Here is a 57,671-nt window from a genome sequence, read left to right as displayed (position 1 = left end):
AGAAAATCAGGTACTGAACCCTTGATTCGTGTGATGGTTGAAGGGCCTGAACATCATGAAGTTACTGACTTAGCACATGAGATTGCCAACGCTGTAAAACAAGCTTTTTAGTCAATAATGTCAGTTGATTTTAATGGTCGAGTGAATAATGAGCAATTAAACATGATATTGCTTGAATTGCTTGTATCTTGCCGGCAGGTTAGTTAATATCTCGCCGCTTTGATTTAGGAATGAAAAATGAATAGACGTGCAATAGTTGCGGCAAACTGGAAAATGAATGGCAGTTTGGCATTAGTCAACTCAATGGCTTTAGAATTAAGTAATGTGACGTTAAATGAGAATGTTGAAGTTGTTGTTTGTCCTAGCTTTCCATACTTAGCGGCATTTAGTTTGGCAAGCTTGAATGCAAACTTAGCAACTACGTTTAGTTTAGGCGCACAAAACTTAAATGAACATGCTAAAGGTGCATTTACCGGCGAAATATCAACGTCAATGTTACAAGAAGTTGGTGTTAATTATGTTATTGTTGGGCATTCTGAACGTCGTAGTATTTATAAAGAATCAAGTTCATTAGTTGCAGAGAAAGTTCAAGCAGCATTAGCTGCTGGCCTTAAACCTATTTTATGTATAGGTGAAAGTGAAGAAGAACGTGTAGCTGAGCAAACTGAAATCGTTTTAGCGAGGCAATTACAGCCGGTTATTGATGAGATTGGTATTGAAAAATTTATAGATGTTGTTATTGCGTACGAGCCAGTTTGGGCAATAGGTACTGGAAAAACAGCATCGCCAGAGATGGCACAAACAACCCATCAATTTATACGCGAATTTATCGCAAAAATCGATGAAAACGTCGCAGTTAAAGTGCCATTGTTGTATGGTGGCAGTGTCAATGCGACAAACTGTGAAGAATTATTTGCACAAGCTGATATCGATGGTGGATTAATCGGCGGTGCTAGTTTAAAAGCCGAAGAATTTAAAATAATTTGTTTGGCAGCAAAGGGAAAATAAAATGTTGTATCAAGTGTTAATTGTAGTGTATTTGATCGTTGCGTTATGTTTAATTGGCTTAGTGCTAATGCAACAAGGTAAAGGCGCAGATATGGGCGCATCATTTGGCGCTGGTTCTTCAGCCACTATTTTTGGTTCAAGCGGTTCTGGTAACTTCTTAACTAAAGCGACAACTTACTTAGCGATAGCATTTTTTGCTATCAGCTTAGTACTAGGTAACTTAACAGCTAACCGCGTTAATGCAACTGACGAGTGGGATAACATTAACGCTCCTGCTGGACAAACTGCTCCAGCAACAGATGCTATACCTACAGAAAGTGTTGAGCCTAAAGTTGAAAATGCTGATGTACCTGAAAGTGATGTTGCTGTAAAAAAGACTAGCGACGTACCAAAATAGTTTTAAAATATTTGCAGATATGGCGGAATTGGTAGACGCGCTACCTTGAGGGGGTAGTGCCTTAGGGCATGAGAGTTCGAGTCTCTCTATCTGCACCACACATATAAAAAAGGCTTACAGCAATGTAGGCCTTTTTTATTTTTGTTATATCAACTTAATGACTATCTTTGTCTATTTAAAGCAGTAACCGGATTATTCAGTATGATATTAAAAAGACAGTTGTTCAGTGTTTCGTGGCTAATACCAAGTTGATTAATTACCTGCTTATTTTTAATGGTTAAAATAAAAAACTATGGCGTTATAAAATTAATAAGGAGAATAATTACTGACCAAATTTTATGTCTTGTATTTCTTCATTTTTCCTCATGAAAAAGTAGAGCGCTTAATTAATCAAATTAGTACGACTTAATTGTTAGCTGAAAGGCTGATGGTACGGCTTATTTTTTTTGGTGAGTACTTAGGGGTTTTATAGATTTTTTGCCTTTAAATAGCTATAAGCTATCTTTATTTTTATTTTTCAACCTATTTGATGGTGTTAAGGAATTAATAAGTACGTACCTTATGAAAAGTAAGGTGATTCTTTCATAGACTTGTCGTAATTATTAACTTACCCATGTAGTTCTAAAAAGGTAGGTGAAAATAAAATAGACTGGGTTTAGCGCCATGCTAAAATTTTTTTGGTGTTTTATCTGTGTCCAGTTCATGTCTATAGGGGTTATCGGGCCATGTAGTAAAAAATGGCTGAGCAGTTTTTATAAAAAATCAGAGTGATCCAATGGCATATGGCAGTGCTACTCGTACTGTAGGAGGGACTCACTTTAGAAAAAAGCTAATGAAAGTGCTAGTTATGTTTTAGACTACTATGTTTCAGATTACTATGTTTTAGACTACGATGGCTTACAAACACATATCGCAAATAAGCTGTATGGTTTAATAAAGTAAGTTAAACAGGGATAAGTAAAACCTCGATGCTCTGCCTTTAAATATTAGCGAAATAGAAGTAGGTGTTTTATTTTTATCAGGCACTAAAATAGTTAATATTAAGTAAGACATCTAATACCAATCCCATGAAGTTATTGCTCACTTGTACTAGTTAAAATAGCTCAAGGCTGTGTTGCTCTCAATCCCAATAGCCAGCTATTGCTCAATCGAGCGCCTTACCTTGAGTTATTTTTCCTGCGCACAACAAGATCACAAACTTAATAGAACTGGTATAAGCTCATTATCGAGCTCATTTAGGTTGATTAAAAGGTATTTTTAATAAGGTAAACAAGTTTGCATTTTTTTTATTGGCGGGGAAAGTTTTAAGGCCTATAGCTAAATTTTCATCACTTTTTTGCGCATGCGACTTATAACTAGCAAATATTCTATCCCACCAACTAACACTAAAACCGTAATTGCTATTGGTTTCTTCTACTACTTGGCTATGATGAATACGATGTAATTCTTGCGTAATAAGTATGGTTCGTAATGGCATCTCTAACCAACGTGGCAATCGAATATTAGCATGGTTGAATAGCGAAAAACCATTGAGTGCTATTTCAAAAATAATCACCGCAAGGGCAGGTACACCAAGTAAAATAACTGCCAAGCCTTTAAGTAATATACTTAACACTATTTCAATGGGATGAAAGCGCAAACCCGTACTGGCATCGATATGACTGTCGGCATGATGAACTTTATGAACACGCCATAGTATCGGCACCAAATGAAAAAGTCGATGTTGCCAATAAATCATTAAATCTAATAATAATAAACTCAAAGCAATACTCAGCCAATTTGGCAAGTTAATGATATTGAATAGGCCAATACCTTGTGCTGAGCTATACAAAGCAATACCGGTAACGCCAATAGGCACTAATAGCCGAGCAACGACTGACGATAAAATTAATAGAGAAAAGTTACCGAACCAACGAACACGTTTAGTGAGTCTGCTTTTACGCGCAGGAAAGTAGCTTTCTAGCACTAACATAGTGAGTAAAATGGCAAAGAAAATACTTAATCGTAAACTGGTATCTGACATTTATTCCCCCTCGGTTAACGTATATTTATCATTATGGTTCACCGTCTTAGTTTGCTTTGTTAAGGCGTGTTCTTTCAAGGTATGATAGCCACCATAAATCCGTGTAACAATTGTTATTGCCGCTAATAAAGCAAAGCCATAGGCAAGTTCAGCAAAATATTGTGGCCATAAACAAAAGGCGACAAAGATAAGAATGGTCTCGGTGCCTTCGGTTAAACCATTTAAATAATAAAAACTTTTGTAAGCAAATTGTGGTTTATCCAAGTTGAGTTTTTCTGCCGGAATAGCGAAGGCTAAAAAACTCGCTCCAGTACCAATAAACACCGCTAACAATACCGCGGCGGCTAAAGCATTTTGTTCAGGGGTAGCTAATGCGAAGCCTAATGGTATTGCGGCATAGAATAAAAAGTCGAGGCAAATATCTAAAAAACCTCCAGCGCTGGTACTGTTATTTTGTTGTCTTGCCAGTGCGCCATCTAAACCATCAAACAGCCGGTTTAGTACAATGGCTGCTAAAGCTAAATTCCATAAGTTTAAGGCCAAAAAGGGCACGGCTAACAAACCCACTATAAAACCGGCTACGGTTAGTTGATCTGCGGTTACTTGGCGTTTATCTAATAAACTGACCACAGGCTGTAACAAGGGTTCTATTAAAGGCGTAATATATTTATCTAGCATAAGTCTGTTTCTTAAATGTCTTGTTGTGGTGTTTTCAGGTGAAACACTTTGCCATTAGCCGCTATGGCGTCTGACTCATCATGTGTCACCATAATAACAGGTAATTGGTGTTGTCTAATTTGTTCAAATACTAACTGTCGTGTCTCTTGGCGTAACTGACTATCTAATTTACTAAATGGCTCATCCAATAATATGGCTTTAGGTTGACTCAATAATACCCGTAACAACGCCACACGTGCTTGCTGTCCGCCAGATAAACTTTCAGGTTGACGATTTTCTAAGCCGGCTAAACCAACGTCAGCTAATGCCTGACTAATTTTTATCGCGCGTGCTTTGTTATCGCTTTTAGGCATTGCAAAAGCAATATTACCAGCAACAGATAAATGCGAAAATAACAACGCGTCTTGAAACAATAATCCGATATTACGCTGATAACTGGCGACTTTGGTAATATTAGCGCCATTGAGGTAAAGCTGACCATCGGCTTTAAATCCTTTGGGTAACATACCGGTTAGCCAACTTAATAAGGTTGATTTACCACTGCCTGAAGGCCCCATTATGGTCAGCACTTCACCACCTTTTATCGTTTCGTTAAGTGATAGTAACGGTGTTTGTTGGCGCATTATGGTTAAGTTTTCTATCTGTAAACTATTTATCTCAAAAGAATGGCTCATCGGTTAACCTTAGTGATATAACTTGCTGTTTTGTTATTGCGTTTTGCTTGAGCCTTTTGTCTTTTTTTTCGCATTGACATCAGCCAAATTAGTGAAAAAGCGATGGCGGGTAATAGCATTTGTATTAGCGCATAAACCGCACTTGTGCGGCGACTAGCACCGTTGGCTAAGCTTACCGCCTCGGTGGTCACGGTATTAAGCCGACCACCACTGACTAATAATGTTGGTAAATACTGGCTAAAACTAATGGCAAGTCCTAATGCGCTCGCCATCATTATAGGCATTAATAACTGCGGTAAACTCACCTGTAAAAATATTTTAATCGGCGATGCACCTAAGCCTGCTGCCACTTGTGCATAACGCGGGTCAAGCAGGCGATAACTGGTGGCTAAAGATAAAAATACATAAGGTAAAACAAACAGTAAATGCGTTAAGGCAACATTTATAAAGGTTGCTTTGCTATGAACCGCTTCTTGGAGCCAGACTAAGCCAAATAAAAAAGCAATGCTGGGGATCATCAACGGCAAGTAAATAATCACACTACTAAAGCGTGAGAGCTGCGCCCCGTTCTGTTTTTCAAACTCTAAGGTCAGCAAGGTTAAAATGAGTGCAATGCTAGTCGCGACCAAACCAATAGAAAGTGAGTTTATTATCGGTGTTTGTATTTGTAGTAAAGCCGATTGCCAATGCGTTATTACCCATTGTCCAGGCAGTGCTAACGGAAACTGCCAGTAGCCGGCAAATGACCAAAACACCATACCAAGCAAGGCCAAGGTAATAAAACAGCTTAACAACAGGGTAAAGATATTGATGATTTTAGTCCAGAAAGTATCACCGTATGTGCGCTGACCGTTGCTTAAGCTTTTACTGATTATCGCTTGGGTTGTTTTTTCTAATAGCCACCACGTTAATAGCACCGAAAGTGTAATGAACAACTGTAATATCGCTCCAGCGGATGCTTTTATTCGCAAGCTTAAATCGACATCATGAAACCAGTTCATAATGGCCACAGCTAATGTTGGTGGTGTATTTGGCCCCAATATTAATGGCATCTCTACACTGGCACTGGCGTAGGCGAGTATGGCTAACATGGGTAAACGCATGAACGGATAAATGTTAGGTAGCACGGCCTTGAAGAACGCAGTTATCGGATAATAGCCTAAGCTAAGCGCAACACGATATTGCGCCCGTAACTTGAGATTAAGATCGGGTTGGGCAATAGCGCTCAAAGTCATTAATAATAAAAAAGGCAGCTCTTTTAGCGTTAAACCCATAATAATGCTAATACCGTAAGGGTCATGGGGCAGTAACCAATCTGTTGGGCTCTGCCAACCGGTTAACCACGGAGACAGTAGGCGCGCAATCATACCTGAAGGTGTGATCAAAAAGGCAATAGCTATCGCAGCCGCGGCATGGGGTATCACTAAAATAGGCCCTAAAAAACCTTGAATACGGGCTAACCACGGGCTATCAAAATAATTGGCTAACAGTAAAATTGTCATAATAAAAGCCAATAGACCACTGATAATACTGCTGAAAAAACTCAAACCGATCATCTGAGCTATGCCGGGTGTTTGTATTAGTTGTTGAAAGCCTTGTAAGCCAAATTGAGTTCTGTCTAAAGCTGGTAACCAACCAAATGCGGGTAAAAACACACCTAATAAACCGCCCAGCACAGGTAAAATTAATATCGCTACTAATAACTTAGGACTGAATTTTACCACGGCACTAAAAAGTGTGTCGAGCCGTTTGGTGCCATTCTTTAAAGGGGGGGTATTTAAGAAATTACTGGTCAGGTTATGGCTCATTGGTTATTGCGCTCCATAACGTCTTAACCATTCATCGGTTAATAACCTTGACCAACTGGGATGGGGCTCACTTAATGCGGTGATTTTACTGCTAACAGGTAATGCGCTTGGGTGCTGCTGTTCAGTACTAAACAATAATTGCTCTTGCTGACTTAATTGCGTCACATCGAGAACAGTACTATCGCCCCAGATTTTAGCTTGTTGTTTTTTAGCTTGTGCCTCAACACTGAGCATAAAATTGGCTACCACTTTTGCGGCATCACTATTGGCTGCATTATAGGGAATAGCGATAAAATGAATATTACTTAAGCTACCATCTTGCATGACGAAGCTGCGGGTATTTTTGGGTAAGTTATAGCGCTCAACCGCTGCCGGTACTTGCGCAGCTGAGAAGGTAAAGCCTAAGTTTATCTCGCCGTCACCAACAAGTCTTTGTAATGCAGTGCCACTGGCAACAAAATATCGCCCTTGATGCCATAAATGTGGATGTAGTTTATCTAAGAAGGCCCATAAAACTGGTAGTAATGTTACTTGGCTTTGCGGCGTTACCGCTTGATATAAGCTTGACTTTACCTGTGCTGGCTGATGTTGATTAAGTGTGATTAAGGCATATTTTAAAAAACTTAAGGATAAAAAATCAGGCGGCTTTGGGTAAGTAAAACGTCCGGGATTTTGCTTAGCCCAAATTAATAATTGGTTAATATTTTTTGGCGCATGGCGAATACTATTTTGGTATGCGTTTTTTGGATCTTTTGGGATTTTTGACTTATTAACAACAATTGAAGGCGTGTAATAAAAGGTCAGCGAAGCTTGTCCCCAAGGCGCTTCCATACCTTGCGTTGGCAAGCCAAAATCACGGGTCATTGCCTCATTTTCACTAGGGTTAGTTAGCCAAAAATTAGGTAATTGTGAGACCCAACCTTGCGCTAAGAGCTGATACTTTGCCATTGATGCAAAATTTTCTCCGTTGATCCAGACTAAATCAACTTGCCCTTGCTGATGATTATCTGCTGACTTTTCCGCTAAAACACGACTAACGGCTTCACTAGTGTCGGTCAGTTTTACATGCTGTAAGTGAATGTTATATTTTTGTTTAACTCGTTTAGCAAGCCATTGAATATAGCTATTAATTTGTGGGTCGCCACCCCAAGCATGAAAATAAACTGCGGGCTTTTTTCCTAAGGTTTCTCCCGTACTCCATTTTGTTTTTATCGGTAAATCGTTTGATATTAATGCGCTGTCCACTTTAGCTATTTTTGAGCTTGTTTTAGTATTTGTTCGAGATGATTCTTCAGGGGCTGCTGCAAAGGCCGTGTTTGCATAACTTAATGAGCTTGTAGTAAATAGTATGGCAAACCAAGCTAAAAACCTTAACCTAGGTAGAAGAATAGCGGGCACAATTGCCTTAACTTTTGAGGTTTTTGGTACTTGTGTCATAAAACCATTGAGTTGTTGATATGATAATAATATGACGGTTTGATGTGAAAAATGAGTGGCCAAAAGAGTCGGAAAACGAGCCCTTTTACCATTGAAAAAACTCTTCGATTTACCTAACGGCATTGAGTGCCCAATCATAGTTTAAGAAACTTGTCGCCATATCTTCCGACTGTAAACCTGCTTGTTGGGCTGGCGTTAAATTTAAGACTTTGTGATATAACAATATGAAAGTGGGTAAAGAATTGCTACCACGAAAACCTAAGGTAAAGTCGTCGCCATACCATTTAAAAATAGCGGAAAGTTCCATGCTTTGCTCAGCAAAACGATTACGACTTTTATCGGTTAAAAAACGCACGGTTTGTTCAGCCAGTTGTTGCTCTAACTTATCAGCACTGTAAGCTTCTTCACGCAAAGCAGGGCAGCCAATACTGGCACAATTTACCGCAAAGTGAATACGCGGGTCGCGATATTTATTATCGCCACGAATTAACTCATGCTCAATATTGTCTAAGCTGCGTGTCTCACCTAACAAAGGAATAAATTGTTTACTCCACGGTGAACTAAAGAAGCTACCCAGGTCTTTAATCGACTCCAGATCAGGATAAACTGTTAAAATAAGTGCTACCGTCCAAGCATTGTAGGCATTGATTAAAAATGCTAATTGTTTATGGGCAGGCCATTGCGCAAATGCTTGCTTATCAATAGTACCCAAGGTGGTTAAATAGGCACTTAATTTTAGCTGATCTTTTTTCATACCGGCATAATCTACTTGGCTTGAATGGCCATTATTGATCGGCGTAACATGTTGGCTTAATAACGCTTGCCACGGTTGATGTAATGCCTCTTGCGCCACACTAGTAGCGCTATAAGCGGCAGTTAAAAAAAGCCATACCGCTAGTTGCCAGTATTGAGGACTTACTTTTGAGACGACTTTTTTTAATCTAGGCATGGGTATTAACCTCTTCTCCAAGTGTGAAATTTTTCTAACCAGTTTAAAACCGCTGTTGGTGCATGATTACGTTTCCATTCGCCTGCTGCATATTTATTGCCTTCAGCCCATGTTGGATAACTATGAATAGTGCCTAAAATTTTGTTTAGTCCTAAGCCATGCTTCATCGCCAAGACAAATTCGGCAATTAAATCACCGGCATGCTCAGCAACAATGGTGACACCGAGTATTTTATCTTTGCCTTTTGGCGTAATAACTTTAATAAAACCGTTCGCTGCACCGTCAGTGATTGCGCGGTCTAACTCGGCAAAATCATATCGAGTAATTTCATAGTCGATTTCTTGTTCAATGGCTTCTTGTTCATTAATACCGACACGTGCCACTTCTGGATCAATAAATGTTGTCCATGGAATAACGCGGTAATCGACTTTAAACTTTTTAAAGGTACCAAACAATGCATTAACCGCAGCATACCAACCTTGATGTGCCGCAACATGGGTAAATTGATAAGGACCAACAATATCGCCGGCAGCAAAAATATTAGGGTATAAAGTTTCTAAATACTCATTAGTTTGAATAGTACGGTTAGTTTCTATGCCCAATGTTTCAAGGCCGTAACCTTCCAAGCGAGCAGCGCGGCCAACCGCACATAATAACTGATCGTATTCAATGGCAATTTCTTCGTGCTCTGTACCTTGATCATGCTTAAGGTGCTTAACAATGATGAATTTTCTACCATCACGTTGTTCACAACGCAAAGCTTGGTGTGAAGTTAAAATATTAACGCCACTTTTTTGTAATGACTGGCGAGCAAATTCAGCAACATCGAGATCTTCTCTGATCATAATGCGCTCAGCCATTTCAATTTGTATGACTTGCGAGCCTAAGCGAGCGAAACTCTGTGCAAGCTCACAGCCAATAGGACCACCGCCCAGCACTATTAATTTTTTTGGTGCGCTATCGAGCTTGGCAAACTCTGCCCATAAGGTGTCGCTGGTAACATAACCACTGGTTTCAATACCTGGTAGCGGCGGTACAAATGGACGAGCGCCAGTGGCAATAACAATGCTACGTGCCGTTAGTGTTTGCGTGCTGCCATCGTTGAGCTTAACTTCTACGGTCCACGGATTAGTTAATTTCCCGTAACCTTTAATTACTTCAACACCTAGATTTGTGTAACGTTCAACACTATCGTGTGGGGCAATATCAGCAATGACTTGATGAACACGTGCCATCACTTTCTTAAAAGAAAATTGCGCTGTTGAGTTATCTAAGCCGTAGTGTTCACCGTGTTCTATTTGCGCTACTATTTTTGCACTTTTAATCATAGCTTTGCTTGGTACACAACCATAGTTTAAACAGTCGCCGCCCATTTCACCGGCTTCAATTAAGCTCACTTTTGCTTTTACAGCTGCCGCAATATAGCTGGTAACTAAACCACCAGCGCCGGCACCGATAACAATTAAGTTACGGTCAAAGCTTTTAGGTTTTTGCCATTTTTTATAGACTTGACGTTGTTTGATTTTGTTAATGATAGCGTTAGCCATAAGGGGTAAAAGCCCTAGTAAGACAAAAGATAAAATAAGCTTAGGTGATAATATACCTGACAAGCTGTCTATTTCAGCTAATTGCGTACCTGCGTTAACATAAACCATGGTGCCCAAAAACATGCCTATTTGGCTGACCCAATAAAACGTCCAGGCTTTAATACTGGTAACCGCCATTAATAAATTAACTAAAAAGAAAGGAAAAACAGGCACTAAACGTAAGGTAAATAAATAAAATGCCCCTTCTTTTTTCACGCCGGCATCAATGGCTTTTAAGCGTTCAGGAAATTTAGCTTTAATGGTATCACGCAGTAGGTAGCGTGATACCAAGAAGGCTAAGAGTGCACCAAGGCTAGAAGCAAATGAGGCAATAATAAAGCCTTCAGTTAAGCCAAATAAAGCGCCTGAGGCCAAGGTTAAAATGGCAGCGCCAGGTAATGATAGCGCAGTAACTAAAACGTAAAGGGTAAAAAAGCCACCAATAATCAATAATGGTGATTGTTCGCGCCACTGGCCAAATTGCACCATTGAGCTTTTTAATCCCTCTAAAGTGAGTAATCTATTGAGATCAAAATGAAAAAATAATGCCACCAGTGTAACGGCGATTACTAATAATAGTACCTTTTTAAACATAAAAATTGTCCTTAAAAACTGTGCTGTATGGTGAATTTGGCATTAATAGGTAATTCAGGAAAAACCAAGGTTGAACCAAAATATCCACCTTCAAATACCGGACGCCAATTCTTTTGATTGGTGACATTATTGATATCAAAACGTAATTTGGTATGCTCGCCAATTCGGTAACTGGTGTTAAGGCCTAAGGTGTATTGATCGCGTATGTTTACGGTTGCTAAAAAATCTAGTGGGTAACTTGAGGTATATAAGGCGGCAAAGCCTGCTTGCCAAGATTCTGTAATATAAAGACCACCATTAATACTTAACGATTGCTCTGGTATACCTTGTACACGCCTAGTAGAACGAGGAAAGGCGGTGAAGCTTGGTGCACCTACGCTAGTACCTTGAATAATATCGGCTCGAGAATTATCAAAGGCATCAGCAATTTGTGACGAACTTTGACTACTAGCAGAGTTGTCATAACGGGCGTCAAGATAACTGTAACCTATGTTAAACCAATAGGGTGCAGCATCATAAAACACTTGTAGTTCGACCCCTTTGGTTTTTATACCTGTGTTACTGCCATCGCGATTACGTAAGCTACGGCGTTGATTAAATAATGCTCCGTCGATATACCAAGCGCTGTTGTCGGGTATATACTTAATGCCCACTTCATTTAAGGTATTTTCAGTGGCAAAGTTCTGTGCATTAATTAAGTTATCAGCGCCTAATGAATTACCACCGGCCATACTATTTGAGGTTGCTTCGTTATAACTCGTTGCAGCATAAACAGTTAAATCAGTATTAAGCTTGTAATTAACGCTAGCTTGGCCTGAATGTAAGGTTTTATTAATGCTATCTTCTGCCGCGTCTTGACCTGCAGGTGCAATGGGATCTCCCGCTTGTACATCATAAAAATCAATACGGTAGCCAAAGTTTGTTCTCAAACGCTCGCTCCATTGACTATCTTGCTGAATGGCAAAACCGGTTTGCCAGCTGGTAGAGTCGGTAGTATCTGATAACAAATAGTCGCCAACCTTGTCATTATTGACATCATACTGGCCACCGGGTGAGACAAACACACCGGGGCGTAGCTCTACAAGTCTAGCTTGTTGTTCGGCCGTTAGGGGGATGCGGCGGCTTTGTACTGGGCCGGTTAAATCAATAGGGTCGTCAGCTTCAGTGGTAAATTGGCTATAACCGCGCACTTTATTATAACGGACATCAAAGGCAACAATCGTTTGTTGTTGGTTGTTCCAATCATAACTTAGCTCAAGTCGGTTTTGCGCGGTATCGGCAGCATCTATGATTTCCACAAAGCTATTTTGAGCAATTTCATCACGGGTTAAATGTTGATAATATGTGCTGTTTTTTAACTGTGTTTGGCTGTTTAGCTCACGGGTGTAGATGCTGTGTAATAAAAAAGTCTTAGCTTCGTTTTCATTGTCAGGGTCGGTTAATACCCTACTGCGGCTAATTTGTACTTGTCCGGTTGGGGAAATTAATGCCCCAGCGCCAGGTATAAGGCTACCGTTAGGTTGTACACCTTGGCCGGTAATATATAAACCGCTGTCGATTAATGCCTGCGTTGGCCTATTAATACCAGCATTGTCGGTAAACTCAACTTGATATAATTCAACGTTAATATCCCAGGTGCTTTGGCTATCAGGTAATAAACGAAAGGCGGCGTAAAAGCTGTCACTTTTAAAGCTTGAGTAATCATAAAAACTGCCATTATCAATATGCTCAGCGCTGATTCTAAAACCACTCTCACCCTCAACAATTGGCGCACTAATATCAAGTTGCGCACTGTATTGATCCCATCGACCTGCGCTAAGTTTCACTGTTGCAGCACTTTTTTCAGTCGATGCGCGTTTAGATTGTAAATTAACAAAACCACCGTTACGTTGGCTACTACCAAATAACACCGGTGGCGGACCTTTTATTACGTCAAGCTGATCGACAGAATTAAAAGAAAGTGGCACACCAAAGCCGTTATTACCGGCTTGGCGGCGCAGGCCATCTTGAAAAAGCTCGCCTAATTGACCACGTAAAGTAGGTAAGCTTGGTGCACCAAAACCACTGGCTGAGTAACTATTAGGCGTTACCGCCAGAATGTCTTGTAAGTCAGTTATATTTAATTGCTCCATCATGGCACTAGTAATAGGCGTTATAGAGCGTGCAATGTCAGCTAAGCCTACATCATCGCCAAATGGCCCATTGATTTTGGTGTTTTTGGGTGAAAAGCCATGATTGATAATACGCTGACCTGCTACTTCAATAACTTCAACATCAGTTCCCTTAGCTACTTCAGCACTGGCTATTTGAGCGTGAAAAATAAAGTGCATACTAAGGGCGATTAAACTGTATTTCATTTGCGTGTACCTAATTGTTTGTTGTTAATATTTTTGTTATTAATCATGGTTGATTACGAACTTATTAAAATGCTATGTCAGTTTAGACCGAGATTAAAAGTAATAAATTTCAGGCTGTTAATTTACCTTGGTTTTTAATCCTAGTCATTAGTCAAAACAGTGTTGTAAAATTTTTATGGCTTTATTAAAAATACATGCGCCATGAAGCAAAGTTGATGAATTAATGAAGGGAGTAGCGCTTTTGAAAATATTATACCAATTTGATTAAATAAGTGATCTACTTTTTTATTTTAACCGTTAAAAATGAGCAGGTAATTAATCAACTTGGTATAAGTGGGTTTTGACTCAGTAAAGACTTAAAAAATGGATTAATCATGAGGTTTGTTAGCTGGCTTGAGCTTGCTTGTTGTTACAGCAGGGAACGATATGCTTTTTTCTTGTTGTCTACGTATGGGGTAAGTGATGATTTAGCAATATTTTGAATATTTTGAATATTTTTGTTAATAAAGTCTACGGTAGACTTATTCATTTTCTTCAACATATTCTTTTGAGCTTAATAAATATATAGCCAAACCATCATAAGTAGCAAAATTATGTTTATTGAAGGGGCTTGGCTATAGTCCTAGATGTTGTAGTTAATTTGAGAACAAAGTGATTAAAATAACTTTGTTCTCAGTCATCAGCGAATAACTAGCCTTTAGTGACCACTTTTTTTACGCTTGTGGCGATTTTTGCAACAACACGACGATTTAACTTATGGGCAGCAATGGTATTGTCTGCTGATAATAATTGAGTTTGACCGTAGCCTTTAGCTGTTAGTCGACTAGCGTCAATATTAAATTTATTAACAAGGATGCTCTCTACTGACACTGCACGTTTTTTCGACAGCATTAAGTTATAGTCAGCAGTACCTGTAATTGAACTATGTCCTTCAATCTCAACTGATGTATTGGTATATTCTTTCATGAAATCAGCTAGTCGTTGAATATCATCGACTAATGCAGGCTTAACAATCGAGCTGTTATTAGCAAAGGCAATATTAAGCTTAATTTCAACGGCATGTTCTGAATATAAAGTACAACCCATAGAGTCTACTTTCACGGTCACAGGTGTGTCAGCACAGCGATCCATATTATCGCTAACACCATCGTTGTCACTATCTAAAACTTTTGCTGCAACAGGTTGTACTGCTACTACTGTAGGTTTGATGCTTACTGGTGCTTGCTTAACATCGCCAAAGGTATATTTAAGGCCTAACTTTACACCTTGATCGATAAAGCCATAATCAACATCTTTATAAATAGCGGCTTCAGTATAAAAAGATAAACGGTCGTTAACCTCAAAGTTATAACCAGCACCAATATTTACTGCATTGTAGCTTTTCACGTTACTAAAGCGTTTTACGCCAGCAAACATATATAAATCGCTATCTTCTAGTTTGTAAATAGCGTCAACGCCTCCACGAATGCCGTAATCTTTATCACCGCCGTTGTTTACGTCATAGCGAGTTCTTGCAATTTCAACACGCACATTCCAGTAGTCATTAATAATTTTTTGCAAATCGACACCGATAGATTTACCGGCCTCAATTTGGTCCCAATCCATTCTTGTACCTTTGTGAGTGCTCGACTTTATGTAGTCGCCAAAGACGCCAAGCTCCCATGTTTTATCAATAGTTTCAGCAGCTAGTGGTGAGCTGATAAGTGCTGCGAGTAGAGAAATTTTAAATGCTTTCATTGGTAATTCCTTGTTTAGGTCTAAATAATCTTAATAAATTCTGTTCTGCATAACGAAGATGATTAAAGAAAGTCATAAATTAATTTCTCAGCTAAGTTTCTAATGCGTATTTTGACAATTATTTTCATAAAACGCTACATATTACCTCGTTTTTTTTGATTAAGATCAATGGAGAATCTTAATATATTTCAGTTGTAAGTAATTAATTCTACTGAGAACTAGCTCAGAACTAGCGAGAGTTAATTGGTTACTGATAATTAACAATAAAAATAGGCTGACTTTTGATGTTATACCAGTTCCATTAAGTTTGTGATCTTGTTGTGCGCAGGAAAAATAACTCAAGGTAAGGCGCTCAATTGAGCAATAGCTGGCTATTGGGATTGAGAGCAACACAGCCTTGAGCTATTTTAACTAGTACAAGTGAGCAATAACTTAATGGGATTGGTATTACAGGCGGCTGTTAGCTAGATTAGGCTACAGTTGACAGCAGTGAACTGAGTTGAACTGAAGTTAAAGAGCGGCTTGTTTTGCCCCTTTTTAACTTGCCATTATTTCTGAGTTTGTAACCAATTTTGTTGCAAAATTATTTTTTTACCCACTGCCCAGCTGTATTTTGAATTAAATGGCCGGTCTGAGTTTTACTTAAGGCTTTTTCAGCGGCTAGCGCGGTGACTTGCGCCATGGTGATGTTATTTTTACGCGCTAGGTTAAGGTAAATACTTTTACGCTTTTCGTTAACACTCGCCACTAAACTTCGCGCTTCGGCGTTGTCTACCACAAGGCCTAAGTAACCGTTTTGCATTTCGCCAATCAAGCCTTGTTGCTTGGCGTTGTCTAGTGAAATAGCCCATGCGGAAAATGTCATGGTTATGGCTAGCAGCGCACAAGTTAATTTTTTAACTATGTTGGTCATGTTATTTAATTTTTTACTGGCTAATTTATTAGACTTTTCATTAGATTTTTTATTAGATAAGTTATTCATAATTACTCCTTAAAATACATCGCTATCGTCACTAAATATGTCATCAAGTTGTTTGTCGACTTTTACCCTGATTTCATGATCAATTTTTAAATTTAAATTAATCGTGATCGGCTCTTTGGCGCTAACTTCTATTTTATGTGTACAGCCACTGATTATAAAAATAGCTAACACTGTGGTTAGTATTTTATTCATACTTACTCCTTATTTTTTTGTAAACCTTTGATAATACGTTCTTCAAATTGTTTGGTAACTGACATTGATTCAAGCAAGCCTAATAAGTCATAGCTTAAGTTCAAGTTCAGGTTCACATCGTTGTCGATGTCCGGATTTCGGCCTTTGATCACCGTTTTTAATAACATATAGCCGTTATCTGCCATTGAAATATCAGAAGACAACTGATGATAGTGCAAGTTCTGCAGTGCATCAAACGCTAACTTTAACTGGCTGTTATTCGCTTTTAGCTCAGCTACTGCAGGATTATTCATCACCTGAATAAGGCCATTAGTTACATTATGCAGTTCGCCGTTTCCTAGAATATATTTTTCGCCATCATAACTAATAGGCAACTGGCCTGATATGTTGCCGGTCACTACAATACCCTGCTTTTTGTCTAACGCCAACAATTGCTCTAAGTCTATATGGGTAAGCTGAATGTCAACTGAATGACCTGACTCTAGTGGCCACTGAACTTTTGGAATGGCAAAGCTACCACCCAAAATATCACCTTTGAGTTTTGTTGCCGAAATTGTAAAGTCTTTTTGATAACTAATATTGGTGTTAAGGGATAATTTTGATATCGGTGTTGGGGTATCTATTAATGCAATCGTTAGGTTTTCTTTTCCGTGTTCAGATACATTTTGTAGCGTGGTTAGCTTACCGGCTAAAAATTGAAAATTTTGTTGCCAATTAAGCTCTTGTAACCAAATTTTTTCTACTTCACCGCTGACTGATGTCATTGCTATTGATATGGCTAGTGGTGTTTTTTCAAAATCTGTTAAATCAGTTACCTGAGCTTTTACGCTGTAGCTCAGTGTGCCTTCCACTAAGGCTACTTTTGTTGGTAATTGTAGGTTTAGAGAGAGCAGGTCAGTTAACGGTAACGCTTCAGCCGTTAATGCAAGGTTAGGTTTAGCTAACGTCCCTGATATTGCTAAGTTTCCTAGCGGTACATTATCGGCAGTGGCGACAGCATTTATTGCAATGTTATTTAAATTACTGGTAATAGTCGTGCTTAGTGCTAATTTTTTGACTGCAACCATTTTACCCACACGCAATTTCTCAGCCTGACTTTGCACTTTTACATGTAAGTTAATGGTGCGCTTACCTTGTACTTGCGCCTTATTTTTAAGTTGTACAGGGTTTTGATCTTGCATAGCGGTTTGTTGTTGAATCGGGTGGTGTATTTCTACACTGCCTTGTACTTTTGTGGCTAACTGTTTAATCGAGAATAGCTTATTATCTGCTGTTTTTTGCTTTGCCGACATGGCGATGTTGTTGCTAGTAAACGATGAGTTTTCAGCAAAGTTTATTATGGTTTGTACATGGCTTTGGCTAATAGAACCTTGCAGTTTTACTATAACCGGTGCATGAGTAAAATTATTAATGCTTGAAAGTAACAGTGGGCTATCAAGTTTAAAATTTAGTTGTGCCAGTAATGGACTTTCTTTTGCTGGGGCTTTTGTTATTGGATTATTGTTGTGACTTGGATCAAGGTTGAGATAATGCTTTAAATTAAAGGTCAGCTCATTTAAGTTCAGTTGATGCACTTGCTGAGCATTTTCTGCTTTTACTGCTATGCCTGATAAGGACAGCTGTTGACTGTTTAGGTTAAAAGCTAATTTGCCCTTTGGCTGGAAGGTTAATTGCTCAACTGGGTTATCTTTTAGTAGCGTGATAAGCAAAGGTGATAGCGTGTGGTTTTTCAAGTAATCAATCAGGTGTTGGTGACTATATTGCAGCTGTAAGCTATTATTTTGTTGAAATTCAATCTCCAGTTCAGCATGGCTATTAAGCGCTTTAGGTTTTTTGTTTAAGCTTTCCTTACTTAAATTAACCGTGTTTAAGTTAACTGTGCTGTGCAAGTTAAGCGTGCCGGACAGTGCAAAGGGGCCACTCGTTTTAACACCTTGTGCAGCAAGTGAAAAATATTTTAATTGGCTATCTAAGGTCAATTGACCTGCTTGATAGTTTAATAAGCTATAAAATTCGCCGTTAGTTTTAAGCGTGTCTAAAATGTCTATTACTGTTGGCGTTAACGGTAGTTTATGTGCGAATAAAAACTTTTTTAACGGTGTTAAATGAGCAGATACTTTTAAGGTCAAGGGTGCTTTTTTATGCTGGTTAGTCGATAAATTAACTGATAATAAAACTGTGTGTTGAAGGTCTTTTAATGAAAACTCTACGGTATTTTCTATAACTGAAAGCTGGCCTACATAACGTGCTTTTTTTGCGCCATTATTGCTATTTATTGTGCCGCTATCTTCCTGTGGAAAAGGCGAATAACTTAACGCTGCCACCTTAATATTAAAAGGTAAGTTAAGTTGTTCAAGTTGCGTTAAATAAGTGTTTAGTTGTGCTGTTAGCGGTGCAGGGGTATTTTTTTTCGCGCTACTTTTGAAGAGGGTAAGTAAGTCTGCTGTGCCTTGGACTGTTACTGATGCCATATCGATGCGCTTAATTTTTTGCTCAGCAGCTGATGCAAAGGTTATGGCCATATCTTTAATATTGATATCTAGTTGTGGTGTTTGCAGGCATAAGCGACTTATTGCCAGTGCTAAATCTGTTGTGAAGTGAAAGTCTAAGCAGGTAATTTTTGCGTCATATAACGCCAACTTATCGTTACTAAAATTTTTTACAATAGCAACGCGGGCAATATAGACCAAAAAGAGGGTAGTTATAATGGTGCTTATTACGATGGCAAGCGCAATTAAGCTTTTTTTTGGGCGTATCATTTGTGCGTATTTATTCCTTCGTCCATGGATTTTTTGGCTTTGTTTAATCCGTTTTGTACAGCCACTTTATGGCCGTTGAGCTATAGGATCAATCAAAATCATGGATTTATATACTTAGCTAAATAATAGCTACAAAAAAATTATGATTTTCTCACTCATGAGTATATTTTAATTAAGTTATAGAAGCGTTATGATATTGGCATTTTTACGTAACGATTATAAAGAGAGAAGCATGTCTGCTGTCCCATTAGAACGTATTACCATAGAACCCAACTTACCCGCCACAGCCTGTGTTATCTGGTTACATGGTTTAGGAGACTCTGGCGCAGGATTTTCGCCTATTGTTCCTGAACTAGGTTTGCCAAAAAACCACGCGGTACGGTTTGTTTTTCCACATGCGCCAGAGCAAGCTGTAACCATTAATCAGGGCTATGTTATGCGCTCATGGTATGACATAAAAAGTATGGATTTACATAACCGTGCCGATATGACTGGTGTGCTTGAGTCTGAAGTCAAAGTTCGAGCATTAATTGCTGAGCAAGTTGCCGGTGGCATTTCTGCAAGCAATATTATTTTAGCAGGCTTTAGTCAAGGTGGCGTGATGAGCATGTTTACCGGTTTGCGTTACCCTGAAAAACTTGCAGGCATTATGGCGTTATCATGTTATTTACCTAATGCTGATGGATTACCTGAGCAATTAAGTGCGGCAAATAGCGATACAGAAATTTTGCAACAACACGGCGACAATGACGATGTTGTGCCTTTAAGTGCCGGTAAAATGGCTAACACCTTACTTAATGCGAAAAACTATCCGGTAAAGTGGCAAACTTATCCAATGGCGCACAGTGTTCATCCAACACAAATCCGTGACATTGCCACCTGGTTAGTGGCACGTTTAAACCTAGCGTAAAGCTAAGTCATTGCAGGGGAGATAAAATGCCAGAAGTTAAGGTTAAACTTGTTTTTGAGAAAGAAAACAAAAATAGTATCCGTTTTAAAGAAGTCGCTGAGCCAGGCAAGGCTGAAGCTATGGGTAGTATCTATCTACAAAAGTGGCTTGTGGGTGATGCTAAGTCAATTGAGATCTCAGTCAAAGTTCCAGACTAGTGGGTTTGAGCTAATTTATTTTCAATTAGCTCTTATACCAGTTCCATTAAGTTTGTGATCTTGTTGTGCGCAGGAAAAATAACTCAAGGTAAGGCGATCGATTGAGCAATAGCTGGCTATTGGGATTGAGAGCAACACAGCCTTGAGCTATTTTAACCAGTACAAGTGAGCAATAACTTAATGTAATTGGTATTACTTGGTTAACGCTATTTTCATTTGAAATAGACACTGCTTAATGATGAAATATAATACCAATTTCATTAATTAGGTGGTCTACTTTATACGCAGGAAAAACGACCCAATATAAGATGTTTATTTTAATAACTCGTTGTGCTAATGATTAAATAAATAACGCCGTAGCGGGTTGTTTTAACCAGGTGAAATGATCAGATAATTAGTGAGATTGGTATAACACCGCGCTAGTTGTTAATTAGCGCCGTGTGTTTTTTTAACTGCAATGCTTTAACAGTAAGGCTTTAACAGTAATGTTTTAACAGTACCGTTCTTAGCACATAAATGAATTAACCCAGCTTTTTAAAGACTAATAAGCGGTTGTTGGCTGGCATAGCATGATCATTTTCTAGCGATAAATCGACATTTTCTGCTAAGGCTATTATTGCCTCAACATCGCGAATAGCACTTTGGTTATCACGCTCTTTTAACCAGATATCAAAACCCGCATTACTTTCACTGCTGTATTGGCCTTGATAATTAAATGGCCCATAAATACACAATTTACCTTGTGGATTTAAATGTTGTGATACACCACTAAAAAATGCTGCTACTAATGGCCAGCTAACAATGTGTAAGGTATTTGCTGTATAAATTGCGTCAATTTTTTCAATTGGCCAAGGATGGTTTAGATCAAGTTCGATAGGGTGAAGTAAGTTACCGACAGGGTATTCTTTTAACCATTGGCTAATGCCTTGATGATTGGCCAATATATCGCTGGTCTGCCAACTTAACCACGGCATGTTGGGCGCAAAATATACCGCATGTTGGCCAGAGCCTGAACCAACCTCTAACACGGTTTTACTTGTTTTAAAGCTATCGACTAACGCAGCTAAAATCGCTAATTTATTATTTTCACAGGCTTGGGAGAAGGGTTTGTTCATGGTTGTTTACTCAATTTTTCACTCAGTTCTTTACTCATATGATTACTTGTGTGGCTAACGGTTTTCATCGGTTAACTTATAAGGTAATAGTGCTTGGCACTGCGCTTGATAATTGCGCATTTGTTGCTGTTCTTGCAAACAAAAGGCTTTAATAGCAGGCTTGAATCCTGCATGTTTTATCCAATGATATGAAGTGGTTAGCTTAGGTTCAAAGCCTCGCGCTATTTTATGTTCGCCTTGGGTGCCCGGGTGAAATAAGCTCAGTTTATTGTCAATACAAAACTCGATGCCTTGGTAGTAACACAATTCAAAATGTAAATTGTTATAGCGCTTCGTACAACCCCAATAGCGACCATATAAATGCTTGTCGTCAAAAAAGAACCAAGCACAGGCGATGTCTTCACCGTTGCAGTTAGCGATGATCAGCAAGATATGCTCAGGTAACTTTTCTATTATTGACTTAAAAAATTCAAACGACAAATGCGGTGTATGTCCGCGTTTTAAATAAGTTAGCTGATAAGTTAAATAGAAAAATGCTAATTCCTTTTCACTAATATCTTTGCCAATAATGCGCCTAACGTCGATGTTTTGTTGGGTAATTGAAAGACGCTCTTTGCGGGTGTTTTTTCTTTTTCTGGCGCTAAAACGTGAGAGAAAATCATCAAAGTCACGATAGTTATAGTTAAGCCAATGAAACTGTACGGTGTTGCGTTGATAAACATCATTAAGTGTTTGCTGCGCTGGCGAGCAATATAATAAGTGCCAGCTATTTAAGTTTTTATGGTGGCAATGGTGCGTTAATACCTCAAACACATCAGCAAAGCCAACATTGTTGGATAACAGCTTATTACTAGTGACTGGCGTAAAAGGCGTGGTAGCAACTAGTTTAGGATAGTAGGGCACATTATTTTTCTCATAGGCTTCGGCCCATGCCCAATCAAAAACATATTCTCCCCACGAATGAGATTTAATGTACATGGGCAGAATAGCGTTAATTTCATTGTTATCGTTATCACGCAGTTGTAAATGATGAGGCTGCCAGCCTTGATCACCCGTGACCGAGCCGCTGGTTTCTAAACACTGGAGAAATTGATAATTTGAAAACACCGATGGCTCACGATTTAGCCGCTGCCAGTCTTGTTCAGCTATAGCTGAAATATTATTTACGATTTCAATTTTCAATGATTATTCTGTTACTTAAGTTACTAATATTCGTAGCTTAACAGATGGTTAATTTAATAGGTATATAAGTAATTGTTATCAGTAACTACCAAGAAATAATTACCCGTAACAACAAATTCATATCTTTAGATTTAATTCATTGGGTATAATGTCGAAAACGTAATTAAGGTAATGAAAACGATGAGCATTGAAAAAACACTGAAGTCATTTTTAAATCAAGTTAAAGAAACACAAATAATTTGGGCGTTACAAGATAAAAGCAGTGAAGATTGGGTGGTACTTGATTCCATTAACTTTGAAGAGACTGACGTTATGCCACTTTGGTCAACACAAGCATTGGCTAAAAGTCACTGTGTTGAAGAGTGGGCTAACTACATACCTGCAGCTATTACGTTGGCTGATTGGATGGAGTTTTGGATCGAAGACTTGCTAGAAGATGGGGTTATTATTGGTATTAACTGGCAAGAAGACGATGATTGTGTTGAATTAGAACTGCCTGAATTTACTCAAGCATTAGCGGCAGTTGAAACGTTATAATATTTCAAAGCAAATATTTACGATTTTAGCGTTATAGCCATATTATCGCAATAGTGAGTGCAACACCCTAAAAGAACAATATTGTTATATTTTTAAGGTGTTGTACTCATAGCTCCACTTTATAAATACTCACTTACTATTTTCGCTAGTCATTTATTTTTTACTTCACTATTCTCCTAAAACTAACTTTTTCGACGCAATAAAAAAATTATATTTTTATTTAAGGAATTGATTAATTACACGCCTTAAGTGTCATTTATTGTGCATGAGTAAAATCAGTTTAAAATAAAAATACAATTTTTTTACATTTAATATCATATTGTTACATCAATTATCTAAGAGTTTAGACGGCTATTTAAAATAGTTATTAAAGCCTTTGCGGTATGTTGAACCGCTAAACTTCATTTATATTGCAAAAAAATTATTAACTATATTTTAACTGTACCACCACTAAAAATAATGAAATAGCTTTACAAGTTATCGGGTCAAATTATGCAGTTACCTTTGATGTCGAACTAAAGTTGTAGAACCCAATTAATTATTTTGGCAATAAATGGGTAAAATAAAATAAAGTTAAACGTTACGCTTAAAAAAATAGGAATAAAGCATGGTTAAAGCAATATTGGAAAAAAGTTATGGCATATTAAATTCAACAAAAAAATTGGATTTTCTCGCGCCATTATTATTGCGTTTGTATTTGGTGCCTATTTTTTGGATGGCGGGTACCACTAAAATAGACGGTTTTGATAATATTGTGCAATGGTTTGGTAATGACGATTGGGGCTTAGGTTTACCTTTTCCTTATATTATGGCCATTTTAGCCGTAGGTGCTGAAGTTATTGGTGCCATTGCCTTGTTACTTGGCTTAGGCGTACGTTTAATGGCTGTGCCTTTGATGTTTACTATGTTCATAGCGATGACGTCTGTGCACGGACAATATGGCTGGCAAGCTATTGCAGATGCCAATGCGCCATTTGCGAATGAGCGAGTAGAGGCAAGTGTTGAGAAAAAAGAAATGATTGTTTCTATTTTACAAAAACATGGTAACTACGAGTGGCTGACTAGTAGTGGCAATATTACTATTTTAAATAACGGTATGGAGTTCGCAGCGACTTATTTTATTATGCTATTGGCGTTATTTTTTATCGGTGGGGGACGCTATGTCAGCCTTGATTACTGGTTTAAGCACAAGTTTTTACCGACAACTTAGATCACTATAAAGCAGGTTAGCGCACTAATATGGGAACATATTTAATCGATAGCCAGTGTTGATGCATTACTATACCCGTTCCACTTCAAGATGCCGTTTCAGCGTTAAGCTAGGAAATCAGATCAAGGCGCGATACGAAGATAATGGTTATTCTCGGTAACTGCTCCTGCGTTACCCTAATGTCCTACATCGACGTGCATGGAAGTACTAATGCCGTGGAGCCATGGATGGCTAAGAACGGCCATGTAGGAACCTTATCAAGTAGTGCACAGGTTTTTTGTTCCAGACAAAACCTAAGTACATACATCCATGTATGCAACGCTGGACTGGTTTTCTAGCTTAGCTCCCTATAGGCAAGCCGATAAAGGGTCATCTGTGGCGTTATGGATTTCGACAATATTCCCACATGGATGTGGGTTATTAGAGCAACGCAGGAGCAGTTGCCAAGAATAACTATTCTCTTCAATCCATGCCTGGTACCTAACCCTTTCTCGACTTGCACAAACCTGCACCTTGAAGTGGAGCGGGTATAATACCAATCCCATTAAGTTATTGCTCACTTGTACTAGTTAAAATAGCTCAATGCTGTGTTGCTCTCACTCCCAATAGCCAGCTATTGCTCAATCGAGCGCCTTACCTTGAGTTATTTTTCCTGCGCACAACAAGATCATAAACTTAATGGAACTGGTATAACAGTTGCCCGATATAGGTTCAATGTAGGTTGACTCCATTGCCTCAGGTTTTAAGAGGCAGCTGTCGGTAAAATAACTTTAGCTATTAGTTAAAAAAAACAGCTTCGTTTGCTTGCCTGTTGGGCTTTTGTGCATTAAGTTAGGAGTGCGTTTTAAGGCTAACGGATTGAAATCAAACCTACAAAATACCTGCAAAAAAATTAGCTAACATATTTATTTTAAAGCTAATTTTTTAAGTAGGAAGCTTTATATTCTAACAACAGTGTTGTGCAACAGAACATTTAATTAATAATGGAGTTCATGGTATTGTCAGCTCTTCAGATATGCCTTCTTATTTTTATTACAATTTAACTACAAAGTAAGTATTGCCACCGATCTCAAATAAGACTACGTTCATCTGTAACTAAAGTTGTTAACAACCTTCATAAACTTATTCCTATATAGAGTTAGCATATATAGTTAGATAAGTAACCGCGGTGATAAAATGTTATGGAAATAAATTAATTCACATGTTCAAGTTCCTCACTAAGCGCATCGTCGTCACTTTTATTATCACCACTTTATCTGGTTGCGCATCATTTCAATTTGCTGATATTTTTCAAGGCTATCAGAGCCAAATGAAACCCGTAAAAGCAGTGCAACGCCAAGGTGAATTTGTTAAAGCGCAAAACTTACTGGGTGAACGTGCTCAAAGCCATAATAGTTATGTCTTAAATTTACTTGAAAGAGGGCGCTTACAATTTTTAGCCAGCGATTGGCAAGCGAGTCAAAAAAGCTTTGCTCAAGCTTATATTGAGATTGAAGAACAGCGTAATAAGGCAAAAATTCAGCTCAGTAAAGGTCTTGAAAATTTAACGGCAGTGGTCAGTAACGACAACGCAACGTCTTACCAAGTACCTTATTATGAACAAGGTATGCTGCATAGTTATCAGGCGCTAAACTATTTATTTCAAGATGATTTAGCCGGTGCGTTAGTTGAAGTTCGTCGCGCGAATTTAGTGCAAGAGAATGCGCTTAAAGCTTATAAAAACGAAATTTATCAAGCACACAATAAGCTTCAAAACTCAGGTATGAGCACCAATAGCCTCCATAGTAGTTATCCGAGTATGCTCAGTGCGATTGGCAAGGTGAAAAACGGCTTTCAAAATGCTTTTACTTTTTATCTTTCTGGCATCTTGTATGAAGCCAGTGGCGAGCTAAATGACGCTTACATAGATTATAAGCGTGCGATAGAGATATACCCAGAGAACCCTTATTTGCAGCAAGATATTTTACGCTTGGCCACTAAGTTGGGTATGCAAGACGATTTAGTTAGCTTTCAACAACGTTTTGGAAAATATCAAGCACGAGAGTCAAAAGGGCAAGGGCAAGTGGTTGTGCTAGTGGAGCTTGATATTGTTAACAGTAAGCAAGATATTAGCTTAAACCTGCCGGTAGGTCGTAGTAATAGTGGCTTAAAGTTTTTCAGTTTTTCCTTACCGGTTTATGATGGGGCTTTAGCGCAGCACAGAAAAATTAGTTTTAAAAACGCGGGTCACAGTTATTGGTCGCATGAAATTGTTCGTATTCAGTCGTTAGCCGCGAAAGACTTACAAGATCAACTGCCTGAATTACTGACCCGACAAGTACTTCGTGTTGTTGCAAAAGAGCAAATGCGACAAAAATTGAGTCGAGAAGTGGGCGATGTCGGTAATATTTTAGCGAGTATTTATAATATTGCCTCAGAAAAAGCGGATACTCGAAGTTGGTCCACCTTGCCTGATCAAATTGATATTGTTCGGATGGATTTACCCGCAGGTAAGCAAGTATTAAAAGTGCAGCTAAATGGTCAACAAAAAATTATTGAAGTTGACGTGCAGCCAAATAGAATCACCTTAATCAATTTTTCCGCTATCGGTAGCTATACGGGTTATCAAGCGATTAATTTATAAATAACTGATGTATCTAGGAGGGAATATGTTAAATAGCAAGAATATAGCCAGCAGCGGTCAAAAAACCACTGGCTGTTTAGCGGTGATATTATTCAGCGCATTAGTGACTACAGGCTGTGCGAATAATAAGCCGCCTGTGACCTCGGGTATAGGCACCAGTACCATGACTCAAGGTGATGACTTTAGTAAACACCTTAAAGTACAAAACGCTGATTTAGCAAAAAAACTAGTGATTAGCGAGGTTAAATCGCGTAAAAGTAATGGCTTATTACAAGTGAATTTAACATTGAGCAGCCGTGATGAAAAATCACAAAAATTACAATATCATTTCAACTGGTTTGACGAAGCAGGTTTTGTTATTGAAGCCGGAAAAACACCCTGGATACCATTGGAATTACAGGGTAAGCAATCCACTACTTTACTCGGATTAGCGCCAAATATTAATGTTAGTACCTTTAATGTTTATGTTCGTGCAATTCCTGAAAAAGCATATAAATATTAATCATTAAGGAATAGCAATATGAATAAATTAACATTGGTAACCACACTTGGCTTAACCCTATTATTCGCCGCAGGTTGTGCTAATAAATCAGTGGTTCGCTATGGTGATGCCACCGCGGTAGAAACTACCGATATTAACTTTGGTTCAACCGATTTACAAAAGGTTGCCGCTCAAATGACTGACTCGTTATTATTGTCACCGGTCGTGGGCACATTAACGCAAAATACCCGCCCAGTTATGTTTGTTGAACGCTTAAAAAATAAAACCAGTGAGCATATTGATACCGAGTCAATCACCGATTCTATTTCTACCAAGCTTTTACGCTCAGGCAAGTTCCGTTTTGTTGATATGGGTCGAGTAGACGCGGCGCGTGAGCAATTAAACTTTCAACATGATGGCGGCATGGTTGACCCAAACACGGCTTCACAGTTTGGCCGCCAAATTGGCGCGCAATATATGCTATACGGTAACTTATCGAGTATCGTTAAAAGTAACCAAGATAAGACTGACGTTTACTATAAATTTACCTTACGTTTAATGGACCTTGAAAGTGGCTTAGTTGAATGGGCTGATGAAAGCGAAATTCGTAAAACGAAAGTGAAAGAATCAGTGGGTTGGTAAGAGCTAAAGTTAGACAGTTCAGCGATAGAGAGATAGCGGCTCAAAAATAAATAGTGTGGTAAAAAAATAGCACCGCCATAGACGCTATCTTTATCATGCTGTTTGCTAGTAAAAGGAGAGTAAAATGAAAACAATCACACTAGTGTTAATTTTCTGGTGGGCACTGATCCCCTGCGCTAATGCTGATTATGAGCGCAATAAAGCCGTGCCAGTTGAAAAAGTTTTATTTGGTCAAGTATTATCGGTACGTAATATTACCGAACAGGAGCTGATCCAAGACAAAAATCAAGGCTGGAAAACCTTTGGTGGTGCACTAGTTGGAGGTGCGATAGGCAATCAATTTGGTAGCGGCAGTGGCCGCGGTATAGCAACAATATTAGGCGCTATTATTGGTGGCTCAATCAGCCATGATAGAAACCCTAAATATCAAGAAAAAACCTTACTTTTAGTTGAGCTAATGATCAAAGTTAATAACGCTGAGGTATACATGGTGATACAAGACCTAGACCACCGCATGCTATTTCAAGTAAAAGATGCGGTTCGCATGATTTATCTCGCCAATGGCACAGTACGTATTGATAAACAAATGTAAGCTTGCTAGTTGAAAAATTAAAGCTGGAAAGTTAAAAGCAATAAATAATTTATAGTGAACTGCACTTCAAATCCAAAGATCATTTTGAGCCGTAAGCTCACTACCAGCATCACCAGTATTAACGATACCCTTAGGTTCGACAATCATAATTTTACACTCGCTGCTAGCGGAGGGTTTATGCTCGATACCTTTTGGAATGACAAACATTTCCCCGGTTTCTAGCGAAACTATACCATCACGAAATTCAATTTTAAGGCAGCCTTCAATAACAATAAATACTTCGTCAGTTTGAGGATGACTATGCCAAACAAATTCACTTGCCACTTTCACCAATTTAAACTGATAGTCATTCATTTCAGCAATAACTCGAGGCGACCAATGCTCAGTAAATTTAGTGAATTTATTTTTGAAATTAATAGGTTCAAATTTCATGCTGACTCCGTTGTTATTTGTGCAGCTAACCGTTTGTTTATTTTTATTGTTTTGATATGCATAAAATAAACATCTGAATATATTATTGTGGAGGGACGAGATTATGTAGGCTAAAGGAAAGATAAATACTAACTTTAAAGATTAACTTTAAATCGTATTGTCACTGCATAAGTATTGTCTATTTTAGCGTTAAAAAACTTTAATGACAGTAACGGCTATAAGCCAATCATTATACTTTAACCTCAACTTTACTATAAGCGACAAAAGAAGCCCCATCACTAATTGATTTTTCTTGTTTAACTGTTTTTGATAAAATTCAACGTTGATATTAAGTGCGACAAACATTATTAGCAGGTCGCACTTAAGTTTTTCAGTTAATCTTGTTGAGTTTCCTTATCATCCTGCTTTTTTTTAGCCGGATCGTACTTAGCAAACCATCCCATTATATTATCGGTTTTAGCTATTAAACGGCTAGGGCGTGAAGCAATATAATGTGGTGAACTTGGCACACGGATAAGCGCCGTATCTACATTTAGCATTTTCAGCGCAGTATAGAATTGTTCTGCTTCCCATGGTGGCGTGCGATAATCTTCTTCTCCTACCATCATTAAGGTTGGCGTTTTGACCTTATTAACATAACTAATAGGCGAAAACTTTAAGTAAGCCTCTGGGTTAGACCAAGGGTCTTCACGTATCCAGTGACGTCTTACATAGGGCGCTATGTCACCTGTTAATGCCATTGTCATCCAGTTTATTACCGGTTTTATAGAGGCAGCAGCAGCAAAGCGTTCAGTTTTGGTGACAATCCAAGCAGTTAATATTCCACCACCAGAGCCACCGGTAACAAATAAACGTTTTTCGTCAACATATTTGCGAGCAACCATTTCATCCACCACACTCATTAAATCATGATAATCATTACCTGGATAAGCTCGGTCGATTTCTAGCGCAAAGTCTTCACCATAGCCTGTTGAACCTCGTGGGTTAGCCCAAACGGTTACATAACCTTCAGCAGCGTAACGTTGCATCTCACTTGCAAAATAAGGACCGTACATTGTGTATGGACCACCATGTATCTCAAGGATCATAGGGAAACTGCCATCAGCTTTAAAATTAGGTGGGAAAGCCACCCATGCTTCAATTTCTTTGCCATCATGACTGGATTTAACTTTAACCTCTTCAACTCTTGCCATGTCGAGATAAGGTAGCAAGTCATCGTTCAACTTGGTCAATATTTGTTGTTTTTTAGCTTGGTAATCGGTCACTCCAACTTCGGCAGGTCGGTCAGAAAACCCTGCCATATAGGCGATTTTGGCTTTTGAATGATGACTAATAGAGAAGCTGCCACTTGCATAGGGTCTACCGATTGAACCCCCACCTATTCCCGTCATTATTTTTTTCACTTTACCTTTTAGATCAACACGGTATAAGCTGATAAGCCCATGATCTTCAGACGAAAAAAGAAGTGATTCACTGTTAGATTCCCATTTGATTTGGCCTATACTGCCTTTAAAGTCAGCCGCTATTTCTTGTTGATTAGTGCCGTCACCATTCATTATGTATAAATCACTCTGTTGATAGGACAACACCTTGTCATCATAACCAATATAGGCAATTATTTTTCCATTGGGTGAAACAGTAGCGCCACTATCTGGACCATCGCGACTGGTTAATGCTGTCATAGACAAACTACTTAATTCAATGGCATATATTTCGCTTTCAATGAAATCCATATCGCGATCTTCTGCGCTATTGCCAGTAACTAAAACGGTATCATTATCTAACCAAGTCGATGTATTCATATCTGCATCGCCATGGGTTAACTGACGTGGTGTTCCGCCTTCGACGGGTAGCGTAAACACCTGACTAGTCCCTTCAGGTAAATAGCCTGCACCATCAAATCGAAAGGTGAGATCGTCATATACTTTTACTGCATCATTCCACTCTGCGCCTTCGGGCTTGTCAACAGGTATTACAAAGCTAGGTTTCTTACCTTTTACAAACATATTAAAGGCAATATGTTTGCCATCAGGAGACCAAGAGGCACGAGAAGGTGCGCTGACAAATTGGGCCAATCCAATACTTCGATCTGATTTGAAATAAAACAGTCTTAATTCAGGCTTGTCTTGAGTAGCCGTAACAAAAAGCAGACTTTTTCCATCAGGAGACCAGCGAGGTGAGTGAGAAGAAGCCTCGCCATCAATAAGCGGTAAATGTATACCATCATCAATATTGATCAGCCATATTTGACTTTTATCTTTGTCGTTCATTCGGTCCATAGAATGACGCACATAAGCAATCTTTTTACCATTAGGCGAAATCTGAGGATCGGTTGCATATTCCATATCAAAGACTCGCATTGCCGTAAAACGTTTAGACGGAATATCGTTTTCAGTAGCGAAAATGTCAGTTATCACAAACAGTGAGAATAAAAAAATTAATACTATATGGCGGTATTGCATTTTGAATGTCCTAGTTATTATCATGTTAATACGTATTTTTACCTTACCTAAAATCTAGCAAAATAGATAGGATCTAGGTAACCGCTAAGCACTAGCGATGAAATAAAATAATGTTAGCCTTAAAGACAGGATAGGCAGTTTCATTAGAAATAAATTCAATGACTAATTTGTAAAAGTGACCAAAAAATTCTCGATTAAGATTAAAATCCGATCTAACTATCACCCTTTAACTTTGGGTATCAGAGCATGATAATAACTTTGTAGGCATCTACTTGTTTGTCTGTTAATTTTTATTGGTGTCAATATTATTGAGGTTGTAGGTAAAGCGTATAGTTTTAGCTTAGAAAACATCTACCTCAAAGCCGATGTGGAATAGGGCTCATTACAGCTTATTCAGGATAAGTAGCTATTTTTTTCAATATATCTTTAACACGCTTGCAATGATGTTTAGTTTTATTCAGCTGGCGTTGGTACATCATTTTGGCTGACTTTTTGTGCTTCAGTAATCTCTTTTGACCATTGGTGTTCAGCCGCTTCGGCTGTTATACCTTGCTGCTTGCCGCCACTTGGCGCAGTAAATGACAGTCTAGTGAGTAGAGGGAAATGATCTGAATCAATCGAAGGTAAGCGTTGAATATCGCGTAAGGTAAAATGCGAACTGTGAAATAAATGATCTAATGGCCAACGAGCAAAGGGGTAATCTACATAAAAGGTGTTAAGCGCGCCACGACCGACTCGTGGATCTAATAAGCCACTAATTTTACGAAGCAATCGAGTGGTAGTAGACCAAGCAACGTCATTAAGATCTCCGGTTACTATTACCGGTTGATCACTTTGTGCAACGCTTCGAGCCACTATCACTAATTCAGCATCTCGTTGAGCTGATTCAGGGTTTTCTGTTGGACTTGGCGGTGCTGGATGAAGAAAATGTACACGAACTTTATCACCAGTACGTAGGGTTAATGACACATGTATAGACGGAACATCTTGCTCAACCAAATAGCATATTTCTTGCTCGCCTAATGGCAGTTTAGAATAAACGTGCATACCATAAAGGTTGTTGAGCGGGCATTTAACGCTGTAAGGCAACTCTGTTTCTATCACTTTTAGTTGCTCTTCCCACCATTGATCTGATTCTAGCGTTACTAGCACATCAGGCCTATGCTGTTTTACTAGGTCGATTAATGCATTGGCGTTACGATTTGGTGTGAATACATTCGATGTAAGAATACTCAGCTATTTATCAGCTGAATATTCGTTGGATGTTTTGACCTCTTTGCGCCATAACAAGGTAAAAGGTAATATCCACCATAATATCCACCATAATTGCCAGATAAAACATACAGCTGTAGCAAAAATTAATATCTGAGACATGCCCATTTGACCATCTAACCAAAACAGATGGGCAGTTAATAAAACAGCAGCAAATATCATAAATTGCAAACAAGGAAAGTCTATGCCTCTGATAAACCAATGCGGATGTCGCCATAATGGCAGCAGGGTAAACAGTAGAATAATACCAATTTGATTAATTAAGTGATCTACTTTTTCATGAGGAAAAATGGATAAATACAAGGCATAAAATTTAGTCAGTAGTTATTCACCTTATAAATTTTATAACGCTGTAGTTATTCATTTTAACCATTAAAAATGAGCAGGTAATTAATTAACTTGGTATAAGTAGTGTGCAAAGAGTCAGTATTGGTAACATATTAGGTTTAATCTTAAATAGTTAGTTTTTACATTATATCAATTAGGTTAAATTATTGCTTATTTAGTCAGCATGAGAAATTGTTATTACATAGGTTTTTCCGTGGCAGACTAAAGCTAAGTACCTGTAGAAATTAGCTGTAAGATTGTTTTCAGATCATGGCTATTACCTTTAATCAATAAAGCTTTTAATTAATGCTTTACCTAAAAATAGTGTTAATTCCAGCTAAATTCTACATTTTGAGTTAGCAGTTACAATTTTGTTGAATAACTGAAAGTTAACCATGACCTGGTTTAATGGATACGACTACCTCAGTTAAGACATAATAGCCTTAACTGGAGAACTGAATTTACTTGACCAGGTCACCACTTCTTTTGAGTAATACCAGTTCCATTAAGTTTGTGATCTTGTTGTGCGCAGGAAAAATAATTCAAGGTAAGGCGCTCGATTGAGCAATAGCTGGCTATTGGGAGTGAGAGCAACACAGCCTTGAGCTATTTTAACTAGTACAAGTGAGCAATAACTTAATGGGATTGGTATATTTAGCCAAACACGACGGCCTATTGGTGGTAGTCAAGCTAATATTTGATAGTTTTTTACGAAAAAAGTGTAATTAATAAAAACTTAAATACGTTTTAAGCCGTATAATAATCATATTCCTATTAAATAATAAGTTTTTATGTTTTCAATATTCAAGTCAAACCCATTAAAAAAATTAAATAAACGCTATGAAGAAAAACTTGAAGAAGCCATGCATCTACAACGAAAAGGTGACATCAAAGGCTATTCAATGATTACTGAGGAAGCTGAAAAAATAGCTGTTGAAATAAAAGCATTAGAAAGTGCCACAAAAGCCTAATCTAGCGGTGACATACTTACCGCTGAAAATGACAGGCATTTTTTCGATATGTGTTACAAAAGTCATAGCCATGGTATTAATTTGGTGAGTTCGTTGGTGCAGAAGAAGCAAACCGAAATTGATATTTATATTTATTGTTTCAACTTACATATAACTTCTGGGCTAACTACAACATATAGATATTTATTAACATCATTATGTTTTTAAAACCTTCTAGTTAACACTTTTTTGCAGTGAAGCTTTACGCAGATCTGACAATTTTTGGCTGCCGGTTAAAAACATAGTCCAGCGTAACTGTTCTTTAAAGATAGAAATTTTTTCAATAACGGCTTCGGTGGATATTAAAGCAGGTGCTAAAAAAGGTTGGGCTAAAGCGGTCATCTTCGCTCCTAATCGAATACAGAGCGCGATATCTAGACCGTTACGAACTCCACCTGAGCCAATAAAATTTAAGTTTGGGCATGCGGCATGTACTACAGGCAATATTTCAACAGTGTTCATACCCCAGTCAAGAAAAGGACCCGCTATTTCTTGTTCCCGTTCAGAGCCGTTTCGATCTAATTCAATGCTTGCCCAGTTAGTTCCGCCACGTCCAGCAATTTCAATCCATTTAATGCCAGCATCCATTAATTTTTTAACACTATTAGGACCTATACCTGCTCCGACTTCTTTAACGATAACAGGTACGTCAAGTTTTTCAGCACAGCGTTGGATCGCTTCTAATACATTATTCCAGTCTCTGTCGCCATCTGGCTGTATTAATTCCTGAAGGGGATTAAGATGGATAACCAGCGCATTAGCTGCTACCGATTCCACCGCACGCTCAGCTAAACCAAAACCATGTTGTTGAAGCTGAGTGGCACCTAAATTACCCAGTACAATAGCTGAAGGCGCCCATCGTCTGACATTTTGTGGTAAACCACTTTCTAAAGCTGCCCTCTGAGAGCCTAGTGACATGGGTATGTTACAAGATTGGGCAGCTTCTGCGAGGTGTTGGTTAATAATCTCACCATTATCGCAACCACCTGTCATTGCACCGATCATAAATGGTGCTGCTACGTGCCTTTCTAAAAAATAGCTGTTGAACTCGACATCTTGAAGTGACATTTGGGGCATTGGATTAGGCTCAAATCGTATACGATCAAACCCCGCCCCTTGACTAGACTGATGTGTAGACTGCAATGCAAGCGTAATATGATCTGCTTTGCGGGTACGAATATCTGTCATGGTAGCTTTCCTCTAATGTAATATTTTCTATCAGCGTAATCGACTAGTAGCATGTGGGGTAAGGTGAGTGCTGCCAGGCCTATAAAGGTAACCTTTATTAAGGTAATGGAGGAAGGTTGTTGATAAAAATAAAAAATAAATCCGGCTGCTAGCCAAGACATCAGGGTATATATTACCGCCTCAATTGCACTGCGGCGCCGCTCAGTTACCTCTAAACTATGCCACAGACGCAGCATATGGCCTTTGCTGTGCCAGAGGCAAAAGTATAAAGAGAAGCTGATTAATGGTGGTAGTATAAAAACTAACCCTAATAGTATTAGTAGGTTAATAAAATATTTGCGATATTTAACCTGCCAATAAGCGAAGCAACAGTAACCTATTAGGCAAAATAACCACGGAAAGAATAGGCTAGTGATGCAGTTCATCAATAGGCTAGCATTATCTGTACCAACTAGAATGGTAAAAATAGGCTCAACCAATGTTGGTTGAAGGCTGGGAATAGCAATACAAACTAAACCACCATGAGCTGCCCAAGGCAGTATATCGTTGCCTATATCAACAATATCACTAGCACCAAAGTGTATTGCTGATATTAATAAAAATACGCTTAGACTAGTCAGCGGGAATAACCACCAAAGCAGGGTAACTAAAGCAGCCAATACAATGTAAGCAAAGTGAAAAATAAACCATGAATGAATGCTCGATGACCAGCCAATACGACGCGCAACAGCACCATCTAGCCCGCCATGAGGTACGCCAAATAATAAAACAGCGCAAATAGCGATTATATCCCAGTTTGTCATTGGCGAAACATCTGTTGTACAAATGGCACTTTCGGCATTGCTAATATGACTTTAGCCCAATCAATTAATGTAGCAGAACCGAGCATAAAACGCGCAAAACCATCCGCATCTAAAGCTTCTGCTGTGCGCATCATAATAGTAACGCCGAGCTCAGGCTGTGCCATTAAGACACCATTAAATATTTTATCCATATGATTCAAAAAAGGGGAAATAGGCATTGGAACTGAAAAATCACCACTATTGATACCCTCAGCAAGTTTAGTGATCTGTGCCTGAATATTGGCAAAAGCATAACCGGATGAAAGCCTGACAGCGCCACTTGCGGCACCAATAGCGCCAGAATTTATAGTTAATGGGTTTAATGATTGCATAGGAATAACGCCTATTTCCTCACCTAACGTTTCCTCAATTTCAATCTTTTGATCTTTAAGCCATTGGTAAATGGCTTGGCGATACCACTCTTTTTCTTCCAATTTGCTAGATATCATCGTTGACTCAACTAACAAGCGTCGGTCTGAAAAAGGCAGTACATAGATAAAGTGCAACCCACGAGATTGGTCGACACGAAAATCCATTAAGGTTGCAATATGAGGATCACTGATTGGGGTTTTGGTGCGAATTTCACAGCCTAAAAAATGCTGCTTTAAGCTGTCTTTAGAAACCTTTGGTGGTCGACTGTCATAAACTTTATCAGCTTTGTATTGCTGACCGCGAGCGCTAAATGAGCCACCGATTCCCTCAGCACAAATATCTTCTGCCGCGGCACGAATTAAATTAACGCCTTCAGCTAAATCGCTCTCACACTGCTTTATATACTTAGCGGAACTCAGGCTAATATAATGGAACTGATCACTACTGTGTAGCACTTCAGTGTGGTGATCGACAACGCGCCATTGTTGCCAACTGCCTTTAATCGCGGCTTTAAATTGTGTTTTTTGGGCGCAACTAGCCCACAAGGCCCAGTTACAATCTCGCTCGATGGGTGTTTTAGGCTCGACAACAACTGCAGAGACATTATTCAACTTAGCAGCAAGAGTTATGCCTGCACTGCCGCCGCCAATAATGGCGATATCAAGTTTGGTTATTTTATTCAAATTATTATGAAGACGCGACACCTGACAACCCCTTTAAATGTCGATGTAATTGCTTGTTATGAGCCGGTACTTTTATTGGTCTTAAATCTACAATACTACGTAGACTTAATAGCGCTTTCTTTGGTGCTGCCACATAAACTCTGCCATGCCACCAACACAAATTGCGATGCCTTAGTAATACGCCAATTTGTCGATAAACGCGTAAAGCGACAATAATAGAAAAACGTGAGCGAAAAGGCAGTAGTTGGATGCCAAGTAGGGCGCTTTTATAGTAATCTTCGGCAAGGTCGAGCATACGCTTAATAGCTAAAGCGACAGGCTCATGACAAGTAGTATTCATATGAGTAATCTCAGAAGCCGTTAAGTTTACCCAACTTGCTGGTAGGTAACGGCGTCCCATGTGAGCGTCTTCTAAAACGTCTCGGGCAATATTAGTTAACTGCATAGCAATACCAAGGTCTATAGCAAAACTCTCTGCACGCTGTTCTTTACAGTTTAGCACTCGGCACATCATAATCCCTACGGTTCCAGCGACGGCATAACAGTAACGTAGTAATTCTGTCTCATTCTCAAAAGCGGCTGGCGTTTGGTCATTTAACATACCGTCGAGTAATTCTCTCGCCGCTGCAAGTGGAATATTGTGCTGCGTGGCAAGTGCTAAAAAATCTTCTACTTCAGAATCCACTGGTGGCTTATGGCCATTCAGGCAAGCGCGAATATCCTCCAGTAATGCTTGACGGTTTGGATGATTTCCGTCGGCTAAGTCGTCAACAAAACGACAGAACTTATAAAGTTGCGCAGCACTGGTCGCCAGCTTGGAACCAAGAAATAGGCTAGCCCAATAAAATGACTTTCCATGACGAGCCAGTAATTCTTTTGGTGATATATTATCTGACTGCAAATTATCCATCATTTATCCGCCCGATCCTACTTCAACACCTGTTAATAACTCTTCAACGACTTTAGCCGAACTTACAACACCTGGAAGACCCGCACCCGGGTGAGTACCTGCACCGACAAAGTAAAGATTAGAAATAGCGCTATCACGGTTATGAAAGCGGAACCAAGCTGATTGGGTAAGTCTTGGTTCAATAGAAAAACCAGCCCCATGCATAGAACGATAATCCTTAGCAAAATCCTCTGGGGTCATCCAAAACACCTCCTCTATTACCGATGATAGCTCTGGTAATATAGTCTGCTCTAGTGCAGTAACAATACGATCACGTAATACTTCTGCTTGAGTACTCCAATCAACATTACCTTGTAGATTAGGTACAGGGCACAACACATAAAAAGATTCACAGCCTTCTGGCGCAAAACTTTTATCTGTGGCTGTGGGGCGATGGACATATAAACTGAAATCCTCACTCATTTTTTTATCATCAAAAATTTCGGAGAGTAACTCTTTAAAACGAGGCCCCATCCAAATACTGTGATGAGCCACATCTGGATATAATTTTTTAGTACCGAAATACAATACGTAAAGTCCCATACTGTATTGTTTTTTAATTTTGGGTAGGCTAAATTTACTTTTAGGTAATAAATGTCGGTAGCAAGTCTCAGGATCTCCAGCAAAAACCACTAGGTCACAATTAATGGTTTGTTTATTACTTAGTCGAACTCCAGTAGCCACCTTATTAGTAACAAGGATTTCATCTACATCAGCGTTAAGTACAATATTGATCCCCTGGCGTGCCATAAGGGCACCTAATTCATCAACCAATTTCCCGGTGCCACCCATACAAAAAAATACTCCCCAGCGGCGCTCTAGATAATGAATCAAGGTATAAATAGCGGTAGTTTTAAATGGATTTCCACCGACTAATAAAGGATGTATTGAAAATGCTTGGCGGATCAAAGGATGCTTTAAATGACTATTGACCATTTGTGAAACGGTTTTATAACATTTTAATATCAGCAGAGCTGGGATCTGTTTAACCATATCCCAAACTCGGGTAAAAGGTCGATGAACCAGTTTTTTGAAAGCTACGTCATAAACTTTTTTAGACTTATCTAAAAGTTTTAAATAGCCATCTGCATCTTTGGCACTAAAGCGTCTTATCTCAGTTAAGGTGTCCTCAATACTAGCGCAATAGTCAAACTGGCTCCCATCAGCAAAATGGAAACGATAGAAGGGATCCAAAGGTACGAACTCTAAGTGGTCGTCAATTTTCTCATCAAAGAGTTGAAATAACTCATCAAATAAAAAGGGCGCTGTTATAACTGTTGGACCTGCATCATGGCGATACCCACCACGCTCGAATACCTGAGCCCTGCCACCTAGACTGTTGAGGCGCTCAAACAATGTTACTTGATACCCTAGCGCTCTTAGCCTTAAAGCTGTGGCTATGCCAGCAAACCCTGCACCAATGACTACTGCTGTCTTATTCGTTATTTCTATTTTTGAATTCAACCAGACCACCCTTGATATTTAAGCACTGTTTTTAATTTAACCGAGTTAACCAATCCATAAGCAACTGGCTGAAGTTGGATGGGTAAACGATTAACAAGCTGCTCTGCTTTTGCTAGCCAGTAATCAACAGATTTGTTAGCACTGAGTATCACGTCACTCGATGCGATACGGCGTTGCCAATGAGTTAACAACGAATTATCACTAGACATATACCAAATGTTAAAATCATCTCGCCCTAAACCTTCTCGAACGAATAAGCTGATAACTAAATTAGGCTTTCGTCCGTCAAGATCACTTGATCGGTGGCTCGATGGCACAATATCATCGATGTCATTGCGACCTTGATAAGCAAGACCACAAAAACCTACTAGTGTTTCTAGCGACCTTAAACTGTCTAGGTTATCACTTAGGCCTGCAGCTAAAGCCGCGCCTTTAATTGGAGCAATTAGCAGTGGTGCTGTTTTGCTTTTAGCAATGCGTTGCCATTCTGCTAACTCAGCACATTGGCGCTGAGTGATGTCAGATATTTGACCACTACATGTCTCCTGCATAGACCGCGCAAGCAATCCAACCAATGGGCCGCCATAACCACTATTTCTTGAGGCTAATTCAAAAGCTTTAGCAACCATCCAATCACCTAAGCACAAAGCCATGTCAGAGCCAAAATGCTTATGGATACTCTCCTGCCCACGCCGGTGTGTACTAGAGTCACTAATATCGTCGTGTATTAATGATGCGTTATGTAACAGTTCGCACGCTGCTGCCCAATGTAAATTGTCGTATACGTTTAAACCTAAAGCTGAACCACTTGATAGTGCCAGCTGGGCCCGAAATGATTTGCCTGGATTTTTAAAATGGTATACGGCGGCCTCAGTTAGGCTACTATTTGAATTTGGCATCTCAGCCTTATAAAAGGCGTCCAAAGTTTTTAATGTTAGAACATTATTTGTGTTTATTGGGAACATTATTAGTACCCTTAAAATACGTAACCTATGAAGGATTACTTTATTATTTTAAATTTTTAAAAAGGAGGAGTCAGAAAATCTGACTCTCCCTGTATTTTAGTCTTTCTAACTTACTTTCGTGGATGCTTCTTGTTTTGAGTCTGTGTCAGCAACTGCCGCTGCCCAGATAACAACACCAAAGGCTATTTTGTTCCAGAAGTCAGCAACATTATAAATAATATTCATAGTGCCGGCGTCTGCGCCATTAGTGAAATAACCCACAAAATAACCCAGTGGATAAATAGCCCAACCGACAGTGACCAGAAGCGTCATTGTTTTATAAGCTTTTTGTACATGAGGATTGGCTAATCCAGCATTAATTCGGCTTGCTTCGCCTTTAAATATTTCCCATATTATGAAGCCCCAAGCTGCCATTGATGGCCAAAATGCTAATTGTGCATCCATCATGCCTGTTTCGCCAGCATAGCCAAAGCCAAGCATAGCGATAGAACCAAGTAATAAACGCCAGAAAACACCAGCGGGTACTTTAGCTACTGCAGATAGAATTAAATAAAATTCTACCATCAGTAGTGGCACGGTCAACAACCAGTCAATGTATCGAAATGCTGTTGGTGACTCACCGGTAGCGACCCAAACATCACGCATGTAAAAATAGTGGACTGCCGCAATTAGCGTAACAAGCCCTGACACTGTCAGGGATGTTTTCCATTTACCTGCAACGCGGTCACGCTCAACAAAGAAAAATGCTGTGGCAGCAACAAGTGCCATAGATATTAGCCAAAAGGACATACCGACTGCATCGCCGGAAGTTAAGTTGTTTGTCATTTAAAACCCCTACATATAAAGTGTTATCATTATCTGTAGTGCAAGATGCCTAATAGAAAATTGACATAAGACACTTCTATTTCAGTTATATCAGCTTTTATCTTTCTTATAAAAACTGAATATCCCACCTGTAATTTCATTACTCTAAAATCGAATAAATCATTTTATTTCAGAGTTCTAAACTTATAGGTTAACTTATAGGTTAACTTACATACGAAAAAAGTCTAAAAAAAACTCAGTTAATTGAGTGGTTATTTTTAATTTGGTATATCAATGCAATGTTGTAATAGCAATTTTATGAATTAGGTGGTCTACTTTATATGCAGGGAAAGCGACCAAATATAAGACATTTATTTAATAACTAGTTGTTATAATTATTAAATAAATAACGCAATAGTTGGTTTTTTTAACCAGCAGGAATAAGCAGATAATTAGTAAGATTGGTATAACATCGAAAAATTGAGATAATGACTTATACCAGTTCCATTAAGTTTGTGATCTTGTTGTGCGCAGGAAAAATAACTCAAGGTAAGGCGCTCGATTGAGCAATAGCTGGCTATTGGGATTGAGAGCAACACAGCCTTGAGCTATTTTAACTAGTACAAGTGAGCAATAACTTAATGGGATTGGTATAATACCAAGTTGATTAATCAAATTGGTATTACTTGATACATGGTAAAAAAAGAAAAACTAGTGATTTTATAAGCTGTGAAGAAAATATAGTGGCTGGTTAATGTTTAATACCTCTTATCTTAAAAAGCTTATTTGATAATACTGTGGATGCAGATAGTCAATGCTACCTCGGTAAATACTGCTAGTTGGCCTAGCCATAGCGATTTTACTATGAATACAGTGGAATTTAATTACTTCATCTGAGTAAATTGAATTTAACATAAATTGATGTGAGTTAAGAAATAGCTCAGCAATAAGCTGAACTATTCTATAAATGTCTAATTTTTGATGAAATTAAAGTAGAACTCTTATTTTTCTACAAAAGCTCTTTCAACAACGTAGTCGCCTTGCACACCTTTTTTGCGACTCTCATTGAAGCCTTTTTCATCGAGCATAGCACAGGTGTCTTTTAGCATCGAAGGGCTACCACATAACATCACGCGGTCAAATTCAGGATCAAGTTCAGGTATGTCAATATCAAGACAGAGCTTGCCTGTTTTGATTAAATCAGTAATGCGCCCTTGATTTTTATAGGCCTCACGCGTAACACTCGGATAGTAGATTAACTGTTCACTAATCATGTCACCAAGATATTCATGTTGAGGAAGATCTGTTGATATTATTTCGTGATAAGCTAATTCATTGACATATCTCACACCATGAAACAATATTACTTTGTCAAAGCGCTGATAAGTTTCTGGGTCTTTGATAATACTTAAAAACGGAGCCAAACCTGTTCCAGTGCCGATTAAGAGGAGGTTTCGACCATCTCGTAAATCATCTATAACCAATGTTCCGGTTGGTTTACTGCCGATAATGACTTCATCACCAATAGCTAAATGTTGTAATTTGGAAGTAAAAGCACCCCCTTCAACTTTAATACTGAAAAACTCTAAATAATCTTCATGGTTTGCACTAGCAAGACTATAGGCCCGCAGGATGGGTCTAGTACCTTCTTGCGCTAAGCCAATAATGATATATTCTCCGTTTCTAAAGCGAAGGCCTTGGCTACGGGTAGTTTTAAAAGAAAAAAGACTATCATTCCAATGGACTACATCGATGACTTTTTCGGGATTAAATTTTTTTTGCATGGTTTATCCTGTAAGGAATTTTGACTAAATAAAAAATAAGCTATATTGATTACTTTTATTAATCAGGCATAAAACAGAGGATTTACAACAGTATTATCTGTACTCAGTCACCTAAAAACTTACAATTGAGCATGATTTTCTGAGATAACCATGCTGGTTGTTGCCAAAATAGCAGGCGAAATTAGTATTATATAGGAGCATAAAACCTGTACGTTTTATAAGAAAAAATTATTAATAGGGAAATACGCCGAGGGTAATAAATCGCCGAGCGTACTAAAGAAAATTTTTTAGTTTGAGTAATTAACATCTTATACGATATTTAAACCGTTGCAGATCATTCATCACGCTAACTTCGTTACAGTAAGCTTATTAACTATAATGCTTAGCTAAGTGTAATATTTTTTTCACCATGGCACGCAAGCCATTACCGCGCATCGAACTTAAATGGCTGAATAAATCAATGTCAGTAAAGAACGCTTCAATATTAAATGCAGTGACTTCCTGAGGTGATTTTTTATTAAAGGCACTGAGAACGATAGCCGCTAATCCTTTAACAATTTGGGCTTCACTGTCGACAGCTATCAATAGCAGGTTATTTATTTCATCGTATTCGCATATTAGCCATACTTGACTTTGACAGCCAATGATAAGATTTTCGTCTGTTCTACATGATGCTGGTACGGGAGGGAGTTCCTTACCAAGGTCGATGATATAACGGTAACGGTCTTCCCAGTCATCAAAAAAACAGAGGGTATCTTTGATGTCGCCAGAGTTAATTTTACTACCAAAAGGACTTTCTACTAAGCCAGTAACTGACAGTTTGCTCATCAAAATAGTCCCAGCTCTAATTGTGCTTCTTCCGTCATCATTTCTCGACTCCATGGCGGGTCAAGCACAAGATCCACTTCGACCGACTCGACATTAGGTACTAGGCCAACTTTGTATTTGACATCATTGACCAATACCGGTCCCATACCACAAGCCGGTGCTGTTAACGTCATGGAAATTACAACGGTATTGTCAGTTATTTTGCAGTCATAGATCAAACCTAAATCAACAATATTGACTGGCATTTCTGGGTCGTAGACAGCAGACATCGCTACCCAGACATTACTTTCCATCACGGCTTTATCATCTGAAGTACCTTTTGGCTGCTCAAACTCTATAACAATGGGCTCAAAGCCAAGCGCGTCGGCATCAGTACCATCAACGCGTGCCATATTACCGTTAAGTAGCACGGTATATGCTCCACCTAATGATTGGGTTAAGGTGACAAAGCTGTCTTTTTTAATAGTGATAGGAGTTCCATCAGGCACTAATTGTGCGGGACACTCTCTATTAACTGAAATTATCTTACTTTTCATAGTATTCTCTGTTTTTTTTACTACTTTTCAATGTGGTTGAGGGCGTTATTAAACTGAAAAGCTTTCACCGCAACCGCATTCAGCTGAGCTATTTGGATTGATAAACTTGATGACTTGGTTCAAGCCTTCAGTAACACAATCAATTTCAGTGCCATTGACATAAGGTAAGGCTTCTTGAGTGACATAAAGCGTTAACTTGTCATCCTTGATCATAACTAAGTCTTCACTGACGTCAGTATCGTCAATAAAATCTAGTACATATTTAAAACCATTACAGCCACTTTTTTTCACTGAAAAACACAGACCCATGGCCTGCTTATTTTGTATGTTTTTAGACAGGTAAATACGAGCATTTTCACTCACAGATACACTGGGATTATTTGGTTCAAAAGTCATTACAGTCATAATAAAATTACCCTTGTTGTCGTCATTTTCATTATCATGCTTGAGTTATAAGAAGCTTTTAACTTTAGTTAACGCGGCAAATAATATTGCCACTTCTTCTTCCGTATTGTAAAGAGAAAACGAGGCGCGTACCGTGCCTGCAATGCCAAGCTCGTTCATTAATGGCATCGTGCAATGATGACCTGTGCGTACAGCAACGCCTTGTTGATTAAGTAAGGTTCCGACATCGCTTGGATGCGCATCACCTAGCAGAAAAGACACAATAGCGGTCTTATTTTTTGCTGTGCCATAGAGCTCAATATCGTCCATACCCTCTGCCAGCACTAAACAATGATCTAGTAACCGTTGTTCATGTCGCATCGCACCGACTCGGTCAATGCTATTAAAGTAATCTATTGCTGCGCCAAGTCCGACAGCGCCAGCAATATTTGGCGTACCTGCTTCAAACTTATAAGGTAGTTCATTCCATGTTGCCTGTTGGAATGACACTGTTTTGATCATCTCACCACCGGTTTGAAAGGGGGGCAGTTGTTCTAAGCGCTGTTCTTTGCCGTATAAAACGCCAATGCCCGTAGGACCAAATAATTTATGACCAGAGAAAACGTAAAAATCGCAATCGAGCTGCTGTACATCAACAGTAGAATGCGCAATGGCTTGTGCACCATCGATCACGGTAATTGCACCCACTTGCTTGGCAAGCTGCACAATCTCTTTAACCGGATTAATCGTGCCAAGGGTATTGGAGACATGCGTCATGGCAACAATAGCGGTATTTTTATTGAGCAATTTTTTATAAGCTGAAAAGTTCAACTCGCCTTGCTTATTTATCGGCGCAACCACTAGTTTCGCACCACTTCGCTGTGCCGCCATTTGCCAAGGCACAATGTTGGCATGGTGCTCCATGGCCGAAATAAGTATTTCATCGCCAGGTTTTAAAATACTTTGTGCCAAGCCGCTAGCAATTATGTTAATGGCTTCAGTCGTCCCTTTGGTCCAAATTATTTCATGACTTTTTTTGGCATTAATAAGACCTTGTACCTTAGTACGTGCATGCTCAAATAACTCAGTAGCATTATCACTTAAACTATGGGCACCTCGATGGACATTCGCATTGCTATTGCCATAAAATTGACTGATGGCATCAATGACAACCTGTGGTTTTTGAGTCGTGGCAGCATTATCCAAATAGACTAAGGGTCGACCTTTAATGCTTTGATTTAATATTGGAAAATCTTGCCTTATTTTGGCAATATCGAAGGTACTGCCAATGCTATTTTTTGGTGCAACGGCTGATAAAGAAGACATGGTTATTTCTCTCCCTCGTACTGCAATGATGAAAATAAGCTTGATAAACGTTGTGTAACAAACTCTTGAACACTTTTTTCCGTTAGCTGACCAACTATTTCGGCAATAAAAGCCATGCTCAATAGCCGTTTAGCTTCGACTTTTGAAATACCTCTAGATTGCAGGTAAAACAAGGCCTCACTATCAATTTGACCCACGGTAGCACCATGTGAACATCTGACATCATCAGCATAAATTTCAAGTTCTGGTTTAGTGTTAATAGTGGCAAGATCTGAGAGTAATAAATTTTTATTACTGAGCTCGGCCAAGGTTTTTTGGGCGTCTGGATGAATATGAATACGGCCATTAAATACGGCATTGGCTTCGTTATCGACTAAACCTCGAAAAACTTCATTGCTGGTGCAGTTAGGCACAATATGTTCCAGGCAAGTATGGTTATCAATAGTTTGCTGGTCACGGGCGTAGAAACTGGCTCTAATATCGGTTTTCGCATGCTCACCTTGTAAAGACACGGTAAGATCATTGCGTTTTAGTTTAGCGCCTAAGCTAATTTGATGTTGCTGATAAATGCTATCGCGACCTTGCTGCACACGGTGACTGCATATACTGGTCACACTTTCATCAAGTTGTATCCGGCTATGCGTGATCTTTGCCTGGTCATTAACAAAACATTCAATCACTGTATTAACCATACCCGTATGCTTAAGTGGGGCGTCTTCATGCTCAATTATTGTCGCATTACTGCCGGTTTCAGCAACAACTAATACCCGCATCATGTGGGTTTTTGGCTGCTCACCTAGCGTAAGATTGACGATATAAAAAGGTTTTTCAACATGACAATCCATAGGAATGTGAATAAGCAAACCGTCTTCAAATTGTTCGCTATTTAAGCTAGAGAAGTAGTCATGGTAGTAGTTATGACTGGTATCTAGGTGAGCAACAATGAGCTCTTGCTGAGCGGCACTGGCCTCAGAAAATAAAACACTATAAGGATTGTTATTATGTTGAGATAATTCACTGACAAATACGCCATTAACAAAAACTAACCGATACGCATCAAGAGAACTTATCAAGGATTGTGCAAGTAATTGATTAATATCATTGACACTTTTTGCCTCAAGATCCTTGATACTCTCAGTATCGATAGGCTCACTGGCTAAGAGTTTTTCAAGTTTAAGATATTTCCAATCTTCCGTTTTCTTGGTCGGTAATTGTAGGCTGGTCAAACGTTCGCTAGCCGCATCACGAATAGTTTGTAACCACGCGTTTTTATCAGGCTGTTGCTTCGCAGTGAAGTCAGTTGTTATTGCGTTTAAATTATTCATGGTTAAGCCTTAAGTGAGTTAGCAGGCTGCTCAGTTCCACTTTCTAACCAACTGTAGCCTTTTTCCTCTAATTCTAACGCCAGTTCACTGCCGCCAGATTTAACGATCTGTCCGTCAACCAAGACATGGACAAAGTCAGGTTGTACGTAATCTAGTAATCGTTGGTAGTGAGTGATTAAGACAAACGAACGATCGGGACTACGTAAGGCATTAATACCATCAGCCACTACTTTTAGCGCATCGATATCTAGGCCGGAGTCGGTCTCGTCAAGTAGACATAACGTCGGCTCTAGCATTAACATTTGCAGAATATCGTTACGTTTTTTTTCACCACCTGAAAAGCCTTCATTGACACCACGCTTAAGAAAATCGGTATCTAGATCAACAAGCTTACATTTTTCACGCGCCAGTTTCATAAACTCAACAGCACTGAGTAGCGGCTTATTTTGATGAGTGTGGAGACACTCGAGTGATGTTTTTAAAAACTCAAGGTTACTGACCCCAGGGATTTCAACTGGGTATTGAAAGGCAAGAAAAACACCTTCGCGGGCCCGCTCTTCAGGTGCAAGGGTTAATAAGTCTTTACCTTCAAACAGTACAGTTCCATCGGTTGTGTGATAATTATCACGACCAGCGAGTACATTAGATAAGGTACTTTTACCGCTACCATTGGGGCCCATAATGGCGTGTACTTCACCAGGTTTAACCTCAATATTTAATCCTTTAAGAATTTCTTTATCATCGACTGTGGCTCTTAAATTTGCAATTTTTAGCATCTTTTAACCTTAATATATTTTTATAAAACTTTTATCAGCCGAGTAATTCAGCTGATATTTGTATGATGAACTTTTGATTTTGCGTAGGGTGTTATCCAACAGATCCTTCTAGGCTGACCTCTAACAGTTTTCCGGCTTCAACGGCAAATTCCATTGGCAATTCTTTAAAAACTGATTTACAAAAACCATTAACAATCATTGAGACCGCTTTTTCAGGGTCTATACCGCGTTGTTGGCAAAGAAATAACTGATCTTCACTGACTTTTGAGGTCGTTGCTTCATGTTCAACAATCGCACTAGGGTTTTTACTGACAATATAAGGGAAGGTATGTGCAGCGCATTGATCACCAATTAAAAGCGAGTCGCATTGGGTAAAATTACGTGCGCCTTCTGCTTTGGGTGACATGTTGACTAATCCACGATAGGTATTCGAGCCTTTGCCTGCTGAAATGCCTTTTGAAATAATGGTACTGCGGGTATTGCGACCCAGATGAATCATTTTGGTCCCAGTATCAGCCTGTTGTGCATTTCGTGCTAGGGCAACTGAATAGAATTCACCGACACTATTATCACCCAGTAAGATCACGCTTGGGTATTTCCAAGTAATTGCTGAGCCTGTTTCTACCTGAGTCCATGATATTTTCGCATCGGTGTGACAGACACCGCGTTTAGTGACAAAATTATAGATACCACCTTTACCGTTTACATCACCGGGATACCAGTTTTGCACCGTTGAATATTTGATTTGCGCGCCTTTTAAAGCAACTAATTCCACCACGGCTCCATGCAGTTGATTTTCGTCTCGTGATGGTGCTGTACAGCCTTCAAGATAGCTGACATAACTGCCTTCATCAGCAATAATCAAGGTGCGTTCAAATTGACCGGTATTCATTTCATTAATTCGGAAATAGGTCGATAACTCCATCGGACATTTAACACCTTTAGGAATATAAACAAACGAACCGTCACTAAATACCGCGCAGTTTAGCGCTGAATAAAAGTTATCATTGATGGGAACAACAGAGCCTAGGTATTTTTTAATCAGTTCTGGATGTTCGATGACCGCTTCTGAAAGCGAGCAGAAAATAACACCAGATTCAGCCAACTTTTCTTTAAAGGTAGTGATGATAGAAACACTGTCAAAGACCATGTCCACGGCGACACCAGCGAGTGTTGCTTGTTCATGCAGTGGAATACCTAACTTTTCATAGGTGCGCAGTAACTCAGGATCGACCTCGTCTAAACTTTTAGGGGCATCTTCTTGACTTTTAGGACTTGAGTAGTAAGCAATGGAGTTAAAGTCAATTTCGGGGTACTTGACATGCGCCCAATCCGGACGTTCCATTTTTAGCCACTGTTGGTAGGCATCTAAGCGCCATTGCAACATAAATTCAGGTTCATTTTTTTTGGCAGATATTTTCCTAATAACATTTTCATCCAATCCAGGATCAAAAGTCTGCATTTCAATATCTGTTATAAAACCAGCGTCGTAGCCAGAATTAATATGCTCATCAATAACATTGCTTTCGCTCATAATGATCAACTCTCTTTATATAGGTTTGCAAAGTAAATAGTGTAGCGTCACAGGCCAAATCTTAAACATATACATTTGGTAAAGCTCTCTTTAGGGTCCATCACCACTATTAGCTAGGGTCATATCGCCACTGTTAGGCTCTCAATTGTGTTGTTTGGACATTCACATCACAATGAATACTAATTTAGTAATGTTTATAAGTTTACATGACACGCATAACCTATACAATACTAAATTAGTATTTATTATTGAGCGCTTTAATTATTACTTAATCGTTTATTGGTTGGTAAAGGTTTGATAGATATTTGGTAGAGAGTGCAAAAATAAAGGGGTTCATTGAATTTACTGAGTGGCCTAAAGGAAAAAATAATACCATTGGGGTATACTATATATTATAATTATTGGCCAAATGAGGCTGGTATGTTTTTTGAGAGAGTGCTTTATGATAAGAATTAGCCGCATGGCCGATTATGCGTTATTGGTAGTATTCAAAATGTGTGATCGCGACGAGCTAATCACGCTAGAGCGTTTGTGTGAGTTAACCACTTTAACGCTACCGACTGTACGTAAGTTGATGCGATCACTTACCCATAGCAATTTAGTATTATCGGTTAGAGGACCTCGAGGTGGTTATAAACTGAGTCGTCAATCCGCTCAAATATCTATCGCAGACGTAATTGAAGCGATTGATGGGCCTATCGCCTTAACGGAGTGTGTTAAGTCAGATGGTGGTGATTGTGAATTAGCAGACACCTGTGGGTTAAAAGGAAATTGGAATATCGTTAACCGCTTGATTTCTAATGCGCTGCATAACGTAACACTCGATGCCATGGGGCAAGAACCCATGGATGTTAAACAGCTAAAATCAACTCTGATCACAATATCTGATTAAGGCCAATTATTATTCACAATCAGTAATCAGTAATCAGTAATCAAAAATCAGTAGCAATAATAGATTATTTAAACCAGTCGCCAAGCCGATCATCATCTTTTTGGCTGTCTGCCTATTATTTAGATAACCTTAGCCTAGGCTGTTGTATCACCGTAAAGTGCATCAATTGCAATGCTAGGTATAAATGTAATTGAAAAATAATAAAAATTAATGCTTCAGACCTATTTGTTGTATTACGTCATGCCTTAGACTCAAACATAATGCATTCTTGTCGCGCGCGGCTAATGTTTAGAGCAATAAATTAGGAGATAATGCCATTAAGGTTAAAGTATCAAATCAATTTAGGTTAATCTCATTGATATTAACCGATAAAGGAAGCGTTTGTGTTAGCTAACTCAATAGTTGTGCTCGATTTTGAAACCACGGGTTTATCGCCAGACCAAGGTGAACGTGCCATTGAAATAGGCGCCGTTAAACTTGAAAATGGTATCGTTACCGACAGGTTTCAAGCTTTGATGAACCCAGGTCGACGCATTAATAGTTTTATTGAAAATTATACCGGTATCAGTAATAGAATGTTGGCTGTTGCATCGCCTTGTGCAAAAGTGATGACTGATTTTGCGAGCTTTATCGGCGAGAGCAATTTACTAGCGCATAACGCCTCTTTTGATGCTCGTTTTCTCGAGGCTGAATTTGCTCGTTTAGGCCGTCAGGTTTTAGGCGAGTTTACTTGCTCGTTATTAGTATCACGCCGTATTTATCAAGATGCGCCAAATCATAAATTGGGTACGTTAATTAATTATAAAAATATTGCCGCTGATGGCAGTTTTCACCGAGCGTTATTTGATGCAGAAATGACCGCTGAACTCTGGTTGATTATGTTAAACGATCTTAGCGAACGCTACGGATTAGAAGATATTCCCTTTAGTTTGATCAAGCGATTAGCTAAAACGCCCAAAGCGCAAATCAACAAGTTACTGACTAATTACGCCAATAAAATAACCAAAGCCGTTCAGGCTTAATATCCTTATACCAATCCCATTAAGTTATTACTCACTTGTACTAGTTAAAATAGCTCAAGGCTGTGTTGCTCTCACTCCCAATAGCCAGCTATTGCTCAATCGAGCGCCTTACCTTGAATTATTTTTCCTGCGCACAACAAGATCACAAACTTAATGGAACTGGTATTAGTCATATTAGCCGCTAAAGGACTTAATTTAATATTGATTGATTGACCAAAATCATGGTTTCAATCTCTATCTCTATCACAGAGCTTGACAGCTGTTGCTCATGCTAGAAAATATTAAAAATTAACCCGGTTAACTCAAACACTAAAGCATAAATTATGCTTATTCAGTATCAAGCCATGCTCAGGTATACTATTTATATACTGAGATCATCATTAAATTATACAGAAAAATTAGGAGGTTACTTTGCCTGAAAAGACAACAAAAGTGGTAAAAGGTTTTGCTTTAGTACTAAGCGATGATGATAAGTTAATTCCCTCACAAAGAATAATAGGCATTGAAAAAACGCTACCGGCACTCAAACCTGGGCAAGTATTAGTTAAAATGCTGGCGACACCGGTTAATCCCTCTGACTTAATGTACTTATTGGGTAAATACGGCTTAACCGCCGAAGATGGTGCATTTGTTGGCTTTGAAGGTTGTGGCATTGTAGAAGCAGCTAATGCTGGACTTTACGGTAAGTGGTTAACGGGCAAGCGCGTCGCTTTATCAGCACAACCGGGTATTGACGGCGTGTGGGCTGAATATGCTATTACAAAAGCAAATTTATGTTTGCCAGTTCGAAAAGCATTAAGTGATGAGCAAGCGGCAACGATTATAGTTAACCCTTGTACTTCTGTTTGCCTAGTAGAGCGAGCCATAGCATTGGGCAGTAAAGCCATTGTTATTAATGCTGGGGCAAGCCAAGTGGGTAAGGGCGCTATACGTTATGCAAAGCTTAAAGGTATTAAAACCATAGCGACAGTGCGCAGTGCGGCAAATGTTGCGGTTTTGCAAGCGTTAGGGGCCGATTGCGTGTTATTAACATCAGATGAGAGTTTTGATCAATCATTAAAGCATTGGGCGAAAAAACTCAAGGCAACAGTGTTGTTAGATGCCGTTGCGGCCGATGACACACCTAGAGCTTTAAATGCCATGCCTAATAGTTCTACGGCTTTGGTTTATGGTCGACTAACCGAAACTCAAGATGCGCTTGGCGGCTTGTTTAGCGTAGCTGATGTGATCTTTCGTGATATTCGAATAGAGGGTTTTTGGTTGGCAAAATACATTGGTGATGCTTCACCCTTACAAGTATTAGCCTTGAGTTCAAAAGTACAAAAATTATTTGCTCAAGGGATTTTTAAGACCGATATTTATGCCCGAGTTGGTTTTGAGGATTTTGCCCAAGCATTAGATCATTACGCGCAACATAAAAGTGATGGCAAGGTGATATTAGTGCCTAATATTACTTAAAATAATACCTTAGCCAACGTATTGAAAAGCGCCAACATGTTTAGTTTTTTTAGTTACTGGTAATATCAGCGTAGTTAGCTTGCAAAGATAGTATAATATTTTCTGCTGCTAACTCTATCTCTAAACCACGCTTACCCCCACTAATAAAAATAGTGTTTAACACTTCTGCGCTATGGTCCAGCACGGTTATTAAAGGCTTTTTTTGCCCTAATGGACTAACACCACCAAGGATATAGCCGGTAGATTTTTGTACTTTATGGGCATCAGCCATTTTAATTTTTTTAGCGTTAAGGGTTTTTGCCAGCTTCTTTAAGCTCAGTTGCTTAACCACTGGAATAATAGCAACTGCTAAATAAGCATTATCAACATCAACCACGAGCGTTTTAAAAACCACTTCAGCGCTAACCTTGAGTTTATCAACCGCTTCAAGACCAAATGATCTGCAACTAGCATCATGCTGATAGTGATGTAGTTTATAAGCCAGTGTTAATTTATTTAGTTGCTTAACTGCGGGGGTCATAATTATTTAGTCCACCTTTAAGGTTTTAAATCTAATCTAAGTAAACCAAACCATCATTTTATGAGGACAAAAATGGCTTACTCAACCACTAGGTTGTTGGTTATCTTCTGCGCCAATGAGCTGATCACTTTTCGCATTTGCTCAACAGCGTGCTCATAGCCATTTTCTTTGAGCGCTACAGCTAGGGTAAAGTTATACTCTTTTTCTGGGTTTTGCACGCCTTGCCCTTGCAGCCAATAAGTGCCTGCAAGTAAGGCTTGTGATTGATGAGTAGCATGAAATGCCGTGATGTTAATTACAACAACTGTATCTGCTGTTACTTGGTTTTTTGCTGATGTGACAATATAATTAAAACGACTATTAAAATAATTTAAATCTTGCGCTAAGGCTTGCGTAATACTGCTCTGTAGTGGCTCTGCCCACATATTAAAGTGCGAGTAGTACAACTGGTGACTGGAAAGCTGCAGAACCAAACTGGGTTGTCTTAAATAATCAGGTAACTCTAACAAGGTAATACCAACGTGCTGACTATCTTGATAATTGATGTTGTCAGTGTTAACTGCGCTGGTTGTCGTTGGACTATTAAGTAAATAATATTGTGTTTTGTTAGCGGGAGCCGAGCTACAAGCCCCAAGCAGTATAGTTGACACCATAGCGATCATTAAAGCCTGTTTCATTGTTGTGCTCCATTAAGTTTTGTCGGTACTGGCTCAGTTACCTCGCCGTTATTAAAGAGTAAACTGTTAGGTTTATGCTTGAGCTGATTGAGCAAAGGCTTTAATTCGTTCATGGTGGCGGTTAGCGTATGTAACGTGCTGCGCAGTTCTTCATAGCCTTGAGAGCCAGATGACAAGTCTTTGGTTAAGGTATTAATACCTTGTAAGGCTTTACTGAGTTCACTACTAATTTTTTGCTGCTCAACTTTACTTAATAAGCTATCAAGGCTATGACTTACCCCTTGTAACTCTTGCGCGGTTTGAGTCATTTCTAACATCAGTTTATTGGCATTTTCACTCATATTATTGAGTGGGATATTATTTAAGTTATCCATAAATTGTTCCGCTTTTGCGGTGATTTGTGAAAAGTCATCACTACTAGTTGGAATAATAAGGAAGTCATCATATTTTGCTATTTCGCTGATCGGCTGGTCTTTATTGTGTTGTAAATCAACGTATAGGCTGCCAGTTAAAATATTTCCTGTGCGCAGAACGGCTTTTAAACCGTGCTCAATCCAGTAAATATTTTGTTTTATCATAAGCTCTTTACCTTCATCATTATCGGGCAGGCCTATTCGACCGGGCTGTAAGCTGATCAGTACGGGGATCTTAAAGTCTGCTTTGGTAAATTTGTTTTCACTTCGGGTTAATGCCATGTTGACTGATTGCACTTTACCTATTTGTATTCCTCGATACTCAACCGGCGCACCAACAGATAGGCCTCTAATAGAGTCGCTGACCAGTACGACAAATTCGATTGATCGGCGGTATCTCTCGTCGTCAGCAGCTTCATAACTCTCGTAGATGTCAAAATATGAGCGCTCACCAATTTTTTCACCAATGCCCATGCCTTTAGGAATACCGAAGGTAGCACCGTTGGTTAACATGGTTTCAAAATTGCCAGTTTTAACTGATATGCCATCGGCATTTAAATCAAGTTGCAGACCACTTACATCCCAAAACTTAGTATTACTGGTAATAAGTTGATGATAAGGCGCTTTAATAAAGGCATTGTAATAAACAACACGTTCTTCAAAATTAAAATAGATGTCTTCAAACTGGCCAACGGTTAAGCCTTTATAAATAATAGGATCGCCTTTTTTATAAGCAAACTGGTCGTTGCTATTAAGGGTTATATGCAAACCTGGAGTGCCTGAAGGCGTCAAGGGTGGCGAGTTTAAGGCATCAAAAACATAGCGTTCTTGATGGCTTTTTCCAGGTGATATTTCAATATACACCCCCGATATTAACGTGCTGAGACCTGATACGCCGGTATGCGATATTTGTGGTGAAACTACCCAAAATGTGCTGTCAGCCAATAAAAATTGTTCTGCTGATTTTTTTATTTTTGCAGTAACAATTACGCCATTACCGTTTTGATTAAGCTCAATGGAACTTACTTCTCCAATATCAACATTGCGAGATTTTATTTTGGTTTTTTCAGCTTCCATACCTTCAGCGGTAAGGAAATGGATGGTGACTTCTGTGCCTTCATTACTCCATTGATAATAAATCATCCAGCAGCCAATAAAGATTGCGATGGCAGGAATAAACCAGATAGTTGATACGGTTTTAACTGGCTTTATTGTCGCGTTTGGCATTTTAGTATCATTCATAATTTTTTATATTTTTCCAAATCAATTGCGGTTCAAAACTCATTGCGGCTAGCATAGTGACAATAACTAAACCGGAAAACGCTAAGGTAGCCGCTCCAGGGGTTATGCTCATGGCCGGGCCAAGTTGAATTAAGCTAGCCAGAATAATAACGACGAAAACATCTATCATTGACCAACGGCCAACAAATTCAGCCATACGATACCATTTTACTCTTTCTAAGCTTAATCTATCACTTTGTTTTTGAACACTATAATTTAACCAAGCCAGCACTAATATTTTAGCGACGGGTATAACAACACTGGCAAAAAAAATAATGGCAGCGATAGGGTAAGAGCCTAAGTTCCACAGTAAAATAACCCCGCCAATAATGGTGCTGGGATTATCTTGGCCCCAAAAGTGAGTAGTCATAATCGGGAGTGTATTTGCCGGTATGTACAACACCACCGCGGTGAGCAGTAGCGCCCAAGTTTTTTGCACACTCAGTGCCTGTTTTGTTGGGTCTTCTTGGGCTACTTTAGCGTGACTTTGATGTATTTCGATATTATGCGCTTTTTCAACTTTAGTTAATAATTGGTATAGCTCGCGCTTATCGATATGTAAAACCACGAGTGTCATTGATAATGTGAATAAAATAAAAGCATAAAAAGACAAGCCTAATTCAATATCAGCCATAGATATAATTTTGATTAAACTAACCAGAGTGCCGATGAGGAATATTTCCACCATACTCCAAGGCAATAACCTAAAAACCATGGCCAATACTCGACGGCCATACTTAGGGTGTAAACCTTTATTCAGCGGGATAAGCAAGTAAATAAGCGACAACAAAACAACAGTTGGAATAGCAAATATAGTGAGAAACTCGATCAGTGCTAAAATTTGATAATTATTATTGATTAAAACAATAAAGCTTGTGATAGCATCAAAATGGTTTTCTAAGCCATTGGTACTAAAAGACAAGAATGTAAAAGGTAATGAGGCTAATAAAAATATTAATGCGGCAACAGCAAAAGCAACAATTCTTTCATTAGCATTACGATGAATCGCATTCAACGTATAGCCACAACGAGGGCATTGTGCTTTTTGACCTTCTTTTAATACCGGTAATTTGACAGCCAGCGCACACTCATAGCACTGAATTTCAACAGGATATATTTCGTTATTTTGCAAATCTTTTGGCATTGTCAATGCCATCCTCAAGGTCAATTTTTTACAATAGCTTAAATTAGCATATATTATAGTAATCTAACTAAATAATTTTGATGAATATTATTGATATTCAGCTAATAATTTCCTGTCTTTAATCTGCTATTTTGGCTAGCTCGGTTTTATGACTAAAAATTAACAAGGCTTGTACTTATAGATAATTTTATATCCATCGATATATAATACCAGTTCCATTAAGTTTGTGATCTTGTTGTGCGCAGGAAAAATAACTCAAGGTAAGGCGCTCGATTGAGCAATAGCTGGCTATTGGGAGTGAGAGCAACACAGCCTTGAGCTATTTTAACTA

Annotated in this window: 52 protein-coding genes and 1 tRNA gene (1 of these 53 running past the window's edge); 16 read left to right on the top strand and 37 right to left on the bottom strand. The window is 38.9% G+C overall.

The features are described from left to right. From glmM to ESZ39_RS03125, 4 genes are all read left to right on the top strand, one after another. Positions 1–111 carry the 3' end of a phosphoglucosamine mutase gene (gene glmM / locus ESZ39_RS17700; RefSeq protein WP_191321690.1) on the top strand. Its footprint begins 1,227 nt before the window's first position, so the window shows 111 of its 1,338 coding nt (coding positions 1,228–1,338); its start codon lies beyond the left edge, outside the window; the stop codon is at positions 109–111. A 126-nt stretch (positions 112–237) separates the two neighbouring features. Then, positions 238–1,008, top strand: a complete 771-nt coding sequence (tpiA, locus tag ESZ39_RS03135; protein ID WP_146878340.1) for a triose-phosphate isomerase — start codon at positions 238–240, stop codon at positions 1,006–1,008. Between the two features lie 4 nt (positions 1,009–1,012). Continuing rightward, positions 1,013–1,405: a preprotein translocase subunit SecG gene (secG, locus tag ESZ39_RS03130; protein WP_191321693.1), complete on the top strand. Its 393-nt coding sequence runs from the start codon at positions 1,013–1,015 to the stop codon at positions 1,403–1,405. A gap of 13 nt (positions 1,406–1,418) precedes the next feature. Further along, a tRNA-Leu gene (locus ESZ39_RS03125) sits at positions 1,419–1,503 on the top strand. Between the two features lie 1,133 nt (positions 1,504–2,636). Here the strand turns inward: ESZ39_RS03125 and ESZ39_RS03120 are convergent. The 12 genes from ESZ39_RS03120 to ESZ39_RS03065 form a co-directional block, all read right to left on the bottom strand. Next, positions 2,637–3,428: a sterol desaturase family protein gene (locus ESZ39_RS03120; RefSeq protein WP_146878338.1), complete on the bottom strand. Its 792-nt coding sequence runs from the start codon at positions 3,426–3,428 to the stop codon at positions 2,637–2,639. Further along, positions 3,429–4,106 (bottom strand): CDP-alcohol phosphatidyltransferase family protein, encoded by a 678-nt coding sequence (locus ESZ39_RS03115; RefSeq protein WP_146878337.1) that lies wholly within the window; start codon positions 4,104–4,106, stop codon positions 3,429–3,431. It lies immediately after the preceding gene. 11 nt (positions 4,107–4,117) lie between these two features. Then, positions 4,118–4,780 carry an ATP-binding cassette domain-containing protein gene (locus ESZ39_RS03110; protein WP_146878336.1) on the bottom strand — a complete coding sequence of 221 codons (663 nt, stop codon included), beginning with the start codon at positions 4,778–4,780 and terminating at the stop codon, positions 4,118–4,120. Beyond that, on the bottom strand, positions 4,777–6,588 hold the full coding sequence (locus ESZ39_RS03105; RefSeq protein WP_146878335.1) for an ABC transporter permease: 1,812 nt from the start codon (positions 6,586–6,588) through the stop codon (positions 4,777–4,779). The genes ESZ39_RS03110 and ESZ39_RS03105 overlap by 4 nt, the downstream gene beginning before the upstream one ends. Positions 6,589–6,591: 3 nt before the next feature. Beyond that, positions 6,592–8,148, bottom strand: a complete 1,557-nt coding sequence (locus tag ESZ39_RS03100; protein WP_223270214.1) for an ABC transporter substrate-binding protein — start codon at positions 8,146–8,148, stop codon at positions 6,592–6,594. Next, on the bottom strand, positions 8,135–8,974 hold the full coding sequence (locus ESZ39_RS03095) for a DUF547 domain-containing protein (RefSeq protein WP_146878333.1): 840 nt from the start codon (positions 8,972–8,974) through the stop codon (positions 8,135–8,137). Before ESZ39_RS03095 ends, ESZ39_RS03100 begins: the two co-directional genes overlap by 14 nt. 5 nt (positions 8,975–8,979) lie before the next feature. Further along, the gene (locus ESZ39_RS03090; RefSeq protein WP_146878332.1) at positions 8,980–11,154 is read right to left on the bottom strand and encodes an FAD-dependent oxidoreductase; all 2,175 of its coding nucleotides are present in this window, start codon (positions 11,152–11,154) and stop codon (positions 8,980–8,982) included. 11 nt (positions 11,155–11,165) lie between these two features. Next, positions 11,166–13,511, bottom strand: a complete 2,346-nt coding sequence (locus tag ESZ39_RS03085) for a TonB-dependent receptor (RefSeq protein ID WP_146878331.1) — start codon at positions 13,509–13,511, stop codon at positions 11,166–11,168. 690 nt (positions 13,512–14,201) lie between these two features. Beyond that, positions 14,202–15,248 carry an OmpA family protein gene (locus tag ESZ39_RS03080; RefSeq protein ID WP_146878330.1) on the bottom strand — a complete coding sequence of 349 codons (1,047 nt, stop codon included), beginning with the start codon at positions 15,246–15,248 and terminating at the stop codon, positions 14,202–14,204. Positions 15,249–15,831: 583 nt separating this feature from the next. Then, on the bottom strand, positions 15,832–16,161 hold the full coding sequence (locus ESZ39_RS03075) for a YdbL family protein (RefSeq protein WP_146878381.1): 330 nt from the start codon (positions 16,159–16,161) through the stop codon (positions 15,832–15,834). A 78-nt stretch (positions 16,162–16,239) separates the two neighbouring features. Next, a complete protein-coding gene (locus tag ESZ39_RS03070; RefSeq protein WP_146878329.1) occupies positions 16,240–16,422 on the bottom strand; it encodes a YnbE family lipoprotein in 183 nt (60 codons plus the stop codon). A gap of 2 nt (positions 16,423–16,424) precedes the next feature. Next, positions 16,425–19,181 carry a YdbH domain-containing protein gene (locus ESZ39_RS03065; RefSeq protein ID WP_146878328.1) on the bottom strand — a complete coding sequence of 919 codons (2,757 nt, stop codon included), beginning with the start codon at positions 19,179–19,181 and terminating at the stop codon, positions 16,425–16,427. 232 nt (positions 19,182–19,413) lie between these two features. On the opposite strand from ESZ39_RS03065, the gene ESZ39_RS03060 reads away from it, so the two are divergent. Beyond that, on the top strand, positions 19,414–20,091 hold the full coding sequence (locus ESZ39_RS03060) for an alpha/beta hydrolase (protein WP_146878327.1): 678 nt from the start codon (positions 19,414–19,416) through the stop codon (positions 20,089–20,091). 26 nt (positions 20,092–20,117) lie between these two features. Continuing rightward, a complete protein-coding gene (locus tag ESZ39_RS17695; RefSeq protein ID WP_182135332.1) occupies positions 20,118–20,288 on the top strand; it encodes a hypothetical protein in 171 nt (56 codons plus the stop codon). 521 nt (positions 20,289–20,809) lie between these two features. Here the strand turns inward: ESZ39_RS17695 and ESZ39_RS03055 are convergent. Both ESZ39_RS03055 and ESZ39_RS03050 read right to left on the bottom strand, forming a co-directional pair. After that, the gene (locus ESZ39_RS03055; RefSeq protein ID WP_146878326.1) at positions 20,810–21,403 is read right to left on the bottom strand and encodes a DUF938 domain-containing protein; all 594 of its coding nucleotides are present in this window, start codon (positions 21,401–21,403) and stop codon (positions 20,810–20,812) included. A 54-nt stretch (positions 21,404–21,457) separates the two neighbouring features. After that, a complete protein-coding gene (locus ESZ39_RS03050; RefSeq protein ID WP_146878325.1) occupies positions 21,458–22,585 on the bottom strand; it encodes a GNAT family N-acetyltransferase in 1,128 nt (375 codons plus the stop codon). A gap of 180 nt (positions 22,586–22,765) precedes the next feature. Here ESZ39_RS03050 and ESZ39_RS03045 point away from each other — a divergent pair, with 180 nt between their 5' ends. The 6 genes from ESZ39_RS03045 (at position 22,766) to ESZ39_RS03020 (ending at position 28,670) form a co-directional block, all read left to right on the top strand. Further along, the gene (locus tag ESZ39_RS03045) at positions 22,766–23,122 is read left to right on the top strand and encodes a DUF2750 domain-containing protein (RefSeq protein ID WP_146878324.1); all 357 of its coding nucleotides are present in this window, start codon (positions 22,766–22,768) and stop codon (positions 23,120–23,122) included. 607 nt (positions 23,123–23,729) lie between these two features. Next, positions 23,730–24,332: a DoxX family protein gene (locus tag ESZ39_RS03040; protein WP_146878323.1), complete on the top strand. Its 603-nt coding sequence runs from the start codon at positions 23,730–23,732 to the stop codon at positions 24,330–24,332. 1,201 nt (positions 24,333–25,533) lie between these two features. Beyond that, entirely contained in the window at positions 25,534–26,955 is a 1,422-nt protein-coding gene (locus ESZ39_RS03035; protein ID WP_146878322.1) for a COG3014 family protein, read from the top strand. 25 nt (positions 26,956–26,980) lie between these two features. Next, positions 26,981–27,457, top strand: a complete 477-nt coding sequence (locus ESZ39_RS03030; protein ID WP_146878321.1) for a YcfL family protein — start codon at positions 26,981–26,983, stop codon at positions 27,455–27,457. An 18-nt stretch (positions 27,458–27,475) separates the two neighbouring features. After that, the gene (lpoB, locus tag ESZ39_RS03025) at positions 27,476–28,078 is read left to right on the top strand and encodes a penicillin-binding protein activator LpoB (RefSeq protein WP_146878320.1); all 603 of its coding nucleotides are present in this window, start codon (positions 27,476–27,478) and stop codon (positions 28,076–28,078) included. A 124-nt stretch (positions 28,079–28,202) separates the two neighbouring features. Next, positions 28,203–28,670: a glycine zipper 2TM domain-containing protein gene (locus ESZ39_RS03020; protein WP_146878319.1), complete on the top strand. Its 468-nt coding sequence runs from the start codon at positions 28,203–28,205 to the stop codon at positions 28,668–28,670. A gap of 66 nt (positions 28,671–28,736) precedes the next feature. On the opposite strand, the gene ESZ39_RS03015 is transcribed toward ESZ39_RS03020, so the two are convergent. The 4 genes from ESZ39_RS03015 to ESZ39_RS17930 form a co-directional block, all read right to left on the bottom strand. Next, complete coding sequence (locus tag ESZ39_RS03015; RefSeq protein ID WP_146878318.1) at positions 28,737–29,102, bottom strand: cupin domain-containing protein; 366 nt, start codon at positions 29,100–29,102, stop codon at positions 28,737–28,739. A 374-nt stretch (positions 29,103–29,476) separates the two neighbouring features. Beyond that, positions 29,477–31,564: an alpha/beta hydrolase family protein gene (locus ESZ39_RS03010; RefSeq protein ID WP_223270213.1), complete on the bottom strand. Its 2,088-nt coding sequence runs from the start codon at positions 31,562–31,564 to the stop codon at positions 29,477–29,479. A 453-nt stretch (positions 31,565–32,017) separates the two neighbouring features. Beyond that, positions 32,018–32,794 (bottom strand): endonuclease/exonuclease/phosphatase family protein, encoded by a 777-nt coding sequence (locus tag ESZ39_RS03005; protein ID WP_262984477.1) that lies wholly within the window; start codon positions 32,792–32,794, stop codon positions 32,018–32,020. A gap of 6 nt (positions 32,795–32,800) precedes the next feature. Next, positions 32,801–33,139 carry a hypothetical protein gene (locus tag ESZ39_RS17930; protein WP_223270212.1) on the bottom strand — a complete coding sequence of 113 codons (339 nt, stop codon included), beginning with the start codon at positions 33,137–33,139 and terminating at the stop codon, positions 32,801–32,803. A gap of 815 nt (positions 33,140–33,954) precedes the next feature. Between ESZ39_RS17930 and ESZ39_RS03000 the strand changes: the two genes are divergently transcribed. After that, positions 33,955–34,134, top strand: coding sequence for a DUF6435 family protein (locus tag ESZ39_RS03000; RefSeq protein WP_146878317.1), 180 nt, complete (start codon positions 33,955–33,957; stop codon positions 34,132–34,134). Positions 34,135–34,347: 213 nt separating this feature from the next. On the opposite strand, the gene fni is transcribed toward ESZ39_RS03000, so the two are convergent. From fni to sufB, 15 genes are all read right to left on the bottom strand, one after another. Beyond that, on the bottom strand, positions 34,348–35,361 hold the full coding sequence (fni, locus tag ESZ39_RS02995) for a type 2 isopentenyl-diphosphate Delta-isomerase (RefSeq protein WP_146878316.1): 1,014 nt from the start codon (positions 35,359–35,361) through the stop codon (positions 34,348–34,350). Further along, positions 35,358–36,164, bottom strand: a complete 807-nt coding sequence (locus ESZ39_RS02990) for a Brp/Blh family beta-carotene 15,15'-dioxygenase (RefSeq protein ID WP_146878315.1) — start codon at positions 36,162–36,164, stop codon at positions 35,358–35,360. Before ESZ39_RS02990 ends, fni begins: the two co-directional genes overlap by 4 nt. Further along, positions 36,161–37,279: a lycopene cyclase family protein gene (locus tag ESZ39_RS02985; protein ID WP_146878314.1), complete on the bottom strand. Its 1,119-nt coding sequence runs from the start codon at positions 37,277–37,279 to the stop codon at positions 36,161–36,163. Before ESZ39_RS02985 ends, ESZ39_RS02990 begins: the two co-directional genes overlap by 4 nt. Further along, positions 37,263–38,171: a phytoene/squalene synthase family protein gene (locus tag ESZ39_RS02980; protein ID WP_223270211.1), complete on the bottom strand. Its 909-nt coding sequence runs from the start codon at positions 38,169–38,171 to the stop codon at positions 37,263–37,265. The genes ESZ39_RS02985 and ESZ39_RS02980 overlap by 17 nt, the downstream gene beginning before the upstream one ends. Continuing rightward, the gene (gene crtI / locus ESZ39_RS02975) at positions 38,172–39,671 is read right to left on the bottom strand and encodes a phytoene desaturase family protein (RefSeq protein ID WP_146878313.1); all 1,500 of its coding nucleotides are present in this window, start codon (positions 39,669–39,671) and stop codon (positions 38,172–38,174) included. After that, entirely contained in the window at positions 39,668–40,570 is a 903-nt protein-coding gene (locus ESZ39_RS02970; protein WP_223270210.1) for a polyprenyl synthetase family protein, read from the bottom strand. Before ESZ39_RS02970 ends, crtI begins: the two co-directional genes overlap by 4 nt. A 171-nt stretch (positions 40,571–40,741) precedes the next feature. Further along, entirely contained in the window at positions 40,742–41,461 is a 720-nt protein-coding gene (locus ESZ39_RS02965) for a bacteriorhodopsin-like (protein ID WP_146878311.1), read from the bottom strand. Positions 41,462–42,441: 980 nt separating this feature from the next. After that, complete coding sequence (locus ESZ39_RS02960) at positions 42,442–43,224, bottom strand: ferredoxin--NADP reductase (RefSeq protein ID WP_146878310.1); 783 nt, start codon at positions 43,222–43,224, stop codon at positions 42,442–42,444. Between the two features lie 369 nt (positions 43,225–43,593). Then, positions 43,594–44,052 carry a SufE family protein gene (locus tag ESZ39_RS02955; protein ID WP_146878309.1) on the bottom strand — a complete coding sequence of 153 codons (459 nt, stop codon included), beginning with the start codon at positions 44,050–44,052 and terminating at the stop codon, positions 43,594–43,596. Further along, positions 44,052–44,588: a putative Fe-S cluster assembly protein SufT gene (sufT, locus tag ESZ39_RS02950; protein WP_146878308.1), complete on the bottom strand. Its 537-nt coding sequence runs from the start codon at positions 44,586–44,588 to the stop codon at positions 44,052–44,054. The genes ESZ39_RS02955 and sufT overlap by 1 nt, the downstream gene beginning before the upstream one ends. A gap of 48 nt (positions 44,589–44,636) precedes the next feature. Then, complete coding sequence (locus ESZ39_RS02945) at positions 44,637–44,993, bottom strand: HesB/IscA family protein (RefSeq protein WP_146878307.1); 357 nt, start codon at positions 44,991–44,993, stop codon at positions 44,637–44,639. 45 nt (positions 44,994–45,038) lie between these two features. After that, on the bottom strand, positions 45,039–46,298 hold the full coding sequence (locus ESZ39_RS02940) for an aminotransferase class V-fold PLP-dependent enzyme (protein ID WP_146878306.1): 1,260 nt from the start codon (positions 46,296–46,298) through the stop codon (positions 45,039–45,041). A gap of 2 nt (positions 46,299–46,300) precedes the next feature. Then, positions 46,301–47,623 carry a Fe-S cluster assembly protein SufD gene (gene sufD, locus ESZ39_RS02935; RefSeq protein ID WP_146878305.1) on the bottom strand — a complete coding sequence of 441 codons (1,323 nt, stop codon included), beginning with the start codon at positions 47,621–47,623 and terminating at the stop codon, positions 46,301–46,303. Between the two features lie 2 nt (positions 47,624–47,625). Continuing rightward, positions 47,626–48,399, bottom strand: a complete 774-nt coding sequence (gene sufC / locus ESZ39_RS02930) for a Fe-S cluster assembly ATPase SufC (protein ID WP_146878304.1) — start codon at positions 48,397–48,399, stop codon at positions 47,626–47,628. Positions 48,400–48,490: 91 nt separating this feature from the next. Beyond that, positions 48,491–49,933, bottom strand: coding sequence for a Fe-S cluster assembly protein SufB (gene sufB, locus ESZ39_RS02925; RefSeq protein WP_146878303.1), 1,443 nt, complete (start codon positions 49,931–49,933; stop codon positions 48,491–48,493). Between the two features lie 442 nt (positions 49,934–50,375). Here sufB and ESZ39_RS02920 point away from each other — a divergent pair, with 442 nt between their 5' ends. From ESZ39_RS02920 to ESZ39_RS02910, 3 genes are all read left to right on the top strand, one after another. After that, the gene (locus ESZ39_RS02920) at positions 50,376–50,825 is read left to right on the top strand and encodes an SUF system Fe-S cluster assembly regulator (protein WP_146878302.1); all 450 of its coding nucleotides are present in this window, start codon (positions 50,376–50,378) and stop codon (positions 50,823–50,825) included. A gap of 383 nt (positions 50,826–51,208) precedes the next feature. Continuing rightward, entirely contained in the window at positions 51,209–51,847 is a 639-nt protein-coding gene (locus tag ESZ39_RS02915) for a PolC-type DNA polymerase III (RefSeq protein WP_146878301.1), read from the top strand. A 411-nt stretch (positions 51,848–52,258) separates the two neighbouring features. After that, a complete protein-coding gene (locus tag ESZ39_RS02910) occupies positions 52,259–53,305 on the top strand; it encodes a zinc-binding dehydrogenase (protein WP_146878300.1) in 1,047 nt (348 codons plus the stop codon). A 49-nt stretch (positions 53,306–53,354) separates the two neighbouring features. Here ESZ39_RS02910 and ybaK read toward each other — a convergent pair whose 3' ends face one another. The 4 genes from ybaK to ESZ39_RS02890 all read right to left on the bottom strand — a co-directional run bounded on the left by ybaK (position 53,355) and on the right by ESZ39_RS02890 (position 57,340). After that, a complete protein-coding gene (gene ybaK / locus ESZ39_RS02905; RefSeq protein ID WP_146878299.1) occupies positions 53,355–53,825 on the bottom strand; it encodes a Cys-tRNA(Pro) deacylase in 471 nt (156 codons plus the stop codon). A gap of 77 nt (positions 53,826–53,902) precedes the next feature. Continuing rightward, complete coding sequence (locus ESZ39_RS02900) at positions 53,903–54,502, bottom strand: membrane integrity-associated transporter subunit PqiC (protein ID WP_146878298.1); 600 nt, start codon at positions 54,500–54,502, stop codon at positions 53,903–53,905. After that, a complete protein-coding gene (gene pqiB, locus ESZ39_RS02895; protein ID WP_146878297.1) occupies positions 54,499–56,157 on the bottom strand; it encodes an intermembrane transport protein PqiB in 1,659 nt (552 codons plus the stop codon). Before pqiB ends, ESZ39_RS02900 begins: the two co-directional genes overlap by 4 nt. Continuing rightward, a complete protein-coding gene (locus ESZ39_RS02890; RefSeq protein ID WP_146878296.1) occupies positions 56,150–57,340 on the bottom strand; it encodes a paraquat-inducible protein A in 1,191 nt (396 codons plus the stop codon). The genes pqiB and ESZ39_RS02890 overlap by 8 nt, the downstream gene beginning before the upstream one ends. Between the last annotated feature and the right edge of the window lie 331 nt (positions 57,341–57,671).

This window comes from Colwellia sp. C1TZA3, from assembly GCF_007954265.1.
Taxonomy (GTDB): domain Bacteria; phylum Pseudomonadota; class Gammaproteobacteria; order Enterobacterales; family Alteromonadaceae; genus Cognaticolwellia.
This window is presented reverse-complemented; position numbering and strand designations above follow the sequence as displayed.

Excerpts from the sequence above, each read along its gene's own strand:
- ESZ39_RS02965 (WP_146878311.1), bottom strand. The coding sequence starts at position 41,461 with ATGACAAACAACTTAACTTCCGGCGATGCAGTCGGTATGTCCTTTTGG.
- ESZ39_RS02980 (WP_223270211.1), bottom strand. The coding sequence starts at position 38,171 with ATGATGGATAATTTGCAGTCAGATAATATATCACCAAAAGAATTACTG.
- ESZ39_RS03015 (WP_146878318.1), bottom strand. The coding sequence starts at position 29,102 with ATGAAATTTGAACCTATTAATTTCAAAAATAAATTCACTAAATTTACT.
- ESZ39_RS03110 (WP_146878336.1), bottom strand. The coding sequence starts at position 4,780 with ATGAGCCATTCTTTTGAGATAAATAGTTTACAGATAGAAAACTTAACC.
- ESZ39_RS02920 (WP_146878302.1), top strand. The coding sequence starts at position 50,376 with ATGATAAGAATTAGCCGCATGGCCGATTATGCGTTATTGGTAGTATTC.
- tpiA (WP_146878340.1), top strand. The coding sequence starts at position 238 with ATGAATAGACGTGCAATAGTTGCGGCAAACTGGAAAATGAATGGCAGT.
- ESZ39_RS03095 (WP_146878333.1), bottom strand. The coding sequence starts at position 8,974 with ATGCCTAGATTAAAAAAAGTCGTCTCAAAAGTAAGTCCTCAATACTGG.
- ESZ39_RS02960 (WP_146878310.1), bottom strand. The coding sequence starts at position 43,224 with ATGCAAAAAAAATTTAATCCCGAAAAAGTCATCGATGTAGTCCATTGG.
- sufT (WP_146878308.1), bottom strand. The coding sequence starts at position 44,588 with ATGAAAAGTAAGATAATTTCAGTTAATAGAGAGTGTCCCGCACAATTA.
- sufB (WP_146878303.1), bottom strand. The coding sequence starts at position 49,933 with ATGAGCGAAAGCAATGTTATTGATGAGCATATTAATTCTGGCTACGAC.
- ybaK (WP_146878299.1), bottom strand. The coding sequence starts at position 53,825 with ATGACCCCCGCAGTTAAGCAACTAAATAAATTAACACTGGCTTATAAA.
- ESZ39_RS03040 (WP_146878323.1), top strand. The coding sequence starts at position 23,730 with ATGGTTAAAGCAATATTGGAAAAAAGTTATGGCATATTAAATTCAACA.
- ESZ39_RS03085 (WP_146878331.1), bottom strand. The coding sequence starts at position 13,511 with ATGAAATACAGTTTAATCGCCCTTAGTATGCACTTTATTTTTCACGCT.
- ESZ39_RS02890 (WP_146878296.1), bottom strand. The coding sequence starts at position 57,340 with ATGCCAAAAGATTTGCAAAATAACGAAATATATCCTGTTGAAATTCAG.
- pqiB (WP_146878297.1), bottom strand. The coding sequence starts at position 56,157 with ATGAATGATACTAAAATGCCAAACGCGACAATAAAGCCAGTTAAAACC.
- ESZ39_RS02900 (WP_146878298.1), bottom strand. The coding sequence starts at position 54,502 with ATGAAACAGGCTTTAATGATCGCTATGGTGTCAACTATACTGCTTGGG.
- ESZ39_RS03120 (WP_146878338.1), bottom strand. The coding sequence starts at position 3,428 with ATGTCAGATACCAGTTTACGATTAAGTATTTTCTTTGCCATTTTACTC.
- ESZ39_RS02955 (WP_146878309.1), bottom strand. The coding sequence starts at position 44,052 with ATGAGCAAACTGTCAGTTACTGGCTTAGTAGAAAGTCCTTTTGGTAGT.
- ESZ39_RS03065 (WP_146878328.1), bottom strand. The coding sequence starts at position 19,181 with ATGATACGCCCAAAAAAAAGCTTAATTGCGCTTGCCATCGTAATAAGC.
- ESZ39_RS03090 (WP_146878332.1), bottom strand. The coding sequence starts at position 11,154 with ATGTTTAAAAAGGTACTATTATTAGTAATCGCCGTTACACTGGTGGCA.
- sufC (WP_146878304.1), bottom strand. The coding sequence starts at position 48,399 with ATGCTAAAAATTGCAAATTTAAGAGCCACAGTCGATGATAAAGAAATT.
- ESZ39_RS03010 (WP_223270213.1), bottom strand. The coding sequence starts at position 31,564 with ATGCAATACCGCCATATAGTATTAATTTTTTTATTCTCACTGTTTGTG.
- ESZ39_RS03115 (WP_146878337.1), bottom strand. The coding sequence starts at position 4,106 with ATGCTAGATAAATATATTACGCCTTTAATAGAACCCTTGTTACAGCCT.
- ESZ39_RS03070 (WP_146878329.1), bottom strand. The coding sequence starts at position 16,422 with ATGAATAAAATACTAACCACAGTGTTAGCTATTTTTATAATCAGTGGC.
- ESZ39_RS02940 (WP_146878306.1), bottom strand. The coding sequence starts at position 46,298 with ATGTCTTCTTTATCAGCCGTTGCACCAAAAAATAGCATTGGCAGTACC.
- sufD (WP_146878305.1), bottom strand. The coding sequence starts at position 47,623 with ATGAATAATTTAAACGCAATAACAACTGACTTCACTGCGAAGCAACAG.
- ESZ39_RS03105 (WP_146878335.1), bottom strand. The coding sequence starts at position 6,588 with ATGAGCCATAACCTGACCAGTAATTTCTTAAATACCCCCCCTTTAAAG.
- ESZ39_RS02970 (WP_223270210.1), bottom strand. The coding sequence starts at position 40,570 with ATGCCAAATTCAAATAGTAGCCTAACTGAGGCCGCCGTATACCATTTT.
- ESZ39_RS03000 (WP_146878317.1), top strand. The coding sequence starts at position 33,955 with ATGTTTTCAATATTCAAGTCAAACCCATTAAAAAAATTAAATAAACGC.
- ESZ39_RS17695 (WP_182135332.1), top strand. The coding sequence starts at position 20,118 with ATGCCAGAAGTTAAGGTTAAACTTGTTTTTGAGAAAGAAAACAAAAAT.
- ESZ39_RS03045 (WP_146878324.1), top strand. The coding sequence starts at position 22,766 with ATGAGCATTGAAAAAACACTGAAGTCATTTTTAAATCAAGTTAAAGAA.
- fni (WP_146878316.1), bottom strand. The coding sequence starts at position 35,361 with ATGACAGATATTCGTACCCGCAAAGCAGATCATATTACGCTTGCATTG.
- ESZ39_RS03035 (WP_146878322.1), top strand. The coding sequence starts at position 25,534 with ATGTTCAAGTTCCTCACTAAGCGCATCGTCGTCACTTTTATTATCACC.
- ESZ39_RS03060 (WP_146878327.1), top strand. The coding sequence starts at position 19,414 with ATGTCTGCTGTCCCATTAGAACGTATTACCATAGAACCCAACTTACCC.
- ESZ39_RS03100 (WP_223270214.1), bottom strand. The coding sequence starts at position 8,148 with ATGCCGTTAGGTAAATCGAAGAGTTTTTTCAATGGTAAAAGGGCTCGT.
- ESZ39_RS03075 (WP_146878381.1), bottom strand. The coding sequence starts at position 16,161 with ATGACCAACATAGTTAAAAAATTAACTTGTGCGCTGCTAGCCATAACC.
- ESZ39_RS03020 (WP_146878319.1), top strand. The coding sequence starts at position 28,203 with ATGAAAACAATCACACTAGTGTTAATTTTCTGGTGGGCACTGATCCCC.
- ESZ39_RS02945 (WP_146878307.1), bottom strand. The coding sequence starts at position 44,993 with ATGACTGTAATGACTTTTGAACCAAATAATCCCAGTGTATCTGTGAGT.
- ESZ39_RS03055 (WP_146878326.1), bottom strand. The coding sequence starts at position 21,403 with ATGAACAAACCCTTCTCCCAAGCCTGTGAAAATAATAAATTAGCGATT.
- ESZ39_RS02990 (WP_146878315.1), bottom strand. The coding sequence starts at position 36,164 with ATGACAAACTGGGATATAATCGCTATTTGCGCTGTTTTATTATTTGGC.
- ESZ39_RS03030 (WP_146878321.1), top strand. The coding sequence starts at position 26,981 with ATGTTAAATAGCAAGAATATAGCCAGCAGCGGTCAAAAAACCACTGGC.
- ESZ39_RS03080 (WP_146878330.1), bottom strand. The coding sequence starts at position 15,248 with ATGAAAGCATTTAAAATTTCTCTACTCGCAGCACTTATCAGCTCACCA.
- lpoB (WP_146878320.1), top strand. The coding sequence starts at position 27,476 with ATGAATAAATTAACATTGGTAACCACACTTGGCTTAACCCTATTATTC.